Consider the following 52,964-nt stretch of genomic DNA (forward strand, 5'->3'; position numbering starts at 1 on the left):
TCACCCGTCCGCCGCTCGTCACCCGAGAGCAAGCTCTCTGTGCTACCGCTCGACTTGCATGTGTTAGGCCTGCCGCCAGCGTTCAATCTGAGCCATGATCAAACTCTTCAATTTAAGTTTGATGCTCGTGAATTAAACTTCGTAATGAATTACGTATGTTCACTCAGAGACTTGGTATTCATTTTTCGTCCGAAGACGTTAAGAATCCATGTCACTTTGAGTGCCCACACAGATTGTCTGATAAATTGTTAAAGAGCAGTTGCGACGCGCTTTAGCGCCCTGTCGCGAGGTCCCGTATAATACGTTTTCCTCATTCAGAGTCAAGCGTTTATTTTGCTTTTCTCCGTCGGCTTTGGCGGCTGATATTCAGCGCTTGAGCCTTCTGACCCGGCGGCCTGTAAGCCGTTGTTCCGTGTCAGTGGAGGCGCATTATAGGGAGTTCTCCGACGTTGACAAGCCCTGTTTGCAAAAAAAATTTCAACCGCCTCTTTTTTCACCAAAACGCGCCTAAACTGGCAGTTTTTCCAGCGTTTCAAAGCCGTAGCGCTGTAAAACGGGTAAAAGCTGTTCAGTTTCCGCCGTCAGCGCCATGCAGTATGCCAGGTTTGGATCGCTGGATTTCGCATCCGGCGCCTCATGTTCCAGCAGCCAGACGGTGCGACGGGCGATGGCGGCACCGGAATCAATCATTCGCGTCCCTTCCGGCATCACCTGCTGCAGCTCTTCCTGTAATAGAGGGAAATGGGTGCAGCCCAGCACAACCGTATCAGGTGGTTCGGCCATTCTCAGCCACGGACGAAGAATGCGTCGTAGCTCCTCCAGCGGAACCGGCTCACCGTGCAGTTTCGCTTCCGCCAGCTCAACCAGCTCCGCTGAGCCAAGCATCTCTATCTTGCATTCATTTGCAAAGCGGCTGATCAGCTCGCGCGTATAGGGACGTTTGACCGTACCGCGCGTCGCCAGCAGGCCAACGACGCCGTTCGCCGTCAAACGGGCCGCAGGCTTAATCGCCGGCACCACGCCCACAACGGGGAAAGCAAAGCGGTCACGAAGGGCAGGAAGGGAAACGGTACTTGCGGTGTTGCAGGCAATGACGGCCAGTGCCAGCGGATAACGCCGTTGAACCGCGGTGACAATTTCGAGCACGCGCTCAACGATGAACTCTTCGCTCTTCTCCCCGTAAGGAAAAGCCACGTTATCGAAAGCGTAGATGTAATGCAGATTCGGCAGCAGCTGCCGAATCTCATTATAAACCGACAACCCACCGACACCGGAATCAAATACCAGCACGGTGGGGCGTGGATCAGAAGGTGTAGCTGCCAGACAAGTAGTATTCTCGTCCTGCAGTTTGGTAGCCATAAGCTGTCTCGTAATCTTTATCGAACAGGTTGGCTATTTTACCACGAACTGTCAGGCGATCGGTGATCGGATACGCGGCAGAAACATCAAGCGTGCTGTAGCTTGGCAAAATCCTCTGCGTATTGTTGTACTGAGACGTGTTGTTATCGTAGCGCTTACCGTAATACTGCCACGACACATCCATATCGACGTTAAACATCGTCCAGTCCACCTGATACTTCGCCTGTCGCTTGGAGCGTCGGGCAAGGACCTCACCGTTATCATCATTACGCGGGTCGACATATTGCAACGTAACGCGATGGCTGAAAATACCGGTATCCACGCTTCCCGTCCATTCAACGCCCTTGATCGTCGCGGCGTTGATATTGTCATATTCGCCTTCGAAGGTGACAGGGTCTGAATAGTAGGTAATCAGGTTAGTAATCTTGTAGTGATACGCCGAGAGGCGCCAGTCCAGCGGCCCGGTGAGCCCTTCAAGCCCGGCTTCCCACTGCTGCGACTCTTCAGGCTTCAGGTTTGGATTTGAGCTGATTCCAAAGCGGGTAGAACCAAACTGCTGTCCCAGCGAAGGAGCGAGGAAGCCAGTACCGTAGCCCAGGGTCACGCGATAGTTTTCGACAAACTCCCAGCCGGCAGTGGTCTGCCATGTTCCGTGCCAGCCAAACTGCTCGTCGTGATCTTCACGGCCGGAGGCTTCGAGGGTCACATCGCCAAACTGCTGCTGCCCGGTCAGATACAGGCCGGTGTTATCACGCTTGTAGGTGTCCGATAATACCGTATCCGAGGAGGTCAAACGCTGCTGCTGCCAGTCCACGCCAGCGCTCACTGAACCATGACCGACAATAAGGTTGTTACCCCACTGCAGATTACGCTGGGTCATTCGATCGAGCGTGGTGCCATCATTATAACGGCCATAGATGCTGCTGTAGTTGTAGTCTTTGACCTTCTGATAGCTGGCAACGAGCTGCGATGAGTAGATCCCGGAGCTGTACTTCAGTCCCGCGTCCCAGCTCTGATTATAGAGCTGCTCTTCATCTGCGCTGTAGGCTGGGGTGTACGGCGGGCTTCCCAAATCGTAGTCAGAGTTGTTGGTGTAGCTACGACCGCGGAAGAAGCCATCAAAGCTATCGTTAAATTTATGCTCCAGGCTGCCCCAGAACGCCTTGCTGCGGAAGCCGTCGCGATCCTGGTCGTGGTCCCAGGTTGAGCCTGGCTGGACGTTAAAGCCTTTATTACCCTCATAAGAGCCGGCCACCGTGGCAACCGTATCGCCAAAGCGGTGACGCAGGGTGCCATCATATTGCTGATAGCCTTCAGAACCGACGCCGGCGGTGATCTTAGATTGTTCTTTATCGGAATGGGTAATGACGTTAATCACGCCCCCCATTGCGCCGGAACCATAAATAGCCGAACGCGGGCCGCGGATATATTCCACGCGCTGTACCAGCGACAGCGGGATTTGGTTCAGATCGGGGTTATTCGTAATACCCGGGCGGGACATGGGGATACCATCGACCAGCACCAGCACCTGCTTAGCCTCAGTACCGCGAATAAACAGGGAAGACGTCTGCCCCATTCCTCCGTTCTGTGCGACGTCAACGCCCGGCAGACGACGCATCACGTCGTTTAAATTCTTCGCCTGCCAGCGATCGATATCTTCACGCGTCACCACATCGGTCGGCGCAAGGACCGTACTGACCGGCTGTTGAAAACGATTTGCTGTCACTACTAACGTGTCTGAATTGCTGTCTTGCGCCCAGCCAGAAAATGCCGTGACGGAGAGAGCCGTCATCAGCGAAGCTTTTTTAATCATTGTAAAAGCATCCGTAACATATAAAGGATGCCGCGGGTTTCATCAGTAGCACGCGATGATAGAAACCAAATGCGACGTATACCGGCAGGTCTTCGGGCTCGGGGCGTTTTATGGATGAGGACTTCCCACCAGATAGCGGCAGTGTCTGCAAATTGCGTTCATCCCACCTTCCTTACCGCTGCGCGTCAGCCCCAGGTTTACACTGGGTTCCCTTTTAACTCACAGGACCGGTTACACAATGCTATAATCAGAAACATATAGAAGTCCAGACTTCTATAATTATATTTGATCCCTCATCCGGGCTGGACTTCCCTGATGCTTTCCCTACAATCCCCGCGTACTTATTTTATTCAGGATGCATCATGACCCCCGAACACCTTCCAACCGAACAATATGAAGCGCAGCTGGCAGAGAAAGTCATTCGTTTACAGAAAATGATGGCGCCTTTTGCCGCACCGGTTCCGGAGGTATTTCGTTCGCCGGTCAGCCACTATCGTATGCGCGCAGAGTTCCGCCTGTGGCACGATGGGGACGATCTCTACCACATCATGTTTGACCAGCAGACCAAATCGCGAATTCGCGTCGATAGCTTCCCGGCAGCCAGCGAGCTTATCAATCAGCTGATGGTCGCCATCCTCGACGGCGTGCGCGATAACCCGGTTCTTCGCCATAAGCTGTTCCAGGTCGACTACCTGACGACCATGAGCAACCAGGCCGTGGTATCGCTGCTGTATCACAAAAAACTTGGCGACGAGTGGCGCCTGCAGGCGGAAGCATTGCGCGACGCGCTGCGCGCGCAAAATCTCAACGTGCACCTGATTGGCCGGGCAACCAAAACGAAAATCGAGCTCGATCGGGACTACATCGATGAACGTCTGCCGGTAGCCGGCCGTGAGATGATCTACCGTCAGGTTGAGAACAGCTTCACCCAGCCAAATGCGGCGATGAATATTCAGATGCTGGAGTGGGCGCTGGAGAGTACGCAAGGGGCAACCGGAGATCTGCTGGAGCTATACTGCGGCAACGGCAACTTCTCCCTGGCGCTGGCGCGTAATTTCGATCGCGTGCTGGCCACGGAAATCGCTAAACCTTCCGTCGCCGCGGCGCAGTACAACATTGCGGCCAACCATATCGATAACGTGCAGATTATCCGTATGGCGGCAGAGGAGTTTACTCAGGCAATGAACGGCGTGCGGGAGTTTAACCGCCTGCAGGGTATCGATCTGAAAAGCTACCGGTGTGAGACGATTTTTGTCGATCCGCCGCGCAGCGGGCTGGATAGCGAAACCGAGAAAATGGTGCAGGCGTATCCGCGAATTCTGTACATCTCCTGCAACCCGGAGACGCTGTGTCAGAACCTGGAAACCCTCAGCCAGACCCACGATATTACGCGCCTGGCGCTGTTCGATCAGTTCCCGTACACCCATCATATGGAATGCGGCGTCTTATTAACCCGCAGGTAGGCGATGTTAACAGAACCCGGCACCGCGATGCCTGCCGGGTTCTGACATAAAGCGGTTACTCTGCCGCCGCATCCTTCCGATTACGCATCCGATAGCCTATCCAGAATACCGTAATGACCGACAGCACGGCCGGGAAGAAGTTAGAGCCGATGTCCGGATATTCCGCGCGCACCACGGTGCTATATAGCAGAACCCCAAGAATGAAACAGGCAGCAGCCAGGCCCGGCAGCCCCACGGGCATACTCCGGTTCTGATAGCGCTGGTGCAGGCAGTAGACCGTCAGCAGCAGAGACAGTACCGGGAAAATGGAAAAGGGAACAATCGAGCTGAACAGCGCGGCGAAGGTTCCGTTAATCGACAGGCCAGCGATCAGCGCCAGCAGCAGCGTACCTTTATCTTGAACTGAGTGTTTCATTGCTCGTCCTTCACGTTATTCGGAATGATTTGATATTTTTTCTTGTTCACGGCGATACCAGTAATACGCGCCTTTCGAGATCATTCTCAGCTGCAGTACCAGCCGTTCTTCCAGCTGTCGGCGCTGTTCAAGCCCGACGTCCAGCGCCTCAGCGCCGGCGCTAAATACGATGGTGACCATCGCTTCGGCCTGCGCTTCAGTAAAGGCGCGCGGCATGTGGTTTTCGATTTCTAAATAGTCGGCAAGTTCCGCAATGAAATGCTGAATCTCGCGCGCCACGGCGGCACGAAACGCCGCAGACGTACCGGAGCGTTCACGCAGCAGCAGGCGAAAAGCGTTCGGGTTATTGCCGATAAACTCCATAAAGGTGGAGACCGAGGTGCGAATTACGCTGCCGCCTTTGGCAATACGCTGGCGCGCCTGGCGCATCAGCTGGCGCAGCATCAGTCCGCTCTCATCGACCATGGTCAGACCGAGCTCATCGACATCGCGAAAATGACGATAAAAGGAGGTCGGTGCGATCCCCGCCTCGCGCGCAACTTCACGCAGGCTTAAGCTGGCGAAACTCCGTTCGGCGCTAAGTTGGCTAAATGCCGCTTCTACCAGCGAACGCCGGGTTTTCTCTTTTTGTAGCGCTCTTACGCCCATCACGTTGTATGAATCCTTCCAATAGCCCTGCTGGCACTATACCAGAGATAAAACTAATCGGTTTACACTGGTTTGTGAAAGATTGTTTACGAGCCGATCATGCTTTTATGCCACAAAAAAGCACAACGATAATTGGGTTAAACTGCGGCAAATGTTATCATCGTGTTTATTTTCTGTATAAAACAGGTGAGTAATGCCATGTCGCACTCTTGGGATTATGATGCAATAGTAATTGGTTCCGGCCCAGGCGGCGAAGGCGCTGCGATGGGACTGGTTAAGCAGGGAGCACGCGTTGCCGTTATTGAGCGCTACCATAACGTCGGCGGTGGCTGTACCCACTGGGGAACCATCCCGTCGAAAGCGCTCCGCCACGCCGTCAGCCGTATTATCGAGTTTAACCAAAACCCTCTCTACAGCGACCACTCCCGCCTTCTTCGCTCCTCCTTCGCCGACATTCTTAACCATGCCGACAGCGTCATTAACCAGCAGACCCATATGCGTCAAGGGTTCTATGAGCGCAACCACTGCGAAATCCTGCAGGGCAACGCGCACTTCGTTGATGAACATACGCTGGCCCTGGAGTGTCACGACGGCACCGTTGAAACGGTCACCGCGGAAAAATTCGTTATCGCCTGCGGTTCCCGCCCGTACCACCCGGCAGATGTCGATTTTTCCCACCCGCGCGTGTACGACAGCGACTCCATCCTCAGCCTTCAGCACGAGCCGCGCCATGTGATCATCTACGGCGCAGGGGTCATCGGCTGCGAATACGCGTCAATCTTCCGCGGGATGGAAGTGAAGGTGGATCTGATCAACACCCGCGATCGGCTGCTGGCGTTCCTCGACCAGGAGATGTCCGACTCCCTCTCCTATCACTTCTGGAACAGCGGCGTGGTGATTCGTCACAACGAAGAGTACGAGAAGATTGAAGCCGTGGATGATGGCGTGATCATGCATCTGAAATCGGGCAAAAAGCTGAAGGCTGACTGCCTGCTGTATGCCAACGGCCGTACCGGCAATACCGACTCCCTGGCGCTGGAAAATATCGGTCTGCAGACCGACAGCCGCGGCCAGCTGAAGGTCAACAGCATGTACCAGACCGCGCTGCCGCATATCTATGCCGTTGGCGACGTGATTGGCTATCCGAGCCTGGCTTCTGCCGCTTACGATCAGGGGCGCATCGCCGCGCAGGCGCTGATTAAAGGCGAGGCTTCGGCCCATCTGATTGAGGATATTCCGACCGGGATCTATACCATTCCGGAAATCAGCTCGGTGGGTAAAACCGAACAGCAGCTGACCGCCATGAAGGTCCCTTATGAAGTGGGCCGCGCGCAGTTCAAGCATCTGGCGCGCGCGCAGATCGTCGGCATGAGCGTGGGAACCCTGAAAATCCTGTTCCACAGGGAAACGAAAGAGATCCTGGGTATTCATTGCTTTGGCGAGCGCGCGGCCGAGATTATTCACATCGGCCAGGCGATTATGGAGCAGAAAGGTGGCGGTAACACCATTGAGTACTTCGTCAACACCACCTTTAACTACCCAACGATGGCGGAAGCCTATCGGGTAGCGGCGTTAAATGGCTTAAACCGCCTGTTTTAACGCTTCGTCGAAATGGCCATCCATGGTGCTACGGATGGCCTCCGCCAGGTGTTCATAGCGGCTGCGCAGCGGCGAACCGGGGCGATAAACCAGCCCAATGGTGCGTCGCGGCTCGGGCTTAATGCACGGAATGTACACCACGCCATCGCGTCTTCTCTCCTGCGGCACCGCGAGCGCTGGCAGCAGGGTAATTCCGCTCCCGGCAGCAACCATGTTGCGCAGCGTTTCAAGACTGGTGGCGCGGAAATGGGTATCTTCATCGGCGCCGGCCTCAAAACAGAAGCCCATCGCCTGATCGCGCAGGCAGTGGCCATCTTCCAGCATCAGCAGCTTTTCCCCGGCTAAATCGGACATCGGCACGCGGTCGCGGTTGGCCCACGGGTGATCTTCATAGATAGCCAGCATCATCGGCTCATCAAACAGCGGCACCTCAATAAAGGCTTCGCTCTCTTTAACCAGCGCCAGGATAGCGCAGTCGAGCTTGCCGCTATCCAGCTGGGCCAGCAGCTGATGGGTTTGGGCTTCATGCAGATACATTTCCAGCTTGGGAAAAGTCTGGTGCAGCATTGGGATAATCTGCGGCAGCAGATACGGGCCAATCGTCGGGATCAGGCCAATATGCAGCGGCCCGGACATCGTCTCGCCCTGTTGGCTTGCCATTTCCTTGAGCACTTTTACTTCGCGCAACACCGTACGCGCCTGATCCACCAGCAGCAGTCCCGCCTGGGTAAACAGCACTTTACGGCTGGTACGCTCCAGCAGCATGACCCCAAGCTCATCCTCCAGCTTGCGGATTTGCCCGCTAAGCGTAGGTTGGCTGACGTGGCAAGAGTCCGCCGCGCGCCGGAAGTGGCGGTGCTCGGCTAGCGCAACCAGGTATTCAAGATCGCGAATATTCATTATTCATCCTCCGTCGCCATGATAGTTCATGGCGATAGATAGCATAGCAACGAACGATTATCCCTATCAAGTTTTCTGTTCAATAATAAACCCAGAAACGAGGCCGGTATCAGAAAATCACCGTATCGCCTCAGCGCTTTCCCTAACCGAACAACTAAAGCCAACGTGAACTTTTGCGGACCTCGTGTCCGCTTTTTTTTGCATAAAAAAGCCCGAGCATCGCTCGAGCTTCTCATTTTCGTTGCCTGACACACCGCTCAGGGCCAGCAGGCTACCGGTTTACGCCAGGCGCTGCTGCGCATCGGCGATCGCCTGCGCAACCTGCTTCGGCGAAACGCCGCCTTTGGCCGCGCGCTTATCCAGGCAGGACTGCAGCGACAGAATCGGGTAGACGTCATCGGCAATCACGCTGCTAAATTTCTGCAGATCGGCCAGCGCCAGCGCTTCCAGCGGCTTACCTTGCGCAATCGCCTCAACAACCGCTTCGCCAACAATATGGTGCGCCTCACGGAAAGGTACGCCTTTCGCCACCAGGTAATCCGCCAGCTCGGTCGCATTGGCGTAACCCTGCTGCGCCGCTTCTTCGCAACGCGGACGCTTCACCTGAATGCCGTCCAGCACCAGCGCGGCCATATGCAGGCAGTCAAGCCAGGTGTCGAGCGCGTCAAACAGCCCTTCTTTATCTTCCTGCATATCCTTGTTGTAGGCCAACGGCAGGCCTTTCAGCGTCATCATCATCCCGGTCAGCGCGCCCTGAACGCGGCCGCACTTGCCGCGGATCAGCTCCAGCGCGTCCGGGTTTTTCTTCTGCGGCATCAGGGATGAGCCGGAGGTCACGCGATCGGAGAGCTCAATAAAGCCCGCTTCGCCGGTATTAAAGAAAATCAGATCTTCAGCAAAACGCGACAGGTGCACCATCCCAATCGAGGCGCCGGAGAGCAGCTCCAGCACGTGGTCACGGTCGGAGACGCTATCGAGGCTATTGCGGGTCGCCGAGGCGAAGCCCAGCCAGCCGGCCAGCTGCTCGCGATCGATTTCATAGGCGGTCCCCGCCAGCGCACCGCTGCCCAGCGGGCTGACGTCGAGGCGCTTCAGGGCGTCCTGCAGGCGGCTTTCATCGCGCGCCAGCATCTCTACATAGGCCAGGCACCAGTGGGCAAAGGTCACCGGCTGCGCGCGCTGCAGGTGGGTGTAGCCCGGCATCACGGCATCCTGATTGCTCTGCGCCGTTTCAACCAGCGCGCCCTGCAGCTGGCGATTCGCAGAGAGCAGCTCGGCGATAGTGTCCTTGCACCACAGCTTGAGGTCCGTCGCCACCTGATCGTTACGGCTACGGCCGGTATGCAGCTTTTTACCCAGCTGGCCGACTTTGTCGATCAGCTTGCCTTCTACCCAGCTATGAATATCTTCAGCATCGCTTTCAAGGATTTGCTGCGGGTTAGCCCGCACCTCTTCCAGTAGCACGCCTAGCGCCTCTTCCAGCTCCAGCTGTTCGCTCGCGCTCAGCACGCCAACCGTCACCAGCGCTTTGGACCAGGCAACAGAGCCAATGATATCCTGCTCCGCCAGGCGATAGTCGAAGCGCAAAGAGTCGTTGAACTGTTTGAACCGCTGATCTGCTGCCTGAGTAAAACGCCCGCCCCAAAGTGCCATAATGTGATTCCTTCAAATTTGTTTATTTCTGTCGGGAAGCCCTGCGCTCCCCGTCTGCAAATGTTGTCAATCAGGCCAGAATACGCGTGCCGATCGGCGTGCCGTTAAACAGCGCCGGCAGCTGCTCCGCGTGGCGCCAGGAGGCAATATCCACCGGGCGACCCAGCGCGCGTGCTGCATCCAGCGCGGCGTTCACTTTTACGATCATGCCGTCGGTAATAATACCCTGTTCAATCAGCTGCTCCGCCTTCTCCGCGGTCATCTCCGCGATGCGCTGACCTTTGCCATCGAGGATACCGCTGACGTCGGAAAGCAGGATCAGATCGGCGCCGAGCGTAGCCGCCAGCGCGGTCGCGGCCTGATCGGCGTTAACGTTCATCAGCAGCCCTTCATCGGTCACGCCGATAGAGCTCACTACCGGCAGGTAGCCGCCCGCCAGCAGGGTATTAATCAGCGCCGGCGAGCCCGGCTGGGCCAGGCCAACGTGCCCCAGGTCTTCGGCAAGCTGGGTCACCTTAACGCTATCGCCATCGCCGAGGAACAGGCCAACGCTGGCAATGCCGTGCTTTTTCGCCCACGCCAGCAGCGTTTTATTGGCGGTACCCGCCAGCGCGCCGGTAATAATGTCGATTTGATCCGCCGGCGTTACCCGCAGCCCATTTTTCTTGCTTACCGGCAGGTTAAGCTGCTTCATCAGCTCATCGACCACGCAGCCGCCGCCGTGCACGATAATCAGCGGACGCTGATGCGTTTCACGGTAGTTCACCAGCGCGGTAAACAGGCGCTCCAGCGCTTCTTCGCTATCCAGCAACACGCCGCCGAGTTTGATAATTAATGGGTTCATCATCACACCTTAAATAAGAGACTGCGTCTCAGCGAAGCCGAAACGAATATTCGCGCACTGTACTGCCTGCGCCGCTGCGCCTTTAAGCAGGTTATCTTCCGCCGCGACCACGATGATATGCTCATCCTGGACCGCAAAACCGATATCACAGAATGGCAGACCCACGACGTTTTTCAATGCCGGCAGCGCGTTATTGTATAAACGTACCAGCGGTTTATCGGCGTAAGCCTGCTGGAAAACGGCGGCCACCTGCTCTTTGCTTACGCCCGGCTGCAGGCGACAGGTGATGGTTTCCAGAATGCCGCGCTTAAAGTTGCCCAGATGCGGGGTAAAAATAACCTCAGCACCAAGGTGAGTTGAGATTTCCGGGTGATGACGATGGTTGAAGACGCCGTACGGCTGCAGGCTCACTTCACAGAAGCTGTTGCCGATCGCCGCCTTACGGCCCGCTCCGCTCACGCCGCTGGTCGCGTTGATCACCGGCCACTGAGTAAGATCCAGCAGCCCGGCATCGATCAGCGGTTTTAGAGACAGCTGGGCCGCGGTTGGGTAGCAGCCAGGAACGGCGATTAAATTGGCCTCTTTCAGCCGCTCGACGCTCCACTCGGCCAGGCCATATACCGCCTGCTCAAGCAGCGCCGGATGCTGATGGGTAAAGCCGTAATATTTCTCGTAGAAGGCGCCGTCGTTCACGCGGAACGCGCCGGAGAGATCGAACACCACGCAGCCGGCGGCAAGAAACTGCGGCGCCAGGTCGTGGCTCACTTCATGGGCGGTCGCGAGGAAGACGATATCCACCCCGTCGCTAAATTCGCTGATATCTGACATTGGCTGCAGCGGCAGATCGACAATGCCTTTCAGCTGCGGATGTAAATCGGAAATTAATTTCCCTGCATCATTACTTTGCGAGGAGACCGTCAAAGCGGTTATGGTCATATGAGGATGGCGATTTACATAGGTCACTAGCTCTGCGCCGGCATAGCCGCTGGCACCCACTATCAGCGTATTCAACATTGGGGCTCTTCACCTTCTTACATCTGTTTGCCTGGGAAGACCGTTATCTTCCTCACCCTGTTGAGCCGTAAGAGTATTTCCTTACATTCGATGGGTTTTCTTACGCTCAACGATAATGTATTTTTATTCATAAATACTGCATGAATATTGATACTATCATGACCCGAGGTGTGTCAACAATGAAAAACAATTTACCGCCGTTCATCGAGATTTACCGCGCATTGATCGCCACACCTTCCATCAGCGCAACCGAAGAGTCGCTGGATCAGAGCAATGAGACTTTAATCAATTTGCTGGCAGGCTGGTTTCGCGAAATTGGCTTCAACGTCGAAGTTCAGCCGGTGCCGGATACGCGCAATAAATTTAATATGCTGGCCAGCACCGGCCAGGGGGCCGGCGGTCTGCTGCTCGCCGGGCATACCGATACCGTGCCGTTCGATGATGGCCGCTGGACCCGCGATCCGTTCGCCCTTACCGAGCACGACAACAAGCTTTACGGTCTCGGCACCGCCGACATGAAGGGCTTCTTCGCCTTTATTCTTGACGCCCTGCGCGATGTTGACGTCAGTAAACTCAAAAAGCCGCTCTATATTCTGGCTACCGCCGATGAAGAGACCAGCATGGCCGGAGCCCGCTACTTTGCCGAAACCACCCGGCTGCGCCCGGACTGCGCGATTATCGGCGAACCAACGTCCCTGCAGCCGGTGCGAGCGCACAAGGGCCATATATCCACCGCCGTTCGCGTCCAGGGCCAGTCGGGTCACTCCAGCGATCCGGCGCGCGGGGTTAACGCCATTGAGCTCATGCACGACGCGATTGGCCGCATCATGCAGCTGCGCGATGTGCTGAAGGAGCGCTACCACTTTGCCGCCTTCACCGTACCCTATCCGACGCTCAACCTCGGATCGATTCACGGCGGCGACGCGTCTAACCGCATCTGCGCCTGCTGCGAGCTGCATATGGATATTCGTCCGCTGCCGGGCATGACGCTCAACGATCTCAACGGGCTGCTGGACGAAGCGCTGGCGCCGGTCAGCGAACGCTGGCCGGGTCGTTTAACCGTGAGCGAGCTCCATCCGCCGATCCCCGGCTACGAGTGCCCGCCGGATCATCAGCTCGTGCAGGTGGTTGAAAAACTGCTCGGCGCACAAACCGAAGTCGTCAACTACTGTACCGAAGCGCCGTTTATCCAGACCATCTGTCCGACGCTGGTTCTCGGTCCTGGCTCAATTAACCAGGCCCACCAGCCGGATGAATATCTGGAAACCCGGTTTATTAAGCCGACCCGCGAGCTGATAACCCAGGTCGTGCATCATTTCTGCTGGCACTAAAATCGCGCTTTTCCCGCCCCGTATCCAGGGGCGGGACAGTGACAATTGTCACATTCCCATAAGCAACGCTTATCAAGCGACCTCTGAGTTAAATTTCGCAAATTGCCGCCATTTATTCGTTTGCTGAAGCGATTTCGCAACAATTGACGTGGGGGTTTTTACGTGGCTTTATAAAAGACGGCTGCTTATCCGCGACTCATCGTTGCCGAGTCGCGGATATAACAAAATAAAATGAGATGGGGTGTCTGGGGTAACATGAACGAACAATATTCCGCTTTGCGTAGTAATGTCAGTATGCTCGGTAAAGTGCTGGGCGATACCATCAAGGATGCACTGGGAGAGAACATTCTTGATCGTGTCGAAACTATCCGTAAATTGTCCAAGTCTTCGCGTGCGGGCAATGAAGCCAATCGCCAGGAACTGCTCACCACGCTGCAAAACTTGTCCAACGACGAGCTGCTGCCGGTAGCGCGCGCCTTCAGCCAGTTTCTGAACCTGGCCAATACCGCTGAGCAGTACCACAGCATTTCGCCAAACGGCGAAGCGGCCAGCAATCCGGAAGTGATTGCCCGTACCCTGAGAAAGCTCAAAGGCCAATCCCATCTCAACGAAGACACCATTAAAAAAGCGGTGGAGTCCCTGTCGCTGGAGCTAGTATTAACCGCCCACCCGACCGAAATCACCCGCCGTACCCTGATCCACAAAATGGTGGAAGTGAATAACTGCCTGAAGCAGCTCGATAACAAAGAGATCGCTGACTACGAGCACCACCAGCTGATGCGCCGCCTGCGCCAGCTGATCGCCCAGTCATGGCATACCGATGAAATCCGTAAATATCGCCCGACGCCGGTTGACGAGGCGAAGTGGGGCTTTGCGGTCGTCGAAAACAGCCTGTGGGAAGGCGTGCCGAACTACCTGCGCGAGCTGAACGAACAGCTGGAAGAGAACCTCGGCTATCAGCTGCCGGTTGATTTCGTACCGGTGCGCTTCACCTCCTGGATGGGCGGTGACCGCGACGGTAACCCAAACGTGACCTCCGATATCACCCGTCACGTGCTGCTGCTCAGCCGCTGGAAAGCCACCGATCTGTTCCTCAAAGATATCCAGCTGCTGATTTCCGAGCTGTCGATGGTCGAGTGTACCGACGAGCTGCGCGAAATGGCCGGCGCCGAAGGGGCACAGGAGCCGTACCGCTATCTGATGAAAAAGCTGCGCACCCAGCTGATGGATACGCAGTCGTGGCTGGAAGCGCGCCTGAAAGGGCAGAAGCTGCCGAAACCTGCGGGCCTGATTACCCAGAACGAACAGCTGTGGGAGCCGCTTTACGCCTGCTATAAATCCCTGCAGGCCTGCGGCATGGGCATTATCGCCAACGGCGAGCTGCTTGATACTCTGCGCCGCGTGAAGTCATTCGGCGTGCCGCTGGTACGCATCGATATTCGTCAGGAAAGCACCCGCCATACCGAAGCGCTGGGCGAAATGACCCGCTATCTCGGCATCGGCGATTATGAAAGCTGGTCAGAGGCCGACAAGCAGGCATTCCTGATCCGCGAGCTGAACTCCAAGCGTCCGCTGCTGCCGCGTCAGTGGGAGCCAAGCAATGAAACCCGCGAAGTTCTCGATACCTGCAAAGTGATCGCCGAAGCGCCGCACGGATCCATTGCCGCTTACGTGATCTCCATGGCGAAGACGCCGTCTGACGTGCTGGCCGTACACCTGCTGCTCAAAGAGGCCGGTATTGGCTTCGCGCTGCCGGTTGCTCCGCTGTTTGAAACCCTGGACGACCTGAATAACGCCAACGATGTGATGACCCAGCTGCTGAATATCGACTGGTACCGCGGCTTTATTCAGGGCAAACAGATGGTCATGATCGGCTACTCTGACTCGGCGAAAGATGCGGGCGTCATGGCCGCTTCCTGGGCGCAGTACCAGGCTCAGGACGCGCTGATCAAAACCTGCGAAAAAGCCGGGATTGAGCTGACGCTGTTCCACGGTCGCGGCGGCTCCATCGGCCGCGGCGGCGCCCCGGCGCACGCGGCGCTGCTTTCCCAGCCTCCAGGCAGCCTGAAAGGCGGCCTGCGCGTCACCGAGCAGGGCGAGATGATCCGCTTCAAGTTCGGTCTGCCGGAAGTCACCATCAGCAGCCTGTCGCTGTATACCAGCGCGATTCTGGAAGCGAACCTGCTGCCGCCGCCGGAGCCCAAACCGGAGTGGCGCGATATCATGGCCGAGCTGTCCGACATTTCTTGTGAAATGTACCGCGGCTACGTGCGTGAAAATAAAGACTTCGTACCTTACTTCCGCTCCGCCACCCCGGAGCAGGAGCTGGGCAAACTGCCGCTCGGCTCACGCCCGGCGAAACGCCGCGCTACCGGCGGGGTAGAGTCTCTGCGCGCGATCCCATGGATCTTCGCCTGGACCCAGAACCGCCTGATGCTGCCGGCCTGGCTCGGCGCCGGCGCCGCGCTGCAGAAAGTGGTGGAAGATGGCAAACAGAGCGAGCTGGAAACCATGTGTCGCGACTGGCCGTTCTTCTCAACCCGTCTTGGGATGCTGGAAATGGTGTTCTCGAAGGCCGACCTGTGGCTGGCGGAATATTACGATCAGCGCCTGGTGAAGCCGGAGCTGTGGGGCCTCGGCAGCGAGCTGCGCGAGCTGCTGTCTTCAGGTATTAACGTGGTGCTCGATATCGCCAACGATTCTCATCTGATGGCCGACCTGCCGTGGATTGCCGAGTCTATCCAGCTGCGTAATATCTATACCGACCCGCTGAACGTCCTGCAGGCAGAGCTGCTGCACCGCTCGCGTCTGGCGGAAGAGCTGGGCCAGGATCCGGACCCGCGCGTTGAGCAGGCGCTGATGGTCACCATCGCCGGCGTGGCTGCGGGTATGCGTAACACCGGCTAACCTCCGCCCTTCGTCAGCATAAATCCCCGGATGGCGCCGTACGCGCCCCCGGGGATTTTTATTAATGGTGCAGCATCTCGTCAACAATCTGCTCTTTATGCAGCGCATAAGGGTAGTACGTCGGCCAGTTATCCATCTCTTTCAGCAGGGACTCCTGCGAATCATTGCCCATAAAGATATGGAAGTGCTGGGATTTTCTCGGGCCAATCGTGTGATCGCTAAACTGGACGAATTTCGGCGCTTTCGAGTCTGCCTGCTGGCACTCAAATAAATAGCGCACGCCCTTCTTGCCGGAAGCATATTGCAGGATCTTATAGCCGGAATAGGCGTACCGACAGGCGTTAACCTCTTTCCCGACGTGGAACTCCATCACGTTGTCTTCAATCCCAATTTGATCAACGTCGGTGGCGTACCCCTTCTTATAATATTCCCGATACTCGGCGACGCTTTTCGCTCCCGCTTTTTTAGCCTTCTGCTCCAGCACCGGATCCAGGTCCCCCTTAAGCAGATACGGATTCACCGATTGCCAGATACCATCCCAGTCGCTTAACGGGCGATCCTTAACGTCTTTATCGGCGAAAATACCTTCGCTCGCCTTAACTTCCGCCTCGGTCAATGCCGGACCGTGGCTGTGGTTCCCGTGAGCAAAAGCCTGGCTACCGGCCAGCAGCATGCCAACGCCAAGCGCAAATACGGGTATCTTTCTGGTCATCACTCTCTCCTGAGTTAACTTTTGCAATCGATAGTTACGATATAACATAACATTTATGTTGTGCAACATCTGATGCGCGCAGATTCGCCCGACTTTGGCCCTTCCCGCGATGTCGGGTATGATAAAAACGTGGGGCTTTTTAAGGAGCAGGAATGGACGGCCATCTCAGTCAGCACATCGATGCTTTAATTAAAGGCCCGACGGCAATCAGGCAGGTTCGCTTTACCAGCGAACATCGCCCGACTTCGGCGCTGGCGCTGCAGGTCGATTTTCCGCGCCTCGACGTTATCCTCGAAGGCCAGCGCGGCGATCCCGGCATCAAGGCCGAGCCGGCGCTGCTTTGCCGCTATGATGTGCTGTATATTCCCGCAGGCGGCTGGGATCTTGCGCAGTGGCAGGCGCCCTGCACCGCGTTGAGCATTCAGTTTGGCAAGCAGCAGCTTGAGTTCACCCTTCAGCGCTGGGACGGCGAGACGCTGCATATTGAAGAGAGAGTGCAGGCGCCGCGCCGCGGCCCTCGCGTGGGCTCCTTTCTGCTGCAGGCGCTCAATGAAATGCAGATGCAGCCGCAGGAGCAGCAAACCGCGCGCTACATCGCGATCGGCCTGCTCAGCCACTGCGCCGATCTCCTCGGCAGCCAGGTGCAAACCGCTTCCCGCAGCCAGGCGCTGTTTGAAGCCATCCGAAAATATATCGATGCCCGCTTCGCCGAACCCTTAACCCGCGAGTCGGTCGCCGAGGCGTTCTATCTCTCCCCCAACTATCTCTCTCATCTGTTTCAGAAATGCGGACCGATGGGCTTTAACGAATACCTGAACCACGTGCGTCTCGAGCAGGCCCGAATGCTGCTAAAAGGCCACGATATGAAGGTTAAGGATGTCGCCCACGCCTGCGGTTTTGCCGACAGTAACTACTTCTGCCGCCTGTTTCGTAAAAATACCGAACGCTCGCCGTCAGAATATCGTCGCCAGTATCATAGCCAGCTGACGGAAAAGCATCCGCCGACGGAAAACTAGATTTTTGTAAGTTCGTTATAGCAACCACGCCCCGATTCTCTCCCGATATGCCAGGCAGCGGCGAATAAACGTGATCTAAATCACTGTTACCCGCAATGCGTACATTTATCCAGTTTTTGGCAAATTTGTCATCTGGCGACCCGCCGGGCCCAGGCCGTATCCTTATCTCAACGTCACTGAATTACGCATTGAGGAAAGGTTATGGAACTCTATCTGGACACCGCGAACGTAGCAGAAGTTGAACGCCTGGCACGCATCTACCCGCTGGCCGGGGTAACCACCAATCCGAGCATCATCGCCGCGGGAAAAACGCCGGTTTGGGACGTTCTGCCCCGCCTGCAAAAAGCCGTTGGCCCGGATGGGATCCTCTTTGCCCAGACCATGAGCCGCGACGCGCAGGGCATGGTTGAAGAGGCAAAACGCCTGAGTAACGCCATACCCGGCATTGTGGTAAAAATCCCGGTCACCGCCGAAGGCCTCGCCGCGATAAAGCTGCTGAAAAAAGAGGGCATCACCACGCTCGGTACCGCGGTCTACAGCGCCTCTCAGGGTCTGCTGGCGGCGCTGGCCGGGGCAAAATACGTCGCGCCTTACGTCAACCGCGTTGACGCCCAGGGCGGCGACGGCATCCGCATGGTACAGGAGCTGCAAACCCTGCTGGAGCTGCACGCGCCGGGCAGCAAGGTGCTGGCGGCCAGCTTTAAAACTCCGCGTCAGGCGCTCGACTGCCTGCTGGCCGGATGTGAAGCTATCACCCTTCCTTTAGACGTAGCGCAACAAATGCTCGGCACGCCCGCGGTAGAGTCAGCAATAGAGAAGTTTGAGCAAGACTGGAATAGCGCTTTTGGAAATCTGAACCTGTAACCCGATCGGCGAACCGCCCGCGGGCGGTATCGCGATCATCCAGGAGGAATAGAAATGGATCGCATTATTCAATCGCCAGGCAAATACATTCAGGGTGCAAATGCTATCACCCGCCTCGGCGGCTATCTCAAACCGCTGGCCGAGCGCTGGCTTATCGTTGGCGACAAGTTTGTGCTGGGCTTTGCCGAAGAAAAGCTGCGTCAAAGCCTGACCGAAGCCGGCCTGGTCGCCGAAATTGCCCCGTTCGGTGGCGAATGCTCGCATAATGAAATCAATCGCTTGCGTGATATCGCAGGCTCAGCCCGCTGCAATGCCGTACTGGGTATCGGCGGCGGAAAAACGCTGGATACCGCAAAAGCATTAGCACATTTTATGAATCTACCGGTGGTAATTGCCCCCACCATCGCCTCCACCGACGCCCCCTGCAGCGCGCTCTCGGTTATCTATACCGACGAGGGCGAGTTCGACAGCTATCTGATGCTGCCGCGCAACCCAAATATGGTCATTGTTGATACCCAGATTGTTGCCGGCGCTCCGGCGCGCCTGCTGGCAGCCGGCATCGGCGATGCGCTGGCCACCTGGTTTGAAGCCCGCGCCTGTTCACGCAGCGGCGCTACCACCATGGCCGGCGGGAAATGCACCCAGGCGGCGCTGGCGCTGGCTGAACTGTGCTACCACACGCTGATTGAAGAGGGAGAAAAGGCGATGCTAGCGGCGGAGCAGCATGTTGTCACGCCGGCGCTGGAAAAAGTGATCGAGGCCAACACCTACCTCAGCGGCGTCGGCTTTGAAAGCGGCGGCCTGGCAGCCGCACATGCGATCCACAACGGCCTGACCGCCCTGCCGGACGCCCATCATTACTATCACGGTGAGAAGGTCGCCTTCGGCACGCTGACGCAGCTGGTGCTGGAAAACGCGCCGGTAGAAGAGATTGAAACCGCCGCCGCGCTGTGTCACAGCGTGGGCCTGCCGCTCACCCTGGCCCAGCTGGATATCAAAGAGGATATTCCGGGTAAAATGCGCATCGTCGCCGAAGCCGCCTGCGCGGAGGGAGAAACTATCCATAACATGCCTGGCGGAGCCACGGCGGATCAGGTGTACGCCGCGCTGCTGGTCGCCGACCAGTACGGTCAACGTTTTCTGGAGGAGTGGGAATAAATAAAAATGGCCCTCGAAGAGGGCCATTTTTTTACACCGCCGGGCGCACGCCCAGGGTGTGGCAAATCGCGTAGCTCATCTCCGCGCGGTTTAAGGTGTAAAAGTGGAAATCCTTCACCCCTTCGCGGCTTAAAATTTTGACCATGTCCATGGCGATGTTCGCCCCCACCAGCTGGCGAGTTTCCGCATCATTATCCAGACCTTCAAACATTTTCGACATCCACGTTGGAATACGCACGTTGGTCATATCAGCAAATTTCTTCGCCTGCTTGAAGTTGGATACCGGCAGGATGCCCGGGATAATTTCGACATCAATTCCCGCGGAGACGCAGCGATCGCGAAAGCGCAGGTAGCTTTCAACATCAAAGAAGAACTGGGTGATCGCCCGGTTAGCGCCGGCCTCAACCTTACGCTTCAGGTTCAGCAGATCCGCCTGGGCGCTTTTCGCTTCCGGGTGCACTTCCGGGTAGGCCGCCACGGAGATATCAAAATCGCCCACTTCTTTCAGCAGCGTCACCAGGTCCGCGGCATACATATCCGGCTTACCGCTGCCCGGCGGCAGGTCGCCGCGCAGGGCGACGATATGGCGGATCCCGTTGTTCCAGTAATCCTGAGCAATCGTGCGCAGCTCATCGCGGCTGGCGTCGATACAGGTCAGGTGCGGTGCCGCTTCAAGACCCGTGCGCTCTTTGATGCCTTTGATGATGCTGTGGGTACGGTCGCGTTCACCGGAGTTAGCGCCGTAGGTCACCGAAACAAATTTTGGCTTCAGGCTGCTTAAGCGATCGATGGATTTCCACAGGGTTTGCTCCATTTCACTGGTCCGCGGCGGAAAGAATTCAAAAGACACATTAATCTGGCCCTGCACTTCTGCCAGGCTCTGATTCAGGGCTTCCCGCTGATTGGCGTGAAAAAAGCTCATACCTTACCTCATCAATCGCATTTTATTGTTTGTCGTGTTGCGAACTTCTATACGTTTAGACGTCCAGATGTAAAAATGACGGAAAAGAGCCCGGGCGTCAATAGAAAAATCAGCGTAAAGAGTGAGGAATATTCAGAGAAGATGAAAATGATTCACATCGTTTATGCTAAACGCCACAGGGTTCGGCGCTAAGCGAATGATTCCTCAAGCAAGGGGAGCAGCCACGCGCGCAAAGCGTCATTCTGCGGCAGCGTGGCCACGCCCAACGCCAGCGGAAAATGCAGGCAGGCCTCATCCAGCGGATAAAAGACTACCCCCTGACGCTGAATAGCGGCAAAGGATGCCGGCAGCAAAATCATCCCTTCCCCACGCGCGATGCGGGCCAGCAGAACGTCATGCTCCGCAGGCTCTTCCACGTAGGCAGGCGTATACCCCGCCCGTTCAAACATCCGTCGGGTGTAGTCAAAAAATGCCGGATTGCGCTCGCGTTTAAACCAAAACAGCGGCCGATGGTTAAAGGCCCTGAGGGCCAGCCCGGAGACGCTGGATTCCGGCCAGGATGCCGGCAGCGCAGCGATCAGCGGCTCCTGATAGGGCAAGGGGGACAGAACCAGCCCGCTGGCATCAAGGGGGAGCGCCACCAGAGCCGCATCCAGCCGGCCCTTGCGCACCTGCTGCGCGAGGGATGGCGAGCCGTGACGGCTCATCTGCAAAGGGCGGCCACTCTCCCTTAACGCGGCTTCGGCAGCGGTAAACACGCCCTGCTCAAAGGCGGTCGTCAGCCCGATCCGCAGCGGCGGCTGCCCGCTATCGGAGAGCTGGCCCAGCGCGGTTAAGGTTTGCTCCTGTAGCGCCAGCAGAGGGCGAATGATATCCAGCACCCGCTGTCCCTCCTCCGTGAGGATCAGGCCCCGGGTATGGCGCACGAATAGCGCGGTTCCCAGCTGTTCTTCCAGGTGACGGATATGACGGCTAAGCGGCGGCTGCGAAATAAACAGGCGCTGCGCCGCCCGGCTAATATTGTTCTCCTCCGCGACCACGGCAAAATAGCGCAGCAGACGAAGATCCAGAGAATAGAGGCGTGAATTTGTCATACCGAAAAGGTATCACGAAAAGGGTATTACTCAAGCCCGGCAAACTTTCTTAATCTCCTCATCACACCCCACATTATGAGGAAAGATCGTGACTTCAGAACGTTTTACTACCGGCCTGGAGATGCTGCAGCGCGTTGACGGTAAGGGCGGCGAAGCCGTCGTTAACAGCCTGAGCGACATCGCCCCTGATTTTGCCCGCTATTTGATTGAGTTCCCTTTTGGCGATATTTACGCCAGGCCCGGGCTCGATTTGCGCAGTCGAGAGATCGCCACCATTGCCGCCCTGACCGCCATGGGCAACGCCGCCCCGCAGCTGAAGGTGCACATCGCAGCCGGGCTACACGTCGGCCTGACGCAGGAAGAGATCGTTGAAGTGATCGTGCAGATGGCGGTGTATGCCGGATTCCCGGCCGCCCTCAACGGGCTGTTTGCCGCCAAAGAGGTGTTCGCCGGGCGCTAGCGGCAAAAGAGACCGGACGGGCGTCCGGTCTCTCAGACAGGGAGATTACAGCAGCTGTGCCAGGCGATTAATATCCGATTGAATCGCGCCGGCGGTCACATCACGCCCGGCGCCCGGGCCGCGGATCACCAGCGGATTATCACGATACCAGCGGCTGTCGATAGCGAAGACGTTATCGCACGGCAGCAGCGCCGCCAGCGGATGCTCCTGGCGCACGGCCTCAACGCCGACGCGCGCCTTGCCGTTGGCGTCAAAACGCGCAACGTAGCGCAGCACCAGGCCCATTTCACGGGCGGCCTCAAGGCGCTGCAGCATCTGCTCGTTCAGCTCGTCGCCATTCTCAAAGAAGTGATCGACGGAACCCTCTTCGCAGTGCGCCGGCACCAGCGATTCCACGCGCACCTGGTCAGGCTCGATATCATAGCCCGCCTCACGCGCGAGGATCACCAGCTTGCGCATCACGTCTTTGCCCGAAAGGTCAACGCGCGGATCCGGTTCAGTTAACCCCTGCTGCCATGCCTGATCGACCAGATCGGTAAACGGCACCGTCCCGTCAAACTGCAGGAACAGCCAGGAGAGCGTCCCGGAGAAAATACCGCTCAGCGCCAGAATGGTATCGCCGCTGTCGATCAGGTCACGCACCGTGTGGTTTACCGGCAGCCCGGCGCCAACGGTGGCGTTGTAGAGCCAATGACGCCCCGTTTTCTCAAACGCGTCGTGGATCTGACGGTATTTATCGCTGCTGCTGGCCCCGGCCAGCTTATTGGCGCTGATCACGTGAAAACCGTGGCTGGCAAAATCAAGATACTGATCCGCCAGCTGCGCGCTGGCGGTCACGTCCAGCACCACTAAATCGTCGTACGGGTGGGCACGCATCCACAGGAACAGCGATTCTTCATCCTGCTCAACGGCCTCATCATGGAAGAAAGCCAGCGCGCGGCTGGCGTCCAGCCCTTCGTAATTCAGCAGGCTGCGGCGGCTATCCACCACCCCGGCGAGAACAAACTCAAAGCCGGTGCGGGCAGAAAGCGTGGTTTGCTCACGCGCAAACAGCTCCAGCCAGCGGGAACCGATATTGCCTTTGCCAAACAGCACCAGGCCGATGCGCTTTTCCGCGCGGAACAGCGACTGGTGCAGGCCCTGAATCAGGCTTTCGGTTGGGCCCGCGCGCAGCACGGCAACCAGGCTAATCCCCTCTTCAGACTGCCAGGTAAACTCAACCGGCTGCCCTTTCAGCTGCTGCCAGAAGCGGTGGCAGTGCAGCGGATTGCGGGTAACGCCCGCGCCAACCATCGCCACCAGCGCCAGCTTCTGACGTAAACGCAGCTCGCCAGGCAAACCGGCTTCATCGAGCAGCCGCAGCGCGCTGTCCGCCACTTCGGCGGTATAGCAGAACTGCAGCAGCCTGCGGTCGGCGTGCACGCCAACGGCCAGCGGGCGCAGCTGGGCGCGTTTAAAGATAAGGTCCAGCTCCTTGTGCGCCAGCTTGAAATCCTGGCCCGCGGGCACCTGGAACTCAATCAGGCACACGTCGTCATGGCTGGTGACAATCCGCGCCCCGGTCCCGGAAGCCAGAACGCGTTCAATACGCGTAGAACCCTGCTCAGGGGTGTAGCTACAGCGCAGTTGCAGGTCGATATCGCTGCCGGAGACCGGCTGGAGCGTACGCGCGTGCAGCACCGGCGCCGCCAGGCGAGCCAGCTCGCTAGCTTCATCCAGGCGCAGCAGCGGCAGCAGGCAGGCATCCTTCACTTTACGCGGGTCGGCGCTGTAAACCCCGGCAACGTCGCTCCAGATAGTGACGCGTGAGGCGCCGGCCAGAGCGCCGATCTGGGTGGCGGAATAGTCGGAGCCGTTACGGCCCAGCAGCACGGTTTCTCCGGCGTTGTTACGCGAGATAAAGCCGGTCACCACCAGACGTTTGTTCGGATGCTGCGCCATGAGCTGCTGCAGCAGCGGATAGGATAAACCTTCATCCACCTGCGGCTGCGCCGAACGCTCGGCGCGCAGGAAGCTGCGCGCATCAAGCCACGCGGCTTCCAGCCCCAGCTGGTTGAGGACCGCGGCCATCAGGCGCGCGGACCAGACTTCGCCGTGGCCAACCACTTCAGCGTATACCGCATCGGTGACGCCGCTATCCAGCAGACCCGCCAGTCGTTCAAGGTCGTGAACAAAGGTCGTAATGAGCGTGTCGGCAGCGTCTGCCGACAGCAGGCCGGAGATCAGCTCCATCTGATAACGGCGCAGCGACTGCTGTACCTGATGCGCAGAGAGGCGATCGGTCTGGCTGAGCTTCAGCCAGCTAATCAGCTGGTTGGTGGTGCTGCCGGCGGCGGAGACAACCATCATGTCGCCTGCCTGCGAGTATTCCGTCATGATCCCCGCGACGCGCAGGTAACATTTCGCATCCGCTAAACTACTCCCACCAAATTTGTGCAGCTGACGACCCTTCGCCCCTGCCTGCGCAATCACACTCATGTTTATTCCTCGTTTGCTGCCCGGAAGCCATTTTCCAGGTCGGCAATTAAATCTTCACCATCTTCAATACCGGTCGAAATACGCAGAAGCGTTTCTGAGATCCCCGCAGCCGCGCGCGCTTCAGGCGCCATGCCTGCGTGGGTCATCGTCGCAGCGTGAGAAATCAGACTTTCTACGCCCCCCAGCGACTCCGCCAGCGTAAATAGCGATAATCCGCTCAGGAAACGACGCAGCGTCTGCTCATCGCCATCCAGCTCGAAGCTTAACATCGCACCAAAACCTTTTTGCTGACGCGCAGCAATCTCATGCCCCTGATTTTCCGGCAGAGATGGATGATACAGTTTTTTCACCAGCGGCTGGGTTTTCAGATAGTCGACGATCGCCTGCGCGTTGCGCTGGGCCACCTCCATACGCGGGGAAAGCGTACGCAGACCGCGCAGCAGCAGGTAGCTATCGAAGGCCCCGCCGGTGACGCCAATATTATTCGCCCACCATGCCAGTTCGGTGACAGTCTGCGGATCTTTGGCAATCACCACGCCGGCGACAACGTCTGAGTGGCCGTTCAGGTATTTGGTGCACGAATGCAACACCAGATCGGCTCCCAGCGCCAGCGGATTTTGCAGTGCCGGGCTCAGGAAGGTGTTATCCACCACGCTCACCGCACCCGCTTCACGCGCCAGCGTGCAGATTTTCGCAATATCCACCACTCTCAGCAATGGATTACTTGGGCTTTCAACCAATACCAGCTTCGGTTTTTCCGCCAGCGCGGCGTTCAGCGCCTGCTCATCGTTTTGATCGACAAACAGCACGCGGTAGCAGCCGCGTTTCGCCAGGCTATCAAACAGACGATAGCTGCCGCCGTAGCAGTCGTGCGGCGCCACCAGCAGATCGCCCGGCTTGAGGTAAACGGTGGTCACCAGCAGAATAGCCGACATGCCGGTATTGGTCAGAACCGCGCCCGCGCCGCCTTCCAGCTCCGCCAGGGCGCGCTGTACCACGTCACGCGTTGGGTTACCGCGACGGGAATAGTCATGGGCACGAGGTTCGTTAAAGCCGGTGAAGTTATAGGTGCTGGAAAGGTGGATCGGCGGGACAACGCAACCGTACTGTTCGTCGTCATTTAAACCGCTACGCACTGCGATGGTGGCCTGTTTACGCGTCATGTTGGGCAGTTCCTGGGCTGAATCGGTGAAATGTCAGACTCCAGAGTAATCATTGTCACAATAGACGTCAATACATCTGGACATCTAAACTTCTTTGCGTATAGATTGAGCAAACAGGAAATAGCCGTTAAAATTATATGCATTAGCGCACATCCGTATCGGCTTATCTCATGTCAGAAAGACGACTCATGCGGTAAACTACGCGCGATTATGGCCCGGACTCAAGATTCAGGCCCTTAACTAATGACTAGAGGATTAAAGGTATCTCATGGCTGAATGGAGCGGCGAATATATCAGCCCATACGCTGAGCACGGTAAGAAGAGTGAGCAAGTAAAAAAAATTACGGTTTCCATTCCTCTGAAGGTGTTAAAGATCCTCACAGATGAACGCACGCGTCGTCAGGTCAACAACCTGCGTCACGCCACCAACAGCGAGCTGCTGTGTGAAGCGTTCCTGCATGCATTTACCGGTCAACCGTTGCCTAACGATGAAGACCTGCGTAAAGAACGCAGTGATGAAATTCCGGAAGCGGCGAAACAGATTATGCGTGAGATGGGCATCGACCCGGATACGTGGGAATACTAAGCCAATAAAAAAGGGCAGAAGAAAGCTTCTGCCCTTTTTTATTTCTCCGCGTTTGACGGCGAGAGAAACAAAAAAGCCGCCCTGAGGCGGCTTTTTCTTCTGGCTTCCGGCAACTTACTTGCTGGTGCCCGGTACGCTGAAGCGCTTGTTGAAGCGGTCAACGCGGCCACCGGTAGCAACATCACGCTGCTTGCCAGTGTAGAACGGGTGGCATTTACCGCACACGTCGAGGTTCAGGTCGTGACCAACGGTAGAGCGGATTTTCATGACGTTACCGCAAGAGCAGTTAGCAGTAACTTCTTCGTATTTCGGGTGAATATCTTTTTTCATGGGAGAACCTCAGTTAAGGCCGCGTCGCTCTTCCAGCCCTAACGCCAGACACCACGCGATGTTAATAATTTCCCGTAGACTTTCCGCCGTGCGGAACTCATGGGTAATAGTATAGGCTTTGGCACTGCACGAAGCACACCAAAGGCGGCGAATCATACAGAATTTGACCGACGGATGCAAACTGATCCGCGAGCCCTTATCACAATGTGTATACTAACCGGCCAGATTTCAAGTCAGGAAGATGACATGCCCGTCGCCCACGTAGCCCTGCCCGTTCCGCTGCCCCGCACCTTTGACTATTTGCTCCCTGAAGGCATCACGGTCAAAGCGGGCTGTCGCGTGCGCGTGCCGTTCGGTAAACAGGAGCGCATCGGCATTGTCACCGCGATTAGCGAACGCAGCGAGCTGCCGCTGGATGGGCTCAAGCCGGTCGCCGAAGCGCTGGACGCCGAGCCGGTCTTTTCTTCCTCTATCTGGCGGCTGCTGCTGTGGGCGGCCGACTATTATCATCACCCGATTGGCGACGTGCTGTTTCACGCCCTCCCCATCGCCCTGCGCCAGGGAAAGCCGGCCAGCGCGACGCCGCAGTGGTACTGGTTCGCCACCGAGCAGGGCCAGGCGGTAGACATCAACGGCCTCAAGCGTTCACCAAAGCAGCAGCAGGCCCTGGCCGCGCTGCGTCAGGGAAAAATCTGGCGTCATCAGGTGGCGGAGCTGGAGTTCAGCGATGCGGCGCTGCAGGCGCTGCGCGGGAAAGGGCTCTGCGAGCTGGCAAACGAAGCGCCGGCCATCACCGACTGGCGGACGAACTTCACCGTCCCCGGAGAGCGGCTGCGCCTGAATACCGAGCAGGCCACCGCCGTCGGGGCGATCCACAGCGCCGCTGACCGCTTTTCCACCTGGCTGCTGGCGGGGATCACCGGCTCGGGGAAAACCGAAGTTTATCTGAGCGTGCTGGAAAACGTGCTGGCGCAGGGTCGCCAGGCGCTGGTGATGGTGCCGGAAATCGGCCTGACGCCGCAAACCATCGCCCGCTTTCGCGAGCGCTTTAACGCTCCCGTTGAGGTCCTGCACTCCGGACTTAACGATAGCGAACGCCTCTCGGCGTGGCTGAAAGCCAAAAACGGCGAGGCGGCGATAGTTATCGGCACCCGCTCGTCGCTATTTACCCCGTTTAAAGACCTCGGGGTGATCGTGATTGATGAAGAGCACGACAGCTCCTATAAGCAGCAGGAAGGCTGGCGCTATCACGCCCGCGACCTCGCGGTGTGGCGCGCCCATAGCGAGCAAATCCCGATTATTCTCGGCTCGGCCACCCCGGCGCTGGAGACGTTACACAACGTTCGCCAGGGCAAATATCGCCAGCTCAAGCTGACCAGGCGCGCGGGTAACGCCCGCCCAGCCCAGCAGCACGTGCTGGATTTAAAAGGCCAGCAGCTGCAGGCAGGGCTCTCTCCGGCGCTTATTGCCCGGATGCGTCAGCACCTGCAGGCCGATAATCAGGTCATCCTGTTTTTAAACCGTCGCGGCTTCGCCCCGGCGCTGCTGTGCCATGACTGCGGCTGGATTGCCGAATGCCCGCGCTGCGACAGCTATTACACCCTGCACCAGGCGCAGCATCATCTGCGCTGCCACCACTGCGACAGCCAGCGGCCTATACCGCGTCAGTGCCCTTCCTGCGGCTCGACGCATCTGGTGCCGGTAGGGCTCGGCACGGAGCAGCTGGAGCAGGCGCTGGCGCCGCTGTTTCCTGAAGTGCCAATATCCCGCGTTGACCGGGATACGACCAGCCGAAAAGGGGCGCTTGAGCAGCATCTCTCCGATATTCATCGCGGCGGGGCGCGTATTCTGATTGGCACCCAGATGCTGGCAAAAGGTCACCACTTTCCGGACGTCACCCTGGTCTCACTGCTCGACGTCGACGGGGCGCTGTTTTCCGCCGATTTCCGCTCGGCGGAGCGCTTCGCCCAGCTCTACACCCAGGTATCCGGCCGCGCGGGCCGCGCCGGGAAACAGGGCGAGGTTATCCTCCAGACCCACCATCCTGAGCATCCGCTGCTGCAAACGCTGTTATATAAAGGCTATGACGCCTTCGCGGATCAGGCGCTCTCCGAACGCCAGGCGATGCAGCTGCCGCCGTGGACCAGCCACGTGCTGATTCGTGCGGAAGACCACAACAACCAGCAGGCCCCGCTGTTCCTACAGCAGCTGCGTAACCTGCTGCAGGCCAGCCCGCTGGCCGACGATAAGCTGTGGGTGCTTGGCCCGGTTCCGGCGCTGGCGCCAAAGCGCGGAGGCCGCTGGCGCTGGCAGATCCTGCTGCAGCACCCGTCGCGCACTCGCCTGCAGCACATCGTCAGCGGCACGCTGGCGCTGATCAATACGCTGCCGGAAGCGCGCAAGGTGAAGTGGATGCTGGACGTCGATCCTATTGAAGGTTAAGCCTTCTCCTGCGAGGCGGATCGAAAAAATTCAATGCTCATCACGTTTTTCATGAAAATTCTGTAACTCTATGCAGCGACTATCTGCTAAAAATGTTGTTGATGTCAGATCACCAGGGATGTGTCTGCGCCAGCCAGCGAGGAGAAAACAGGTGAAGCCCAAAAAACAGGTGGTTGCCGCCACGATGAAAGACGTCGCCCTGAAGGCTAACGTTTCAACGGCAACCGTATCCCGAGCGTTAATGAATCCCGATAAGGTTTCACAAACGACCCGCAACCGGGTAGAGCAGGCGGCGCTTGAAGTCGGCTATTTGCCGCAGTCGCTCGGGCGAAATATGAAACGCAACGAATCGCGCACGATTCTGGTGATTGTGCCGGATATTTGCGATCCCTTTTTCAGTGAAATCATCCGCGGTATCGAAATCACCGCGGCGGAACAGGGGTACCTGGTGCTGATCGGCGACTGCGCCCATCAAAACCGTCAGGAAAAAACCTTTATCGACCTGATTATTACCAAGCAGATCGACGGCATGCTGCTGCTCGGCTCCCGCCTGCCGTTCGATGCCGGCGTAGAGGAGCAGCGCAATCTGCCGCCGATGGTGATGGCAAACGAGTTTGCGCCAGAGCTCGAGCTGCCCACGGTGCATATCGACAACCTCACCGCCGCGTTCAACGCCGTCAACTACCTGCACGAGCTGGGGCACAAGCGTATAGGCTGTATCGCCGGTCCGGAAGAGATGCCGCTGTGCCACTACCGTCTGCAGGGTTACGTCCAGGCGCTGCGCCGCAGCGGGATAACCGTCGAGCCGCAGTATATTGCCCGCGGTAATTTTACCTATGAAGCCGGCTCTAACGCCCTCGAGCAGCTTTTATCGCTGCCCGTGCCGCCAACGGCGGTGTTTTGCCACAGCGATATTATGGCGCTGGGGGCTCTGTCACTGGCAAAACGCCGTGGCCTGAAAATTCCTGACGATTTGTCTATTATTGGTTTCGATAACATCTCTTTGTCTGAATTTTGCGATCCGCCATTGACGACCGTTGCGCAACCGCGCTTTGATATCGGCCGCGAAGCGATGCTGCTATTGCTGGACCAGCTGCACGGTCACAGCGTCAGCAGCGGCTCGCGACTGCTTGACTGCGAGCTGATCGTTCGCGGCAGTACGCGAAAAATCAGAGCATAACCATCAGGCTTTCGGGCCTGCTCTTCTGGTCAAAGGCCCGCCGCTTAAGTAACATGGCGGGCTGACGAATGAATAAGACAGCGAAACGATAGTGGCACAACGAGATTATGTACGCCGCAGCCAACCGGCTTCTTCGCGGCGCAAAAAGAGCAACACCCGAAGCTCAAGGAACAAGCAAAGCGGCCTTTCTGCTGTTTCACCTACTATGGTGGCAATCGCGGCGGCCGTGCTGGTGGCCTTTATCGGTGGACTGTACTTCATCACGCACCACAAAAAAGAAGAAGCTGAAGCGCTGCAAAACCGCCAGGCGGCAGGTAACGGCCTACCGCCGAAACCGGAGGAGCGCTGGCGCTATATTAAAGAGCTGGAAAGCCGTCAGCCTGGCGTACGTGCGCCAACCGAACCGACGGCCGGCGGCGAAGTGATGAAGCCTGAACAGCTGACCAACGAACAGCGCCAGCTGCTGGCACAGATGCAGGCCGATATGCGCCAGCAGCCGACCCAGCTGACCGAAGTGCCGTGGAACGAACAGACCCCGGCGCAGCGCCAGCAGACGCTGCAGCGTCAGCGCCTGGCTCAGCAGCAGGTACAGCAGCAGCAGTGGGCGCAAACCCAGCAGCAGGCGCCGGTGCAGCAGCCGCGCGCACAGCAGCGGGTTGCAGAACAGCCGGTACAGCAGCCGAAGCCGGTACAGCAGCCGAAACAAACGGCAGCGCCGCAGCCGTATCAGGATCTGCTGCAGACGCCAGCGCATACCGCAACCGCGCCTAAAACGCAGGCGGCCGCGCCGGTTGCGCGAGTTGAAGAGGCGCCAAAAGCCGCAGCCGAGAAGAAAGACGATCGCAGCTGGATGATCCAGTGCGGCTCCTTTAAAGGGGCTGAACAGGCGGAAACCGTCCGTGCGCAGCTGGCCTTTGAAGGCTTTGCCTCGCACATCACCACCAACAACGGCTGGAATCGCGTGGTCATTGGGCCGCTGAAAGGCAAGGAAAATGCCAACGACATGATCGGTCGCCTGAAAATGGCCGGGCATGCAAACTGCATTCGTCTCGCCGCCAGGGGTTGAAACCCTCAAAATCCCCCCCATCTATAATTGCATTCCGCCCCGCGTAAAGCGCGGGGCCCCTATTCCGCTTTTGTAACCAAGGGGTCTGCTCGTGACAACAATAGTTAGTGTTCGCCGTAACGGCCATGTGGTTATTGCCGGTGATGGCCAGGCCACGCTGGGCAACACCGTAATGAAAGGCAACGTGAAAAAAGTCCGCCGTCTCTACAATGACAAAGTGATTGCGGGCTTCGCCGGCGGCACCGCAGACGCCTTTACGCTGTTTGAACTGTTTGAACGTAAACTGGAAATGCACCAGGGCCATCTGGTCAAAGCCGCCGTTGAGCTGGCGAAGGACTGGCGTACCGATCGCATGCTGCGCAAGCTGGAAGCGCTGCTGGCGGTTGCGGATGAGAACTCGTCCCTGATCATCACCGGTAACGGTGACGTGGTGCAGCCAGAAAATGATTTAATTGCTATCGGCTCCGGTGGTCCCTACGCCCAGGCCGCTGCTCGCGCTCTGCTGGAAAATACCGATATGGGCGCTCGCGACATCGCAGAGAAGGCGTTGAATATTGCAGGCGATATCTGCATTTATACCAACCATTTCCACACCATCGAAGAATTAGCCTCTAAAGCGTAAGGATCTCCCATGTCTGAAATGACCCCACGCGAAATTGTCAGCGAACTGGACAAACATATTATTGGTCAGGACGCCGCTAAGCGTTCTGTCGCTATCGCCCTGCGTAACCGCTGGCGCCGCATGCAGCTTAGCGAAGAGCTGCGCCATGAAGTTACGCCGAAAAACATTCTGATGATCGGCCCAACCGGCGTCGGTAAAACCGAAATCGCGCGTCGCCTGGCGAAGCTGGCCAACGCGCCGTTCATCAAAGTGGAAGCGACCAAATTCACCGAAGTGGGCTATGTCGGTAAAGAAGTGGATTCCATCATCCGCGATCTGACCGATGCGGCGATCAAAATGGTCCGCATGCAGTCCATAGATAAAAACCGCTACCGTGCGGAAGAGCTGGCGGAAGAGCGCATTCTTGACGTGCTGATCCCACCGGCGAAAAATAACTGGGGCCAGGCTGAGCAAAATCAGGAGCCGTCCGCGGCGCGTCAGGCGTTCCGCAAAAAGCTGCGCGAAGGCCAGCTCGACGATAAAGAAATCGAGATTGACCTTGCCGCTGCGCCGATGGGCGTAGAGATCATGTCCCCTCCGGGCATGGAAGAGATGACCAGCCAGCTGCAGTCCATGTTCCAGAACCTGGGCGGGCAGAAGCAAAAGCCGCGCAAGCTGAAAATCAAAGACGCGATGAAGCTGCTGATTGAAGAAGAAGCGGCCAAGCTGGTTAACCCGGAAGAGCTGAAGCAGGACGCTATCGACGCGGTCGAGCAGCACGGTATCGTATTTATCGACGAGATCGACAAAATCTGTAAGCGCGGCGGCAATAGCTCCGGCCCGGACGTGTCTCGTGAAGGCGTCCAGCGCGATCTGCTGCCGCTGGTTGAAGGCTGTACCGTCTCAACCAAGCACGGCATGGTGAAAACTGACCACATCCTGTTTATCGCCTCCGGCGCATTCCAGGTGGCCAGTCCGTCAGATCTGATCCCTGAACTGCAGGGTCGTCTGCCGATTCGCGTCGAGCTGAAAGCACTGACCACCGAAGATTTCGAGCGCATCCTGACCGAGCCGAACGCCTCGATTACCGTACAGTATAAGGCGCTGATGGCCACCGAAGGCGTGAGCATTGAGTTTACGCAAGACGGCATCAAGCGTATCGCTCAGGCGGCATGGCAGGTCAACGAAACCACCGAGAACATCGGCGCGCGCCGTCTGCACACCGTCCTGGAGCGTCTGATTGAAGATATCTCCTACGATGCCAGCGAAATGAACGGCCAGAGCATCACTATTGATGCTGAATATGTCGGTAAACATCTCGATGTTCTGGTGGCAGATGAAGATCTGAGTCGTTTTATCCTATAATCCGGTTCAATGTATTTTCATCACAATCGATGGGGCTATAGATACACTAAATCATTCAAGCTGCGTCAAGGCGGCTAGCCTGAGAATCCCCGGGAGCTTACTCAAGTAAGTGACCGGGGTGAGCGGGCGAAGCCAACAAAGAGGCAATTTGAAGGATGACGTGTATAGCCCCATTTTTTTGGCCGGGAACCATGACTGAACAACCGATAAACCGCACCCAGGCCTGGCTGGAAAGCCTGCGCCCAAAAACGCTGCCTCTGGCCTTTGCCGCCATCGTTGTCGGCACGACGCTTGCCTGGCACCAGGGTCATTTCGATCCCTGGGTGGCTCTGCTGGCGCTGATTACCGCCGGTCTGCTGCAAATTTTATCTAATCTGGCGAACGATTACGGCGATGCGGTAAAGGGCAGCGACAAGCCCGATCGCATAGGCCCGCTGCGCGGTATGCAAAAAGGGGCGATCAGCCAGGCGCAGATGAAGCGTGCGCTCATCCTCACCGTGGTGCTGATTTGTCTTTCCGGACTGGCTCTGCTGTTTTCCGCCTGGCAAACCATGGCCGATTTTATTGGCTTTATGGTTCTGGGCAGCCTCGCCATCGTCGCGGCAATCACCTATACCGTCGGCACCCGCCCGTATGGCTATATCGGCCTTGGCGATATTTCGGTGCTGGTCTTCTTTGGCTGGCTGAGCGTGGCCGGAAGCTGGTACCTTCAGGCCCACACGATTGCCGCCAGCGTCTTCCTGCCTGCAACGGCCTGCGGCCTGCTCGCGGCGGCGGTGCTCAATATCAATAACCTGCGCGATATCGATAGCGACCGGGAGAACGGCAAAAACACCCTGGCCGTGCGCCTTGGCCCGATCAACGCCCGTCGCTACCACGCCTGCCTGTTAATCGGCGCTCCGCTGTGCCTGGCGCTGTTTAATCTGCTTTCTCTGCACAACCCGTGGGGCTGGCTGTTTATCCTCGCAATGCCGCTGCTGGTGAAGCAGGTGCGGTTTGTCATGCGCGAGCGCGAGCCGGTGGCGATGCGCCCAATGCTGGAACGAACGGTAAAAGCGGCTCTGTTAACCAACCTGCTGTTTGTCATCGGGATTATTTGCAGCAAGCTGCTGGGTTAACTGACAAATATCAATTAACAATTGATGATTTTGCCAACAATGGGTTTCGCGAGATATACTAAAAACTCTCGCAGCAACTGAACGTTAAGCCTATGAAATACGATACTTCCGAGCTTTGTGACATCTACCAGGAGGATGTCAACGTAGTGGAACCTCTGTTCTCCAACTTTGGGGGACGGTCGTCGTTTGGTGGACAAATCATCACGGTGAAATGTTTCGAGGATAACGGGTTGCTATACGATATGCTCGAACAGAACGGCCGTGGTCATATTCTGCTGATCGATGGCGGCGGTTCCGTCCGACGGGCGCTGATTGACGCGGACCTGGCGCGTCTGGCGGTGCAGAACGAGTGGGAAGGGCTGGTGGTTTACGGCGCGGTGCGTCAGGTAGACGATCTGGAAGAGCTGGATATCGGCATTCAGGCGCTGGCAGCCATTCCCGTAGGTGCCGCGGGTGAAGGCATCGGCGAAAGCGACGTCCGCGTCAACTTCGGCGGCGTGACCTTCTTCTCCGGCGATCATCTGTACGCCGATAATACTGGCATCATCCTCTCAGAGGATGCGCTGGATATCGAATAGCCCGCCCAATAAAAAAGGCCTTCTCTCTGAGAAGGCCTTTTTGTTTTACGCCGAAACTTAGTACAGTTTCTTCGCGCAATCCAGCCAGTCATTTTTGAACGGACGCTTCATGTTTTCGATAGCGTCGATAATGTCATGATGAACCAGCTTCTCGTTCTGAATACCCACGCAGCGGCCGCCGAAGCCCTGCAGCAGCAGGTCAATCGCGTAGGCGCCCATGCGGGATGCCAGGATACGGTCATAAGGAACCGGGGAGCCGCCGCGCTGAATGTGGCCCAGAACGGTTGCACGCGTTTCACGACCGGTCTCTTTCTCAATGTAGTCAGCCAGCTCGTGGACGTCGCACATGTGCTCTGTGATGGCCACAATCGCGTGTTTCTTACCTTTGGCGATGCCCGCTTTGATTTCAGCGACCAAATCGTCGCGGCTGTAATCAACCTCAGGCACCATGACGAATTCACAGCCGCCGGAAATAGCCGCCGCCAGCGTTAGATCGCCACAATAGCGGCCCATCACTTCAACGACGGAAATACGCTGGTGTGAGGAAGAGGTATCGCGCAGACGGTCAATCGCTTCAACAACGGTGCTCAGCGCGGTGAAGAAACCGATGGTGTAGTCGGTGCCTTTAATGTCGTTGTCGATGGTGCCCGGCAGACCGATGCACGGGAAGCCCATTTCGGTCAGGCGCATCGCCCCCATGTACGAACCATCACCGCCGATAACAACCAGCGCATCCAGACCGCGCTTTTTCATGTTCTCAAGGGCCACGGCGCGAACGTGCTCTTCGCGGAACTCCGGGAAACGTGCTGAACCCAGGAAGGTGCCGCCGCGGTTGATCATATCGGAAACGCTATAGCGGTCGAGCTGGACCATACGATCTTCATACAGCCCGAGGTAACCGTCATAGATTCCAAAAACTTCCAGACCTTCCGTTAATGCCGCGCGCACAACGCCGCGAATTGCCGCGTTCATGCCCGGCGCATCACCGCCACTTGTCAACACACCGATTTTCTTAATCATGACTACCTCTGAACTTAGGAAGCAAAAAATAATCCTGTTGCCTGAAGCGCTCCCTTATCAGGAGTGCACGACGATAATTGCAATAGTATATCAAACGCTTCTGGCTGAATTGATTCAGGTCAGACCAAACGGCGGTAATTTATACAAATAATGCCGGGCTGCCCCACATTTTTACATCGAGTTTACAGACTATAACTCAAAGCTTAAAAAACGCCCTGCCGCGCCAGCGGCACCACAGAACAGGGGTCCTGATGGATAATGACATCGGAACCCGGAAAACGGTGCAGAATCGCCTGCTCCACCTGGTCGGCAATGACGTGTGCCTGAACCAATGGCAGGTTATCTTCCATTTCCAAATGTATTTGAATAAAGCGAGTCGGCCCTGACTGCCGCGTCCGTAGATCGTGTGCCCCGCTGACGCCCGGCCATGCGGTCACGATATTGATAATGTCCTGACGTTCCTCATCAGGCAGCGCGCGGTCTAACAGCGACTGAACGGCCTCATAGGCCATGCGCAGCGCGCTATACAGAATATAAACGCCTATCCCTAACGCAAATAGCGCATCGGCACGATGCCAGCCGTACCAGGAGAGGCCCAGCGCCACCAGAATAGCGCCGTTCATCATAACATCAGACTGATAATGAAGCATATCTGCACGCACCGCCTGACTCTGCGTTTTTCTCACCACCCAGCGCTGGAAGGTCACCAGCACCAGCGTACTGAGCAGCGCAATCAGGGTCACAATCATCCCGACGCCCGCCGCCTGCATCGGTTCCGGGCGCGCCAGGTGCTGAATACCGGTTAAAAACAGGAACAGCGCCGACCCGGAGATAAACATACTTTGCGCCAGCGCCGCCAGCGACTCTGCCTTGCCGTGGCCAAAGGTATGCTCCTCATCGGCAGGTTGCAGCGAATAGCGCACCACCAGGAGATTGGTTAACGAGGCGGCAATATCCACCAGCGAGTCCACCAGCGCAGCCAGAATACTCACAGAGCCGGTATACCACCACGCAAAAATTTTAATCAAAAGTAACGTGGAGGCCATCACCGTCGCCGCAATGGCCGCACGACTCACCAGCCGCCCATAAGATTGATTCATAAACGCTCCTTCACCCGCAGTGCGCTTAGTATAACCCGATCTATTGGGACGACGGATGACAGGCGGGAGGTCGTTTAGCTGAATGACAGGCAAAAAAAACCCCCACATCATGTGGGGGAAGACAGGGATGGTGTCTATGGCAAGGAAAACAGGGTTTGTTACTGGGGTTGCACGGTATTGCTACTACTTGAAAGCATCTTCGCTGAGCCTTTCTGCATCCTTACAACCTCACGCAACTGATCCATTCGCTGCTGGTGCTTAGCATTTAAAACCGCTTGCTGCTCTGGCGTTAACAGGTGGTACATCTGGTTGCGAACCTTCGCCATTTCGATCTGGCGGTCAACCTGTTCCTGCGCCATCTTATCGGCCTGAGCGCGCACAGCGTTTTCATCAAATTTTTCTGCGGTGACAAGGCTATGCATTGTCTCCATTTCGCTAACATTAACGGGTAACCTATCGTGGCGTGCCCGTTGCATAAGATCTCGTAACTGCTGTCGTTGCTGTTCGGTTAAACTTATGCCATCAAACATGTGGCCCTGGATGCTGCGCTGCGCCCCTTCTTCTCCGGGGAGCCAGTTAACGCTGGTAACGACTTCAGCGGCCTGGCTATTAGCACTTAGCGCCAGCGTTGAGGCCATGACGGCAGCAATAACATTGCGCATCACATACTCCCAAAACGTTTGTGTCGCGATTCAACGAGAGACAGTTTACGATTCGGGCTGCAAACATGCGTCAGGGGGTGTAAAACAACGTAAAGTCATGGATTAGCGAGCCTTGATGACGTAATTTCTGCCTCGGAGGTATTTAAACAATGAACAAAATCCTGTTAGTTGATGATGACCGGGAGCTCACCTCCCTGTTAAAAGAGCTGCTCGATATGGAAGGCTTTAACGTGCTCGTAGCCCATGATGGGGAACAGGCGCTGGCTCTCCTGGACGACAGCATCGATTTACTTTTACTTGATGTGATGATGCCGAAGAAAAACGGTATCGATACGCTTAAAGAGTTGCGTCAGACACACCAGACTCCCGTTATCATGCTAACTGCCCGCGGTAGCGAGCTGGATCGCGTTCTCGGCCTTGAACTGGGCGCGGATGATTATCTGCCTAAGCCGTTTAACGATCGTGAGCTGGTGGCGCGCATACGCGCGATTCTGCGCCGCTCCCACTGGAGCGAGCAGCAGCAAACCACCGAAGCCGGCTCACCGACGCTGGAGGTTGACGCATTGAGCCTCAACCCGGGCCGTCAGGAAGCCAACTTTGATGGTCAAACGCTGGAGCTTACCGGAACGGAGTTCACCCTGCTGTACCTGCTGGCGCAGCATCTTGGCCAGGTGGTCTCTCGTGAACATCTGAGTCAGGAAGTATTGGGAAAACGCCTGACGCCGTTCGACCGCGCCATCGATATGCATATTTCTAACCTGCGGCGTAAGCTGCCGGAGCGTAAAGACGGCCACCCGTGGTTTAAAACCCTGCGCGGGCGCGGCTATCTGATGGTTTCAGCTTCATGATTGGAAGTTTAACCGCACGCATCTTCGCTATTTTCTGGCTCACGCTGGCGCTGGTGTTGATGCTGGTTCTGATGCTGCCCAAGCTGGATTCGCGCCAGATGACCGAACTTCTGGAAAGCGAGCAACGCCAGGGCATCATGATTGAGCAGCACGTTGAGGCCGAGCTGGCGACCGATCCACCCAACGATCTGATGTGGTGGCGTCGTCTGTTTAGGGCGATAGATAAATGGGCTCCGCCGGGACAGCGCCTGCTGCTGGTCACCAGCGAAGGGCGCGTTATCGGCGCAGAACGCAACGAAATGCAGATTATTCGCAACTTTATCGGCCAGGCCGATAATGCCGATCATCCGCAGAAAAAACGCTACGGTCGTCTGGAAATGGTCGGCCCGTTTTCCGTCAGGGATGGTGAGGATAATTATCAGCTCTATCTGATCCGCCCCGCCAGCACGTCACAATCCGATTTCATCAACCTGCTGTTTGACCGTCCGCTGCTGCTGCTTATCGTCACCATGCTGGTCAGCGCTCCGCTGCTGCTATGGCTGGCGTGGAGTCTGGCAAAACCGGCGCGTAAGCTGAAAAATGCGGCCGACGAGGTCGCCCAGGGGAACCTGCGCCAGCATCCGGAACTGGAAGCCGGCCCGCAGGAGTTTTTGGCCGCCGGGACCAGCTTTAACCAGATGGTCACCGCCCTGGAGCGGATGATGACCAGCCAGCAGCGTCTGCTCTCCGATATCTCCCACGAGCTGCGCACGCCGCTTACGCGACTGCAGCTGGGCACCGCCCTGCTGCGCCGCCGCAGCGGCGAGAGCAAAGAGCTGGAGCGTATTGAGATGGAGGCGCACCGGCTGGACAGCATGATCAACGATCTGCTGGTGATGTCGCGCAATCAGGCCAACAACGCGCTGGTCAGCGAGACGGTGAAAGCCAACCAGCTGTGGGGCGAGGTGCTCGATAACGCCGCCTTCGAGGCCGAGCAGGTAGGAAAATCGTTCACCGTGGAGTATCCGCCGGGGCCGTGGCCGCTGTACGGCAACCCCAACGCGCTGGAAAGCGCGCTGGAGAATATCGTACGCAACGCGCTGCGCTACTCGCATACCCGAATTTCGGTGAGCTTCTCGGTGGATAAAGACGGCATCACGGTTAACGTCGATGATGACGGTCCGGGCGTCAGCCCTGAGGATCGCGAGCAGATTTTCCGCCCGTTCTACCGCACCGACGAAGCGCGCGATCGCGAGTCAGGCGGTACCGGTCTGGGACTGGCAATTGTCGAAGCCGCTATTCAGCAGCATCGCGGCTGGGTGAAGGCCGACGACAGCCCGCTGGGCGGCCTGCGGCTGACCATCTGGCTGCCGCTGTATAAGCGCACCTGACGCGGCGTTCCCCGGCCTGCGCATGCAGCCGGGGAACGCCTTATTTCCCCCACAATCGGCGGGAATTATCTTCGATCTGGCCGCTTAAACGCCGCTTCTGCATGGTACGGCTCCAGCTTACCGACAGCCCTGCTGCAGAGAGCAGGCGATGATACTGCTCGTCATCAAACGGCATATGCCAGGCAATCGCGCCGGCCTCATGTACGCTGATATCACTCACCCTGGAGGCCAGCTCCAGCGGCGCGTCGCAGGACACCACGCCCCCCGCTACCACCCGATACAGCCAGCCGGTTTTACCGCTATTCTGCATGCGCTGGGCCATATCGCTGATGGCAAAATGGAAGTTGAGCTTAAAGCAGGGCGATCGCGGCTGCGTTACCTGAATCAGCGCCTCGCCCCAGCGAAAGATATCTCCGATATAAACGTTTTTCTCGGTCATTCCTTCAGCAGAAAGGTTTTCGCCAAAGGCCGGCGCGCAGAAAAGGTCGGCCTGCTGGGGGAATTCGCGGATCCAGTCGCCGTAGTGCTCGCGCGGGTACTGGCAGAGCGCGCGATCCGGGCCGCCGTGGATTTTCTTTTCCGCCTGCTCATCGCCTTCCAGCCCCAGATCGCCGAGGGTTAACTCACCGTCGACCTGGATTTTCCCGATGGCGCTCGGACGGCTTCCTTCGTAATCCCTTATCTTGCCCACAAAGACGTTCACCGGATAGTGCATCTGCTGCCCCCTGCTACAGGTATAAAAAAAGCGAGTCATCAGACTCGCTTCTCGTTCAGCACAATGCAACCTTATTTTTTGGCGGCAAAACGCGCTGCTGCTTCGTCCCAGTTAACCACGTTCCAGAACTCTTTGATGTAGTCCGGACGACGGTTCTGGAATTTCAGGTAGTAAGCGTGTTCCCACACGTCCAGGCCCAGGATCGGGAAACCGGAAGCGCCGGAGATAGCTTCACCCATCAGCGGGGAGTCCTGGTTCGCGGTAGAAACCACGGCCAGCTTGTCGCCTTTCAGCACCAGCCACGCCCAGCCGGAGCCGAAACGGGTGGCGGCAGCTTTTTCAAACTCAGCTTTGAAGTTATCAACGGAGCCGAAATCGCGCTCGATAGCCGCTTTCAGGTCGCCCTGCAGGGTGGTACCGGTTTTCAGGCCTTTCCAGAACAGGCTATGGTTAGCGTGGCCGCCCGCGTTGTTACGCAGAGGACCTTTTTTGTCAGCCGGCAGCTGATCCAGTTTAGTAATCAGTTCTTCAACAGACAGATCGGCGAATTCCGGCAGGCTTTCCAGCGCAGCGTTGGCGTTGTTAACGTAAGCCTGGTGGTGCTTGGTATGGTGGATTTCCATAGTCTGCTTGTCGAAATGCGGTTCCAGGGCGTCATAAGCGTACGGCAGGGCTGGCAGTGTAAAACTCATAATCATCTCCATTATTGTCGAGCGGCTGCGAGTGTTAAGGCCGCGTAAGCAGTTGGTTCATTATAGTTAATTAAATGATATTGAAAACGCTTATCAATGCCGTATTTTTAATAAGGTTATAACAGAGTGTGATACCCGCGGTTTTGTGAGCTGGAACAAGTAATTAAGCTGTTGGTTGCCAGGGTTTTCCAACACGTGGCAACAGCCTGAAGGCGATAAAACTGACCGATTTTTACACTCATCGGGTCGGAAGAAGATTTATCCGATAAAAAATAGATGAGGATAAAATCAATGAATCACGCGATTACGATGGGTATTTTTTGGCATTTGATAGGTGCGGCCAGTGCAGCCTGTTTCTATGCTCCGTTCAAACAAGTTAAGCAGTGGTCATGGGAAACCATGTGGTCTATCGGCGGGATTGTCTCGTGGCTGATCCTGCCCTGGACTATCAGCGCCCTGCTGTTGCCTGATTTTTGGGCCTATTACAACTCCTTTAGCGCCTCGACTCTGCTGCCGGTCTTCCTGTTCGGCGCGATGTGGGGTATCGGCAATATCAACTACGGCCTGACCATGCGCTATCTCGGCATGTCGATGGGGATCGGTATCGCCATCGGCATTACCCTGATTGTCGGTACGCTAATGACCCCGATTCTCAACGGTCAGTTCGAGGTTTTAATCAATACCAAAGGCGGTCAGATGACGCTCCTCGGCGTGCTGGTCGCGGTGATTGGCGTCGCCATTGTGACCCGAGCGGGGCAGCTGAAAGAGCGCAAAATGGGCATTAAGGCCGAAGACTTTAACCTCAAAAAAGGCCTGCTCTTGGCGGTGATGTGCGGTATTTTCTCGGCGGGGATGTCGTTTGCGATGAACGCCGCCAAACCGATGCACGAAGCCGCCGCGGCGCTGGGGGTTGACCCGCTGTACACCGCCCTGCCTAGCTACGTGATCATCATGGGCGGCGGCGCGCTGGTAAACCTCGGATTCTGCTTTATTCGGCTGGCAAAAGTGAAAAACCTGTCGATAAAAGCGGACTTCTCGCGGGCAAAACCGCTCATCGTCGCCAATATTCTGCTTTCCGCGCTCGGCGGCCTGATGTGGTACCTGCAGTTCTTCTTCTACGCATGGGGCCACGCCAGCATTCCGGCACAGTACGACTACATGAGCTGGATGCTGCATATGAGCTTCTACGTTCTCTGCGGTGGGCTGGTGGGGCTGGTGCTGAAAGAGTGGAAAAACGCCGGGCGGCGTCCGGTGGGCGTGCTCAGCCTCGGCTGCGTGGTCATCATTATTGCCGCCAATATTGTCGGTCTGGGAATGGCGAACTAAGCGCCTAAGCGGCGACGCGACTGCGTTGCCGCCACTGCCCCGGCGTCATGCCGATCTCACGGTTAAAGACTACCGAAAAGTAGTTACTGTCTTCAAATCCGCACAGCATGGCGATTTCGCCAATCAGCCGCTCCGTATGCTGCAGCAGGTACTGCGCGTGGCAAATTCTCAGCTGACGTAAATAGTGGTTGACCGTCATACCCGTCTGCTGGCGAAACTGCTGGCGCAGGGCGCGCTCGCTGCACGCTTCCCGCGCGCAAAAGCGATCGAGGAAAAAGGGTCGGTTCAGGCTGCCGGCGAGCTCCGTCAGCAGTTTATCCAGGAGGGCTTCGCTTTGGGTCGCCGCCAGGTTGTCGGTCGCGTAGCGATGTCGGTGCAGAATGAGCGCCAGCTGGGCGAACAACAGCTCGGCCATCTGATTGGCCTGGGGGTCGCTGCGGGTGCTCTCCTGTTCAAGCTGGGTAATCACCTGCCGCACCTGGGTCATACCGGAGCTGCCGATTCGCCAGTGCGGGACCCACGGCGTACCGAACAGCCCGGGAATATGGGCCGCCCAGTCAAAGTTGAGCCGCAGCCGGTCCGGGCAGTAGATGACGTTTTGCAGGACCAAATCGTTCACCGACGCGTAGGAGTGCTTGTCCTGCGCGCGGATATAGAACAGATCGCCGCGGGTAATGCGCCACGGGCGATCGTTAAGCACGTGCAGGCCGTTTCCCCGCCATACCAGCACCAGTTCGCAGAACTCATGGGTATGCTCGGCGAAGACGTTTTGCGGGTAGCGATCCGCTACCGCCACCGCCTGAGAAGGCGAGGCAAAAAACTCATCTTTGCGAAGAATCAACTGACCGGCCACCGCGACAACTCCAGGCGCAAATAACGTTTCATTATTCGCGATTTTGCTCGCTAAAACGTTGACTGCTCTCGCGTTACTGAAGAATCGCGTCGCGTCCCTGGCGGATATCACGCGGTGACCAGGAAAACTCGCGGCGAAAAAGCGTCGAAAAGTGGTTACTGTCGCCGAATCCGCAGCGATAGGCGATATCCGTTACGCTGTCATCGCTGTGCCGCAGCAGATGGCGCGCCTTCATCAGCCGCACCCGGTTCAGGTAGCGCTGCGGCGTCAGGCCGGTCTGCTGCTTGAGCTGGCGATGCAGCGTGCGCAGCGACAGCGAAAACTGGGCCGCCACCTCTTCCCAGCAGACATCCTCGGCAAAGTGATCTTCCAGCCACGCCATCAGGTGATTGAGCCGCGCCTCGCTATCGGCGGCCCCTTCCGCGAGGCTGCTTTTGCGCAGCAGCACCAGCAGCTGCATAAACAAAATTTCCCGGCTGGCAATGGTATGCACATCCGACTCGCCGCCGAGGCTTGCCATCTGGCTGACGATCTGCCGCACCTGCTGCAAAGCCCCCTGATTAACCCGCCAGTGCGAGAGATAGTTGCCTTCCTGCTCCTGCGGCAGCAGCTGGCTGACGCCGCTCAGAAAGCGAAAGGCATCCGGTGCGCGGTAGAGCACGTTGGTCAGGCACAGGTTATCGGTGTGTTCATAAAGATGGCGATCGTGATCGCGAATAAAACAGACCGAGCCGCCGCTGATGGTATAGGGCTGGCCGTTGAAAACGTGGATCCCCGTCCCGTGCTCGACGATAACAATTTCATGAAAATCGTGGTGATGCTCCGGAAACGCCGACTGAGGGAGGCGTGGCTCAATGGCAACAGCAGAAGTACCGGACTTAAAGAAATCCACACTGTGCAATACGGTCATAGCAGCTCCCTCGAAATGAGAAATGTTATCAATCAGTGTCGCAAATAGTAATTAAGGACCGGCAATCCGGCCTTCAATTTTCGACCGCAAACGACGTAAAGCCTGCCGCTTTTTCAAGAAACAGCCGGAAAGATCGGGAACTGCGGAGAGCGTCACATCCCCCGCGTCGATAGCGACAGAATGAAATTGTGAGCTTTCTCACGGTCACCTTTGCTTTCTTGCCAGCGGAGAAATTTCCCTGTCCGTGGCAAGAAGGTGCTCGACCGGCGACTTTTTTAGACTGCTGGCAATGATTTTCAGAAGGATCTCTGCCATGAGTTTTCGACATTGTGTCGCCGTTGATTTAGGCGCCTCCAGCGGGCGGGTGATGCTCGCCAGCTATGAAAGCGGACAGCGTGCGCTGACGCTGCGTGAAATCCACCGTTTTACCAACAGCCTGCACAAAGTGGATGGCTACGACTGCTGGGATATCGATAGCCTGGAAGGCGAAATTCGCCGCGGGCTGGCGCTGGTGTGCGCGCAGGGCATCCTTATTGACAGCATCGGCATTGATACCTGGGGCGTAGATTATGTCCTGCTTGACGGTCAGGGCCAGCGCGTCGGCCTCGCGGTTTCCTATCGCGACGACCGCACCCACGGCCTGATGCAGCATGCCGAAGCGCAGATAGGCCGGGCGGATATCTATCGCCGCAGCGGCATTCAGTTTCTGCCGTTCAACACCCTTTATCAGCTGCGCGCCCTGGTTGAGCAGCAGCCGGAGCTGGTGAGCCAGGCCGCGCACGCGCTGCTGATCCCGGACTACTTCAGCTTCCGTCTGACCGGTCGGATGAACTGGGAATACACCAACGCCACCACCACCCAGCTGGTCAATATCAACAGCGATAGCTGGGATGAGGATCTGCTGAACTGGAGCGGCGCGCCGCGCGAATGGTTCGGTACTCCAACCCATCCCGGCAACGTGATCGGCCACTGGATTTGCCCGCAGGGCAACGCGATCCCGGTCGTCGCCGTCGCCAGTCACGATACCGCCAGCGCGGTGATCGCTTCTCCGCTGGCCGGTAAAAATGCGGCCTATCTCTCCTCCGGCACCTGGTCGTTAATGGGCTTTGAAAGCAAAACCCCCTGCACCGGCGACGATGCGCTGCGGGCCAATATCACCAACGAAGGCGGCGCCGAAGGCCGCTATCGGGTGCTGAAAAATATTATGGGCCTGTGGCTGCTGCAGCGGGTGCTGAAAGAGCAGAACGTCAGCGACCTGCCGGCGCTGATTGCCCAGACCGCCGGCCTCCCGGCCTGCCGCTCGGTGATTGACTGCAACGATGAGCGTTTTATCAACCCGGCCAATATGAGCGCCGAGATTCAGGCCGCCTGCCGTGAGTCCGGACAGCCGGTGCCCGAAGACGACGGCGAGCTGGCGCGCTGTATTTTTGACAGCCTCGCCCTGCTGTACGCCCGCGTGCTTGGCGAGCTTGCCCGGCTGCGCGGCCAGCCCTTCAGCCAGCTGCATATCGTCGGCGGCGGCTGTCAGAACGCGCTGCTCAATCAGCTGTGCGCGGACGCCTGCGGCATAACGGTTATCGCCGGCCCCGTCGAGGCCTCTACGCTCGGCAATATCGGCATCCAGCTGATGACGCTGGATGAGCTGAACAACGTCGATGATTTCCGTCAGGTGGTGCGCGACAACTACGCGCTCACCACGTTTATCCCTAATCCTGAACATGAAATTGCCCGCTTCGCTGCGCAGTTTCAGCCACAACAGACCAAGGAGCTTTGCGCATGACCACTCAACTTGAACAAGCCTGGGAAATTGCTAAACAGCGCTACGCCGCCGCCGGCGTGGATGTCGAGGAGGCTCTGCGCCAGCTGGACCGGCTCCCCGTCTCCATGCACTGCTGGCAGGGCGATGACGTCGCGGGCTTTGAAAACCCGGAGGGGAGCTTAACCGGCGGGATTCAGGCCACCGGCAACTATCCGGGCAAGGCCCGCAACGCGGGCGAGCTGCGCGCCGACCTCGAGCAGGCGCTGAGCCTGATCCCCGGTCCGAAACGGCTGAATCTGCACGCTATCTATCTGGAGTCTGATGTCCCGGTGGCGCGCAACGAAATCAAACCTGAACACTTTAAAAACTGGGTGGAGTGGGCCAAAAGCAACGGCCTGGGTCTCGACTTTAACCCTTCCTGTTTCTCGCATCCGCTGAGCGCCGACGGTTTTACCCTCTCGCACGCTAACGATGAAATCCGCCAGTTCTGGATCGATCACTGCAAGGCCAGCCGCCGGGTTTCCGCCTATTTCGGCGAGCAGCTGGGCACCCCGTCGGTGATGAATATCTGGATCCCGGACGGCATGAAGGACATCACCGTTGACCGCCTGGCGCCGCGCCAGCGCCTGCTCAACGCGCTGGATGAGGTCATTAGCGAGAAGCTCGATCCGGCGCACCATATCGATGCCGTGGAGAGCAAGCTGTTCGGTATCGGCGCCGAAAGCTACACCGTCGGTTCCAACGAGTTCTATATGGGCTACGCCGCCAGCCGGCAGACCGCGCTGTGCCTGGACGCCGGGCACTTCCATCCCACAGAGGTCATCTCCGACAAGATCTCCGCAGCCATGCTCTACATTCCGCGCCTGCTGCTGCACGTCAGCCGCCCGGTGCGCTGGGATAGCGATCACGTGGTGCTGCTGGATGACGAAACCCAGGCCATCGCCAGCGAAATCATCCGCCACAACCTGTTTGACCGGGTGCACATTGGCCTCGATTTCTTCGACGCCTCCATCAACCGCATCGCGGCGTGGGTGATTGGTACCCGCAACATGAAAAAAGCGCTGCTGCGCGCGCTGCTGGAGCCAACGGAACAGCTGCGCCAGCTGGAAGCCGACGGCGATTACACCGCCCGACTGGCGCTGCTGGAAGAGCAGAAATGCCTGCCCTGGCAGGCCGTCTGGGAGATGTACTGCCAGCGTCACGATACCCCGGCGGGCAGCCAGTGGCTGGATAGCGTTCGCGGCTACGAGAAAGACGTGCTGAGCCAGCGCGGGTAGCCCGGCAACCGCCAGATAAACAACCTATTCAGGGCGCGGGGTCAACCCCGCGCCGAATCAACAGGAAGCACAAGACTATGCACACTATTATCGACGCCTGGTTCGTCCAGGGCATGATTAAGGCCACCACCGACGCGTGGCTGAAGGGCTGGGATGAGCGCAACGGCGGCAACCTGACGCTGCGCCTCGACGAGGCCGATATCGAATCTTTCGCGGCGGATTTCCACGCCAAACCGCGCTATATCGCCCTGAGCCAGCCGATGCCGACGCTGGCCAACCAGCCGTTTATCGTCACCGGCTCCGGTAAATTCTTCCGCAACGTGCAGCTCGATCCCGCCGCCAACCTCGGCGTGGTCAAAGTGGACAGCGACGGCGCGGGGTATCACATCCTGTGGGGCCTGGAGAACGAGGCGGTGCCGACCTCCGAACTGCCGGCCCACTTCCTCTCCCACAGCGAACGCATCAGGCTAACCGGCGGCAAAGATCGCGTGATCATGCACTGCCACGCCACCAACCTGATCGCCCTGACCTACGTGCTGGAGAACAACAGCGATCTCTTCACCCGCAAGCTCTGGGAAGGCAGCACCGAATGCCTGGTGGTGTTCCCGGACGGCGTCGGCATTCTGCCGTGGATGGTGCCGGGCACCGACGAAATCGGCGGGGCCACGGCGCTGGAAATGCGTCAGCATTCGCTGGTGCTGTGGCCGTTCCACGGCGTCTTCGGCAGCGGGCCGACGCTGGATGAGACCTTTGGCCTGATCGATACCGCCGAGAAATCGGCTGAAGTGCTGGTGAAGGTTTACTCCATGGGTGGCATGAAGCAGACCATCACCCGTGAAGAGCTGATTGCCCTCGGCAAGCGCTTTGATGTGCAGCCCGTGCAGTCCGCGTTAGACCTTTATCAATAATAACATCGCGCCCCGCTCACCGAGACGGGGCGAACTCTGTCACCTGCAAACCCTACCCTAACTCTTTCGCCCTGCGGCAGACCACGCATCGGCAGGATGAAAGATAAGGGGAAACTAACTCAATCATGTGGAGTAAAAGCAATGAAAATAAAGACAAGCTTGATCCTCACCGTTGCCGCCCTGGCGTTGTCCGGTTCCGCTTTAGCAGAAGTTAAAATTGCCCTCGTGGCAAAATCATTGGGGAATGGATTCTTCGAGGCAGCGAACGTCGGCGCGCAGGAAGCGGCGAAAGAGTTAGGCGATGTGAAAGTGATCTATACCGGCCCCACCACCACCACCGCCGAAGCGCAGATCGAAGTGCTGAACGGGCTGATCGCCCAGGGGGTGGATGCGATCGCCATTTCCGCCAACGATCCTGACGCCGTGGTGCCGGTGCTGAAAAAAGCGATGCAGCGCGGGATCAAAGTGGTTTCCTGGGATTCCGGCGTCGCGCCGGCGGGCCGCCAGATCCACCTGAATCCTTCCAATAACGCACTGATCGGCGAAACCAACGTCAGGCTCGCCGCGGACGCCCTGAAGGCGCTGAACGTCGAAAAAGGCGACGTGGCGATCCTCAGCGCGACCCCCACCTCAACCAACCAGAACATCTGGATCGAAGAGATGAAGAAGGTGCTGCCGAAGTACCCTTCCGTCAACCTGGTCACCGTTGCCTACGGGGACGATCTCTCCGACAAGAGCTACCGCGAAGCGGTCGGCCTGCTGAAGTCCTATCCCAATCTGAAAGCGATCGTCTCGCCTTCGTCGGTGGGGATCGTTGCCGCCGCCCAGGCGGTGAAGGATCAGGGCAAGATTGGCAAGGTGTACGTCACCGGGCTGGGGCTACCGTCTGAAATGGCCGGGGCGATTAAGTCCGGCGCCAGTAAAAGCTTTGCTATCTGGAACCCCATTGACCTCGGCTACGCCGCCACCTACCTGGCGGACGATTTAGTCAAAGGCACGGCAACCAAAACCGAAGCCAATATGGGCAGGCTCGGCAAGGTGACGCTGGATGCCGACGGCAGCGGCGCGATGGCGGAGCCGTTCGTTTACGATGCCGGCAACATCGATAAGTTTTCCAAAATTTTCTAATCCTCAGCCCCCGTTTCGCCTGGAAACGGGGGAAAAAACGGAGACTTATCATGACGGCGTCCACCCCGCTGCTGTCGCTTAAGGGCATCACCAAGGTTTTCCCCGGTGTGCGTGCCCTTGAGAACGTACAGCTCGATCTCTGGCCCGGCAAAGTGACCGCCTTAATTGGCGAAAACGGTGCCGGCAAATCCACGCTGGTCAAAGTGATGACCGGCATTTATCAGCCCGAAGAGGGCGAAATCCTGTATAAAGCGATCCCGATTCAGCTGCCTCATCCGGAGTCGGCGCACCGAGTCGGGATCACCGCTATTCACCAGGAAACGGTGCTGTTTGACGAGCTCTCGGTGACGGAGAACATTTTCGTCGGCCAGTATCTGCATAAAGGCCTGCTGAAAAAGCTCGACTGGCCGGCAATGCACCAGAAAGCCGGGGAGATTCTCCGCCGCCTGGAAGTGCAGATCGACCCGCGCGCGACGCTAAAAACGCTGGGCATCGCCCAGCGCCACATGGTGGCCATCGCCCGGGCGCTCTCCTTTGAGGCCCAGGTGGTTATCCTTGACGAGCCGACCGCCGCGCTCTCGCAGCACGAAATTCTGGAGTTTTATCAGATAGTCGAGCGCCTGAAGCAGGACGGGAAGGCCATCCTGTTTATCTCGCATAAGTTCGATGAAATCTTCGAGCTGGCGGACTACTACACCATTTTGCGCGACGGCGTATACGTGAGCTCCGGCGCCATCAACGAGATCACCGAAGAGCGGATGGTGTCGATGATGGTCGGGCGCGCCATTACCCAAACCTACCCGAAAGTGAGCTGCACGCCGGGAGAAACGGTACTGGAGGTCAACAACCTCTGTCATCCCACCGAGTTCGCCAATATCAGCTTTACCCTGCGCAAAGGCGAAATCCTCGGCTTCTACGGCCTGGTCGGCGCCGGGCGCACCGAGCTCATGCAGGCGCTGTCCGGCGTATCGCACCCTTCCTCCGGCGAAATGGTGCTGAATGGCAAAGCGGTGCGCTTTCGCCAGCCGGCGGACGCCATTCAGGCCGGCATCGTCTGCGTGCCGGAAGAGCGGCAGAAGCAGGGGGCGATCGTCGCCCTGCCGATCGCGCAGAACATCAGCCTGCCCCAGCTCGCCAGGCTCAACCCCCGCGGCGTGCTGAACGACGCGCGCGAATGGCGGCTGGCCGATGAGTATGCCTCGCGCCTGCAGGTCAAGGCCTTCAGCTGGCAGCAGGCGGTAGAAACCCTCTCCGGCGGCAACCAGCAGAAAGTGGTGATCGGCAAATGGCTGGCTACCCATCCGCAGGTAATCATTCTCGATGAGCCGACGAAAGGCATCGATATCGGTTCAAAAGCGGCGGTGCATCAGTTTATGTCCGAGCTGGTGGGCCAGGGGCTGGCGGTCATTATGGTCTCATCAGAGCTGCCGGAGGTTATGGGAATGGCTGACCGCATCATCGTGATGCACGAAGGGCTGATGGTGGCCGAATATCGCGCCGGCGAAGCGACGGCGGAAACTATCGTCAGCGCCGCCAGCGGCGCTGCCCGGGAGGCTGCGTAATGTGGCGACAACTGCTTAAACACCGCGAAGCGCTGCTGGCGGCGGTCATTATCCTGATGGTGGCGGGGATCGGCAGCCGGGTACCGTCGTTCATCGCGGCGGAAAACCTGGTCGAGATGTTTAACGACACCTCGATTCTTATCGTCCTCGCTCTCGGCCAGATGATGGTGCTGCTGACCAAGGGGATCGACCTGTCGATGGCCGCCAACCTGGCGCTGACCGGGATGATCGTCGCCCTGCTCAACGCCCACCACCCGGAGATTCCGGTATGGGCGCTGCTGCTGCTGGCGACCCTGCTCGGCCTGCTGATGGGGGTGATTAACGGACTGCTGGTCTGGCGTCTCGGCATCCCGGCGATCGTAGTCACCCTCGGCACCATGAGCATCTATCGCGGCATTATTTTCCTGCTCTCCGACGGCGGCTGGGTTAACTCGCATCAGATGAGCGCGGACTTCCTCGCCCTGCCGCGCGCCTCGCTGCTGGGGCTGCCGCTGCTGAGCTGGTGCGCCATCGCCGCCCTGCTGCTGGTGGGCTACTTCCTGCGCTACAGCCGCACCGGGCGGGCGCTGTACACCGCAGGCGGCAACGCCACCGCGGCGTACTACACCGGGATCAACGCCGGGAAAATGCAGTTCATCAGCTTCTGCCTCTCCGGGGCGCTGGCGGGATTTTGCGGCTATCTGTGGATCTCCCGCTTCGCCGTCGCCTACGTTGACGTCGCCAACGGCTTCGAGCTGCAGGTCGTGGCCGCCTGCGTCATCGGCGGCATCAGCACCATGGGCGGGACCGGACGCGTAGTCGGCTGCCTGTGCGGCGCGCTGTTCCTCGGGATTATCAACAACGCGCTGCCGGTCATCGGTATCTCCCCCTTCTGGCAGATGGCTATCTCCGGCGCGGTGATTGTCATCGCCGTGGTGCTTAACGAGCGCGGGAACAAACGTCAAGGACGGCTCATTCTGCGCAGCGCGGTGCTGGCTTCGCAAAAACAGACGGTGAAACCATGAGCAAAATAATGACCACTGACGAGATGACCGGCCGCCCGACGGCGCCGTCGCCGCTGCGCCGCCTGCTGTGCTGGGAAGGCTTCCTGCTGGCGGTGACGCTGGCCGTTTTCGCCGCCAACGCGCTGGCGTCGCCCTACTTCCTTAATATCTGGAACCTGTCGGACGCCACCTTCAACTTCACCGAGAAGGCGATTATCGTCCTGCCGATGGCGATGCTGATTATCGCCAGAGAGATTGACCTCTCGGTCGCCTCCACCATGGCGCTGAGCTCCACGGCGATGGGCTTTTGCGCGGCGGCGGGGATGGATACGCCGCTGCTGGTTGCCGTTGGGCTGGGCGTCGGCCTGCTGTGCGGCCTGTTTAACGGCATCCTGGTGACGCGCCTGAACCTGTCGTCGATCGTTATCACCATCGGCACCATGAGCCTCTATCGCGGCCTGACCTACATCCTGCTGGGCGATAAGGCGCTAAACCACTATCCGGACAGCTTCGCCTGGTTCGGCCAGGGCTACGTTTGGGGGGCGCTCTCGTTTGAGTTTGCGCTGTTCCTGCTGCTGGCGGCCGCCTTTACCTTCCTGCTGCATAAAACCAACTTTGGCCGCCGCACCTACGCGATTGGCAATAATCCGACCGGCGCCTGGTTTTCCGGGATCAACGTCAAGCGCCATAACCTGATCCTGTTTGCCCTGGTCGGGCTGATGGCGGGGCTGGCCGCGGGGCTGCTGACGTCGCGGCTCGGCAGCACTCGTCC

The 52,964-nt window shown here is 57.8% G+C and carries 47 protein-coding genes, 1 rRNA gene and 1 riboswitch; of the genes, 26 read left to right on the plus strand and 22 right to left on the minus strand.

The window, feature by feature from the left end; genetic code table 11:
- The 3 genes from PFH44_RS06395 to btuB form a co-directional block, all read right to left on the minus strand.
- A 16S ribosomal RNA gene (locus PFH44_RS06395) occupies nucleotides 1–114 on the minus strand; the annotation flags it as partial.
- Between the two features lie 393 nt (nucleotides 115–507).
- Nucleotides 508–1,359, minus strand: a complete 852-nt coding sequence (gene murI / locus PFH44_RS06400; protein WP_045853640.1) for a glutamate racemase — start codon at nucleotides 1,357–1,359, stop codon at nucleotides 508–510.
- Nucleotides 1,304–3,172 (minus strand): TonB-dependent vitamin B12 receptor BtuB, encoded by a 1,869-nt coding sequence (gene btuB, locus PFH44_RS06405; RefSeq protein ID WP_045853641.1) that lies wholly within the window; start codon nucleotides 3,170–3,172, stop codon nucleotides 1,304–1,306. The genes murI and btuB overlap by 56 nt, the downstream gene beginning before the upstream one ends.
- 67 nt (nucleotides 3,173–3,239) lie before the next feature.
- Nucleotides 3,240–3,419, minus strand: a riboswitch (cobalamin riboswitch).
- 115 nt (nucleotides 3,420–3,534) lie between these two features.
- Here btuB and trmA point away from each other — a divergent pair.
- Nucleotides 3,535–4,635, plus strand: coding sequence for a tRNA (uridine(54)-C5)-methyltransferase TrmA (gene trmA / locus PFH44_RS06410; protein ID WP_045853642.1), 1,101 nt, complete (start codon nucleotides 3,535–3,537; stop codon nucleotides 4,633–4,635).
- A 55-nt stretch (nucleotides 4,636–4,690) separates the two neighbouring features.
- On the opposite strand, the gene PFH44_RS06415 is transcribed toward trmA, so the two are convergent.
- Nucleotides 4,691–5,050: a YijD family membrane protein gene (locus PFH44_RS06415; RefSeq protein WP_045853643.1), complete on the minus strand. Its 360-nt coding sequence runs from the start codon at nucleotides 5,048–5,050 to the stop codon at nucleotides 4,691–4,693.
- Nucleotides 5,051–5,065: 15 nt separating this feature from the next.
- On the minus strand, nucleotides 5,066–5,701 hold the full coding sequence (fabR, locus tag PFH44_RS06420; RefSeq protein ID WP_045853644.1) for an HTH-type transcriptional repressor FabR: 636 nt from the start codon (nucleotides 5,699–5,701) through the stop codon (nucleotides 5,066–5,068).
- A gap of 195 nt (nucleotides 5,702–5,896) precedes the next feature.
- On the opposite strand from fabR, the gene sthA reads away from it, so the two are divergent.
- Entirely contained in the window at nucleotides 5,897–7,297 is a 1,401-nt protein-coding gene (sthA, locus tag PFH44_RS06425) for a Si-specific NAD(P)(+) transhydrogenase (RefSeq protein WP_076947970.1), read from the plus strand.
- Here sthA and oxyR read toward each other — a convergent pair.
- The 4 genes from oxyR to argC all read right to left on the minus strand — a co-directional run bounded on the left by oxyR (nucleotide 7,280) and on the right by argC (nucleotide 11,708).
- On the minus strand, nucleotides 7,280–8,197 hold the full coding sequence (oxyR, locus tag PFH44_RS06430) for a DNA-binding transcriptional regulator OxyR (protein WP_041143454.1): 918 nt from the start codon (nucleotides 8,195–8,197) through the stop codon (nucleotides 7,280–7,282). The two genes, sthA and oxyR, sit on opposite strands and share 18 nt — an antisense overlap.
- Before the next feature lie 279 nt (nucleotides 8,198–8,476).
- On the minus strand, nucleotides 8,477–9,850 hold the full coding sequence (argH, locus tag PFH44_RS06435) for an argininosuccinate lyase (protein WP_283824598.1): 1,374 nt from the start codon (nucleotides 9,848–9,850) through the stop codon (nucleotides 8,477–8,479).
- Nucleotides 9,851–9,920: 70 nt separating this feature from the next.
- A complete protein-coding gene (gene argB, locus PFH44_RS06440; protein WP_115193831.1) occupies nucleotides 9,921–10,697 on the minus strand; it encodes an acetylglutamate kinase in 777 nt (258 codons plus the stop codon).
- A 6-nt stretch (nucleotides 10,698–10,703) separates the two neighbouring features.
- Nucleotides 10,704–11,708, minus strand: a complete 1,005-nt coding sequence (gene argC / locus PFH44_RS06445) for an N-acetyl-gamma-glutamyl-phosphate reductase (RefSeq protein WP_045853648.1) — start codon at nucleotides 11,706–11,708, stop codon at nucleotides 10,704–10,706.
- A 179-nt stretch (nucleotides 11,709–11,887) separates the two neighbouring features.
- Between argC and argE the strand changes: the two genes are divergently transcribed.
- Both argE and ppc read left to right on the plus strand, forming a co-directional pair.
- Entirely contained in the window at nucleotides 11,888–13,039 is a 1,152-nt protein-coding gene (gene argE / locus PFH44_RS06450; RefSeq protein ID WP_045853649.1) for an acetylornithine deacetylase, read from the plus strand.
- A 255-nt stretch (nucleotides 13,040–13,294) separates the two neighbouring features.
- Nucleotides 13,295–15,946 carry a phosphoenolpyruvate carboxylase gene (ppc, locus tag PFH44_RS06455; RefSeq protein ID WP_283824599.1) on the plus strand — a complete coding sequence of 884 codons (2,652 nt, stop codon included), beginning with the start codon at nucleotides 13,295–13,297 and terminating at the stop codon, nucleotides 15,944–15,946.
- A 61-nt stretch (nucleotides 15,947–16,007) separates the two neighbouring features.
- Here the strand turns inward: ppc and zinT are convergent, their stop codons facing one another.
- Nucleotides 16,008–16,658, minus strand: a complete 651-nt coding sequence (gene zinT, locus PFH44_RS06460) for a metal-binding protein ZinT (protein WP_041143448.1) — start codon at nucleotides 16,656–16,658, stop codon at nucleotides 16,008–16,010.
- Nucleotides 16,659–16,810: 152 nt separating this feature from the next.
- Here zinT and PFH44_RS06465 point away from each other — a divergent pair, with 152 nt between their 5' ends.
- The 3 genes from PFH44_RS06465 (at nucleotide 16,811) to gldA (ending at nucleotide 19,696) form a co-directional block, all read left to right on the plus strand.
- Nucleotides 16,811–17,674: a helix-turn-helix transcriptional regulator gene (locus PFH44_RS06465; RefSeq protein WP_283824600.1), complete on the plus strand. Its 864-nt coding sequence runs from the start codon at nucleotides 16,811–16,813 to the stop codon at nucleotides 17,672–17,674.
- A 201-nt stretch (nucleotides 17,675–17,875) separates the two neighbouring features.
- On the plus strand, nucleotides 17,876–18,538 hold the full coding sequence (gene fsa, locus PFH44_RS06470; RefSeq protein ID WP_041143446.1) for a fructose-6-phosphate aldolase: 663 nt from the start codon (nucleotides 17,876–17,878) through the stop codon (nucleotides 18,536–18,538).
- 54 nt (nucleotides 18,539–18,592) lie between these two features.
- Nucleotides 18,593–19,696, plus strand: coding sequence for a bifunctional L-1,2-propanediol dehydrogenase/glycerol dehydrogenase (gene gldA, locus PFH44_RS06475; protein ID WP_045853653.1), 1,104 nt, complete (start codon nucleotides 18,593–18,595; stop codon nucleotides 19,694–19,696).
- Between the two features lie 31 nt (nucleotides 19,697–19,727).
- Here the strand turns inward: gldA and metF are convergent, their stop codons facing one another.
- The gene (metF, locus tag PFH44_RS06480) at nucleotides 19,728–20,618 is read right to left on the minus strand and encodes a methylenetetrahydrofolate reductase (protein ID WP_041143444.1); all 891 of its coding nucleotides are present in this window, start codon (nucleotides 20,616–20,618) and stop codon (nucleotides 19,728–19,730) included.
- 188 nt (nucleotides 20,619–20,806) lie between these two features.
- Nucleotides 20,807–21,712 (minus strand): LysR family transcriptional regulator, encoded by a 906-nt coding sequence (locus tag PFH44_RS06485; RefSeq protein ID WP_283824601.1) that lies wholly within the window; start codon nucleotides 21,710–21,712, stop codon nucleotides 20,807–20,809.
- A gap of 88 nt (nucleotides 21,713–21,800) precedes the next feature.
- Here PFH44_RS06485 and PFH44_RS06490 point away from each other — a divergent pair, with 88 nt between their 5' ends.
- Entirely contained in the window at nucleotides 21,801–22,172 is a 372-nt protein-coding gene (locus PFH44_RS06490) for a carboxymuconolactone decarboxylase family protein (protein ID WP_283824602.1), read from the plus strand.
- A gap of 45 nt (nucleotides 22,173–22,217) precedes the next feature.
- Here the strand turns inward: PFH44_RS06490 and PFH44_RS06495 are convergent, their stop codons facing one another.
- Nucleotides 22,218–24,650 (minus strand): bifunctional aspartate kinase/homoserine dehydrogenase II, encoded by a 2,433-nt coding sequence (locus tag PFH44_RS06495; RefSeq protein ID WP_045853656.1) that lies wholly within the window; start codon nucleotides 24,648–24,650, stop codon nucleotides 22,218–22,220.
- A gap of 2 nt (nucleotides 24,651–24,652) precedes the next feature.
- Nucleotides 24,653–25,813: a cystathionine gamma-synthase gene (gene metB / locus PFH44_RS06500; RefSeq protein ID WP_045853657.1), complete on the minus strand. Its 1,161-nt coding sequence runs from the start codon at nucleotides 25,811–25,813 to the stop codon at nucleotides 24,653–24,655.
- A 268-nt stretch (nucleotides 25,814–26,081) separates the two neighbouring features.
- Here metB and metJ point away from each other — a divergent pair, with 268 nt between their 5' ends.
- The gene (gene metJ, locus PFH44_RS06505) at nucleotides 26,082–26,399 is read left to right on the plus strand and encodes a met regulon transcriptional regulator MetJ (RefSeq protein WP_004869405.1); all 318 of its coding nucleotides are present in this window, start codon (nucleotides 26,082–26,084) and stop codon (nucleotides 26,397–26,399) included.
- Nucleotides 26,400–26,513: 114 nt separating this feature from the next.
- Here metJ and rpmE read toward each other — a convergent pair whose 3' ends face one another.
- Complete coding sequence (gene rpmE / locus PFH44_RS06510; protein WP_045853658.1) at nucleotides 26,514–26,729, minus strand: 50S ribosomal protein L31; 216 nt, start codon at nucleotides 26,727–26,729, stop codon at nucleotides 26,514–26,516.
- A 246-nt stretch (nucleotides 26,730–26,975) separates the two neighbouring features.
- On the opposite strand from rpmE, the gene priA reads away from it, so the two are divergent.
- From priA to rraA, 7 genes are all read left to right on the plus strand, one after another.
- On the plus strand, nucleotides 26,976–29,171 hold the full coding sequence (gene priA / locus PFH44_RS06515; protein ID WP_283824603.1) for a primosomal protein N': 2,196 nt from the start codon (nucleotides 26,976–26,978) through the stop codon (nucleotides 29,169–29,171).
- 151 nt (nucleotides 29,172–29,322) lie between these two features.
- On the plus strand, nucleotides 29,323–30,351 hold the full coding sequence (gene cytR, locus PFH44_RS06520) for a DNA-binding transcriptional regulator CytR (protein WP_041143437.1): 1,029 nt from the start codon (nucleotides 29,323–29,325) through the stop codon (nucleotides 30,349–30,351).
- 91 nt (nucleotides 30,352–30,442) lie between these two features.
- Nucleotides 30,443–31,417 carry a cell division protein FtsN gene (gene ftsN, locus PFH44_RS06525; protein ID WP_283824604.1) on the plus strand — a complete coding sequence of 325 codons (975 nt, stop codon included), beginning with the start codon at nucleotides 30,443–30,445 and terminating at the stop codon, nucleotides 31,415–31,417.
- Nucleotides 31,418–31,508: 91 nt separating this feature from the next.
- A complete protein-coding gene (gene hslV / locus PFH44_RS06530) occupies nucleotides 31,509–32,039 on the plus strand; it encodes an ATP-dependent protease subunit HslV (RefSeq protein ID WP_045853661.1) in 531 nt (176 codons plus the stop codon).
- Between the two features lie 9 nt (nucleotides 32,040–32,048).
- A complete protein-coding gene (gene hslU, locus PFH44_RS06535) occupies nucleotides 32,049–33,383 on the plus strand; it encodes an HslU--HslV peptidase ATPase subunit (protein ID WP_045853662.1) in 1,335 nt (444 codons plus the stop codon).
- 191 nt (nucleotides 33,384–33,574) lie between these two features.
- Nucleotides 33,575–34,501 carry a 1,4-dihydroxy-2-naphthoate polyprenyltransferase gene (gene menA / locus PFH44_RS06540; RefSeq protein WP_283824605.1) on the plus strand — a complete coding sequence of 309 codons (927 nt, stop codon included), beginning with the start codon at nucleotides 33,575–33,577 and terminating at the stop codon, nucleotides 34,499–34,501.
- A 92-nt stretch (nucleotides 34,502–34,593) separates the two neighbouring features.
- Nucleotides 34,594–35,079, plus strand: a complete 486-nt coding sequence (gene rraA / locus PFH44_RS06545; protein WP_041143432.1) for a ribonuclease E activity regulator RraA — start codon at nucleotides 34,594–34,596, stop codon at nucleotides 35,077–35,079.
- A gap of 57 nt (nucleotides 35,080–35,136) precedes the next feature.
- Here rraA and pfkA read toward each other — a convergent pair whose 3' ends face one another.
- The 3 genes from pfkA to cpxP form a co-directional block, all read right to left on the minus strand.
- Nucleotides 35,137–36,099, minus strand: a complete 963-nt coding sequence (gene pfkA / locus PFH44_RS06550) for a 6-phosphofructokinase (RefSeq protein ID WP_045853664.1) — start codon at nucleotides 36,097–36,099, stop codon at nucleotides 35,137–35,139.
- A 203-nt stretch (nucleotides 36,100–36,302) separates the two neighbouring features.
- Nucleotides 36,303–37,199, minus strand: a complete 897-nt coding sequence (gene fieF / locus PFH44_RS06555; protein WP_045853665.1) for a CDF family cation-efflux transporter FieF — start codon at nucleotides 37,197–37,199, stop codon at nucleotides 36,303–36,305.
- 158 nt (nucleotides 37,200–37,357) lie between these two features.
- On the minus strand, nucleotides 37,358–37,861 hold the full coding sequence (gene cpxP, locus PFH44_RS06560) for a cell-envelope stress modulator CpxP (RefSeq protein ID WP_041143429.1): 504 nt from the start codon (nucleotides 37,859–37,861) through the stop codon (nucleotides 37,358–37,360).
- 149 nt (nucleotides 37,862–38,010) lie between these two features.
- On the opposite strand from cpxP, the gene cpxR reads away from it, so the two are divergent.
- Nucleotides 38,011–38,709: an envelope stress response regulator transcription factor CpxR gene (cpxR, locus tag PFH44_RS06565; protein WP_004203671.1), complete on the plus strand. Its 699-nt coding sequence runs from the start codon at nucleotides 38,011–38,013 to the stop codon at nucleotides 38,707–38,709.
- The gene (cpxA, locus tag PFH44_RS06570) at nucleotides 38,706–40,079 is read left to right on the plus strand and encodes an envelope stress sensor histidine kinase CpxA (protein ID WP_041143428.1); all 1,374 of its coding nucleotides are present in this window, start codon (nucleotides 38,706–38,708) and stop codon (nucleotides 40,077–40,079) included. The genes cpxR and cpxA overlap by 4 nt, the downstream gene beginning before the upstream one ends.
- 40 nt (nucleotides 40,080–40,119) lie before the next feature.
- Here cpxA and yiiM read toward each other — a convergent pair whose 3' ends face one another.
- Nucleotides 40,120–40,794 carry a 6-hydroxyaminopurine reductase gene (gene yiiM, locus PFH44_RS06575; protein ID WP_283824612.1) on the minus strand — a complete coding sequence of 225 codons (675 nt, stop codon included), beginning with the start codon at nucleotides 40,792–40,794 and terminating at the stop codon, nucleotides 40,120–40,122.
- Between the two features lie 71 nt (nucleotides 40,795–40,865).
- Nucleotides 40,866–41,486 (minus strand): superoxide dismutase [Mn], encoded by a 621-nt coding sequence (gene sodA / locus PFH44_RS06580; protein WP_041143426.1) that lies wholly within the window; start codon nucleotides 41,484–41,486, stop codon nucleotides 40,866–40,868.
- Between the two features lie 291 nt (nucleotides 41,487–41,777).
- Here sodA and rhaT point away from each other — a divergent pair, with 291 nt between their 5' ends.
- Nucleotides 41,778–42,812, plus strand: a complete 1,035-nt coding sequence (gene rhaT, locus PFH44_RS06585; protein WP_283824606.1) for an L-rhamnose/proton symporter RhaT — start codon at nucleotides 41,778–41,780, stop codon at nucleotides 42,810–42,812.
- Between the two features lie 4 nt (nucleotides 42,813–42,816).
- Here rhaT and rhaR read toward each other — a convergent pair whose 3' ends face one another.
- Nucleotides 42,817–43,665: an HTH-type transcriptional activator RhaR gene (gene rhaR / locus PFH44_RS06590; protein ID WP_045853669.1), complete on the minus strand. Its 849-nt coding sequence runs from the start codon at nucleotides 43,663–43,665 to the stop codon at nucleotides 42,817–42,819.
- A 73-nt stretch (nucleotides 43,666–43,738) separates the two neighbouring features.
- A complete protein-coding gene (rhaS, locus tag PFH44_RS06595) occupies nucleotides 43,739–44,575 on the minus strand; it encodes an HTH-type transcriptional activator RhaS (protein WP_045853670.1) in 837 nt (278 codons plus the stop codon).
- Between the two features lie 313 nt (nucleotides 44,576–44,888).
- On the opposite strand from rhaS (PFH44_RS06595), the gene rhaB reads away from it, so the two are divergent.
- From rhaB to PFH44_RS06630, 7 genes are all read left to right on the plus strand, one after another.
- Nucleotides 44,889–46,355, plus strand: a complete 1,467-nt coding sequence (gene rhaB / locus PFH44_RS06600; RefSeq protein ID WP_283824607.1) for a rhamnulokinase — start codon at nucleotides 44,889–44,891, stop codon at nucleotides 46,353–46,355.
- Nucleotides 46,352–47,611 (plus strand): L-rhamnose isomerase, encoded by a 1,260-nt coding sequence (gene rhaA / locus PFH44_RS06605; RefSeq protein WP_283824608.1) that lies wholly within the window; start codon nucleotides 46,352–46,354, stop codon nucleotides 47,609–47,611. The genes rhaB and rhaA overlap by 4 nt, the downstream gene beginning before the upstream one ends.
- A gap of 77 nt (nucleotides 47,612–47,688) precedes the next feature.
- The gene (gene rhaD / locus PFH44_RS06610) at nucleotides 47,689–48,519 is read left to right on the plus strand and encodes a rhamnulose-1-phosphate aldolase (RefSeq protein ID WP_283824609.1); all 831 of its coding nucleotides are present in this window, start codon (nucleotides 47,689–47,691) and stop codon (nucleotides 48,517–48,519) included.
- A 141-nt stretch (nucleotides 48,520–48,660) separates the two neighbouring features.
- Entirely contained in the window at nucleotides 48,661–49,647 is a 987-nt protein-coding gene (rhaS, locus tag PFH44_RS06615; RefSeq protein WP_045853674.1) for a rhamnose ABC transporter substrate-binding protein, read from the plus strand.
- A gap of 50 nt (nucleotides 49,648–49,697) precedes the next feature.
- Nucleotides 49,698–51,209: a sugar ABC transporter ATP-binding protein gene (locus PFH44_RS06620; RefSeq protein ID WP_045853675.1), complete on the plus strand. Its 1,512-nt coding sequence runs from the start codon at nucleotides 49,698–49,700 to the stop codon at nucleotides 51,207–51,209.
- Complete coding sequence (locus tag PFH44_RS06625; protein WP_283824610.1) at nucleotides 51,209–52,213, plus strand: ABC transporter permease; 1,005 nt, start codon at nucleotides 51,209–51,211, stop codon at nucleotides 52,211–52,213. Before PFH44_RS06620 ends, PFH44_RS06625 begins: the two co-directional genes overlap by 1 nt.
- Nucleotides 52,210–52,964 (plus strand): ABC transporter permease (locus PFH44_RS06630; RefSeq protein ID WP_283824611.1); only part of this gene is annotated, 755 nt, incomplete at its 3' end. The genes PFH44_RS06625 and PFH44_RS06630, both read left to right, overlap by 4 nt.

The organism is Klebsiella sp. Ech2A (genome assembly GCF_030078455.1).
GTDB lineage: Bacteria > Pseudomonadota > Gammaproteobacteria > Enterobacterales > Enterobacteriaceae > Klebsiella > Klebsiella terrigena.

Excerpts from the sequence above, each read along its gene's own strand:
- rraA (WP_041143432.1), top strand. The coding sequence starts at position 34,594 with ATGAAATACGATACTTCCGAGCTTTGTGACATCTACCAGGAGGATGTC.
- gldA (WP_045853653.1), top strand. The coding sequence starts at position 18,593 with ATGGATCGCATTATTCAATCGCCAGGCAAATACATTCAGGGTGCAAAT.
- metF (WP_041143444.1), bottom strand. The coding sequence starts at position 20,618 with ATGAGCTTTTTTCACGCCAATCAGCGGGAAGCCCTGAATCAGAGCCTG.
- oxyR (WP_041143454.1), bottom strand. The coding sequence starts at position 8,197 with ATGAATATTCGCGATCTTGAATACCTGGTTGCGCTAGCCGAGCACCGC.
- pfkA (WP_045853664.1), bottom strand. The coding sequence starts at position 36,099 with ATGATTAAGAAAATCGGTGTGTTGACAAGTGGCGGTGATGCGCCGGGC.
- rpmE (WP_045853658.1), bottom strand. The coding sequence starts at position 26,729 with ATGAAAAAAGATATTCACCCGAAATACGAAGAAGTTACTGCTAACTGC.
- menA (WP_283824605.1), top strand. The coding sequence starts at position 33,575 with ATGACTGAACAACCGATAAACCGCACCCAGGCCTGGCTGGAAAGCCTG.
- rhaS (WP_045853670.1), bottom strand. The coding sequence starts at position 44,575 with ATGACCGTATTGCACAGTGTGGATTTCTTTAAGTCCGGTACTTCTGCT.
- rhaA (WP_283824608.1), top strand. The coding sequence starts at position 46,352 with ATGACCACTCAACTTGAACAAGCCTGGGAAATTGCTAAACAGCGCTAC.
- rhaT (WP_283824606.1), top strand. The coding sequence starts at position 41,778 with ATGAATCACGCGATTACGATGGGTATTTTTTGGCATTTGATAGGTGCG.
- ppc (WP_283824599.1), top strand. The coding sequence starts at position 13,295 with ATGAACGAACAATATTCCGCTTTGCGTAGTAATGTCAGTATGCTCGGT.
- hslU (WP_045853662.1), top strand. The coding sequence starts at position 32,049 with ATGTCTGAAATGACCCCACGCGAAATTGTCAGCGAACTGGACAAACAT.
- metJ (WP_004869405.1), top strand. The coding sequence starts at position 26,082 with ATGGCTGAATGGAGCGGCGAATATATCAGCCCATACGCTGAGCACGGT.
- PFH44_RS06415 (WP_045853643.1), bottom strand. The coding sequence starts at position 5,050 with ATGAAACACTCAGTTCAAGATAAAGGTACGCTGCTGCTGGCGCTGATC.
- btuB (WP_045853641.1), bottom strand. The coding sequence starts at position 3,172 with ATGATTAAAAAAGCTTCGCTGATGACGGCTCTCTCCGTCACGGCATTT.
- fsa (WP_041143446.1), top strand. The coding sequence starts at position 17,876 with ATGGAACTCTATCTGGACACCGCGAACGTAGCAGAAGTTGAACGCCTG.
- cpxA (WP_041143428.1), top strand. The coding sequence starts at position 38,706 with ATGATTGGAAGTTTAACCGCACGCATCTTCGCTATTTTCTGGCTCACG.
- argH (WP_283824598.1), bottom strand. The coding sequence starts at position 9,850 with ATGGCACTTTGGGGCGGGCGTTTTACTCAGGCAGCAGATCAGCGGTTC.
- rhaB (WP_283824607.1), top strand. The coding sequence starts at position 44,889 with ATGAGTTTTCGACATTGTGTCGCCGTTGATTTAGGCGCCTCCAGCGGG.
- PFH44_RS06495 (WP_045853656.1), bottom strand. The coding sequence starts at position 24,650 with ATGAGTGTGATTGCGCAGGCAGGGGCGAAGGGTCGTCAGCTGCACAAA.
- cpxR (WP_004203671.1), top strand. The coding sequence starts at position 38,011 with ATGAACAAAATCCTGTTAGTTGATGATGACCGGGAGCTCACCTCCCTG.
- fieF (WP_045853665.1), bottom strand. The coding sequence starts at position 37,199 with ATGAATCAATCTTATGGGCGGCTGGTGAGTCGTGCGGCCATTGCGGCG.
- PFH44_RS06620 (WP_045853675.1), top strand. The coding sequence starts at position 49,698 with ATGACGGCGTCCACCCCGCTGCTGTCGCTTAAGGGCATCACCAAGGTT.
- sodA (WP_041143426.1), bottom strand. The coding sequence starts at position 41,486 with ATGAGTTTTACACTGCCAGCCCTGCCGTACGCTTATGACGCCCTGGAA.
- murI (WP_045853640.1), bottom strand. The coding sequence starts at position 1,359 with ATGGCTACCAAACTGCAGGACGAGAATACTACTTGTCTGGCAGCTACA.
- trmA (WP_045853642.1), top strand. The coding sequence starts at position 3,535 with ATGACCCCCGAACACCTTCCAACCGAACAATATGAAGCGCAGCTGGCA.
- rhaD (WP_283824609.1), top strand. The coding sequence starts at position 47,689 with ATGCACACTATTATCGACGCCTGGTTCGTCCAGGGCATGATTAAGGCC.
- metB (WP_045853657.1), bottom strand. The coding sequence starts at position 25,813 with ATGACGCGTAAACAGGCCACCATCGCAGTGCGTAGCGGTTTAAATGAC.
- yiiM (WP_283824612.1), bottom strand. The coding sequence starts at position 40,794 with ATGCACTATCCGGTGAACGTCTTTGTGGGCAAGATAAGGGATTACGAA.
- cpxP (WP_041143429.1), bottom strand. The coding sequence starts at position 37,861 with ATGCGCAATGTTATTGCTGCCGTCATGGCCTCAACGCTGGCGCTAAGT.
- sthA (WP_076947970.1), top strand. The coding sequence starts at position 5,897 with ATGTCGCACTCTTGGGATTATGATGCAATAGTAATTGGTTCCGGCCCA.
- zinT (WP_041143448.1), bottom strand. The coding sequence starts at position 16,658 with ATGACCAGAAAGATACCCGTATTTGCGCTTGGCGTTGGCATGCTGCTG.
- PFH44_RS06625 (WP_283824610.1), top strand. The coding sequence starts at position 51,209 with ATGTGGCGACAACTGCTTAAACACCGCGAAGCGCTGCTGGCGGCGGTC.
- PFH44_RS06485 (WP_283824601.1), bottom strand. The coding sequence starts at position 21,712 with ATGACAAATTCACGCCTCTATTCTCTGGATCTTCGTCTGCTGCGCTAT.
- argE (WP_045853649.1), top strand. The coding sequence starts at position 11,888 with ATGAAAAACAATTTACCGCCGTTCATCGAGATTTACCGCGCATTGATC.
- argC (WP_045853648.1), bottom strand. The coding sequence starts at position 11,708 with ATGTTGAATACGCTGATAGTGGGTGCCAGCGGCTATGCCGGCGCAGAG.
- argB (WP_115193831.1), bottom strand. The coding sequence starts at position 10,697 with ATGATGAACCCATTAATTATCAAACTCGGCGGCGTGTTGCTGGATAGC.
- rhaS (WP_045853674.1), top strand. The coding sequence starts at position 48,661 with ATGAAAATAAAGACAAGCTTGATCCTCACCGTTGCCGCCCTGGCGTTG.
- PFH44_RS06465 (WP_283824600.1), top strand. The coding sequence starts at position 16,811 with ATGGACGGCCATCTCAGTCAGCACATCGATGCTTTAATTAAAGGCCCG.
- priA (WP_283824603.1), top strand. The coding sequence starts at position 26,976 with ATGCCCGTCGCCCACGTAGCCCTGCCCGTTCCGCTGCCCCGCACCTTT.